Genomic DNA, 57,168 nt, shown 5'->3' with positions numbered 1-57,168 from the left:
CACTTCATACCCGTCTGCAAATTTCACTTCCTGATAGCAGTCTAGATGGATCTTCCCTTCGGCTTCTTTCCAGAAATCCTTCATATCGGGAACGAGATCTTTAAGATTTTCTGCGATCCCGAAAAAAACGTCATGCTGCTCGATATTCCTGCCCCTAGGCGTTGCACCGAGAATGATATAAAATAATTTCATTTCACTTTTCATGCCTGCAAAAATACGTCAAATTTATCTTTTTTAAACGTTTGGCAGAATAAGCCAATAGTTTTATATTTGTAGCATGTCAGAAATCATTATTCTGTTCCTCGGCGCGGTTTCAGCCGGTCTTTTAGGTTCACTTACGGGTTTGGGAGGAGGAGTTATCATTATTCCTTTATTGACGCTGGGTTTCGGCGTTCCTATGCATTATGCAATCGGTGCTTCTTTAATTTCTGTGATCGGGACTTCTTCCGGTGCTGCAGTAGCTTTCGTAAAAGAAGGTTTTACCAATATGCGGATCGGAATGTTTCTGGAGATCGGAACTACGGCAGGGGCTATCATGGGTGCTTTGCTTTCCGGAATGCTTAATCCCAATACCATCGGAATTATCTTCGCCAGCATTCTTCTGTTGACTGTTATTTTAAATCTTAAAGGAAAACCTGACCACCAGGAACCGGTCATCAAAGGAAGTCTTGAGGAAAAACTGAAGCTTTACGGAACATTTCCTGACAAAGGAGTTTTAAAAAGCTACTCGGCCAGAAATACAGTTCCGGGATTTTTAATGATGATGTTTGCAGGTGCGATGTCCGGACTTTTAGGAATTGGTTCCGGTGCGCTTAAAGTGTTGGCGATGGACAATATGATGAAACTCCCCTTTAAGGTTTCTACGACTACGAGTAACTTTATGATTGGGGTAACGGCAGTAGCAAGTGCACTGATCTATTTCCAGAGAGGCGAGATCATCCCTGTAATTGTAGCTCCGGTATTAATTGGTGTGGTAGTAGGAAGTTTCATCGGGTCAAAAACACTGATGGTCTCCAAAACAAAGAAATTAAAAGTGTTCTTTGCGATCGTGATCACTATTTTATCAGTCTACATGATGTATAACGGTATCAATAAAAGCTTCAGATAATGAGAAAGAATTTTACAGATGTAGATCTGAACCGTTCGGTAGGAAATCTTTTGAGACTAGGCGTTATTTTGTCTGTGATCACTTCATTGATTGGTTTTATCAAACTTTTCGTGGAAGGCTTTGAGATGCCTAAAAAATATTCGTCCCTTAATATGGGCACGTCTTCTGAAAAAGTGTGGGGAATGTTCTGGACTTCTTTATGCAAAGGAGAAGGAATGGCCATTATCCAGCTGGGAATTCTGCTATTGATCTTTACTCCTTTAGTAAGGATTATTTTTGCCTTGATTGGCTATTTAAAAGAAAAAGACTACGTCTATGTAGTCATTTCTTCAATAGTTCTTGTGATTATGGCGATCAGCTTTTTTACAGGATACGCTCACTAATTTTTACATTTCATAGAATTCCAGGGGAAGCTGATCCGGATCCTGGGTAAAGAAAAATTCTTTTCCGGTGTATTCATCTATGCGGATGTCTTCACAAATAAGGCCTTTTTCTATAAGTTCTTCCCTTTTAACGCTAACGTTTTCAACAGAGAATGCCAGATGTCTTAAACCACATGATTCAGGACGGGACGGTCTTTGCGGAGGATCAGGGAAAGAAAACAGCTCAATCACGTAATGCTCCCCGATCGCCAGATCAAGTTTATAAGACTTCCTTTCTTCACGGTAAACTTCCCTGATGATCTTCAAGCCTATAACTTCAATGTAGAATTTCTTTGAAACCTCATAATCTGAACATATGATGGCGATGTGATGGATCTTCATTATTTAATTTTAATTTTTTTGATTATAACTTCAGCAAAACTTGCAACCTGAGCAGTAGATTTCTATTTTACTTTATTTCTCTGCAGTTCTCTTTTCTTCTGGTATCGATAATGTATTGAATTTTCCACTCATTCTGCTGTTTAACCAACTGAAAGCTGTTGGCTCCACAATGGGAAAATTTCCCTTTAAAATAGAAGGAATAAGGGGTAAACACGCTGGCCAGACCTCCATCTGAATGAACGGCATCAATGATGATCTTTTCATCCAGATCACCTTTTGAAAATTTAGATACGGAAGCAATAAATTCCTGAACGTTTTCATTTTTTACGGTTCCGTCTTTGGAAATACTCTGTAAAACAGCATTTTCAGCAAAAGCAGATTTCATCAGTTCCGGATCGGCATTTTTCATTCCAAGAAACAGGGTACGGATCGGTTTTTCAATATCCAGATTCTGTTGGCCAAAACAGAAGGTACAGAACAGTAACGCCAACATGGTAAGTTTATTCATATTGATTGCAATTTATCTCAAACAATAAAATTAGGAAAAATATGGTCAATAATTAAAATTAACAAAGTTTAAAAAGTGAATTGCACTGCATTATTTAAAAATAGATTAATTTTATACGTTTATTTAAAATTATGTGGGGAATTTATTTGTTTTTGATTGGATTACTGGTGCTGTTAACGATACTACCCAAAATCCAAAACGCTCATTGGGTATTCAGGGTGCCGGAATTCGGCAAAATCCAGATTACTTATGTTGTGGTGCTTACCTTTATTTTGGGTCTTTTTCTTGATCATTCGCAGAATCTATGGTATGCACAGGGGCTTTTATTATTCCTGTTTGTTCATCATGGTATTACGCTGGTAAAATACACACCGCTTTATCCGGTGAAAAAATACAAACAGCAACATCAGTCTTCTCAAAAACTGCATTTCATTTCTGCTAATGTCTATCAGTTTAACAAAGAATATAACCGGTTTATTCAGCTTATTGAAAAATATAAACCTGAAGTATTTCTGACGATGGAAAGCAATGGAGATTGGGAACAGGCAATGAAAGCCCTTGAAAAAGACTATCCTTTCCAGCACAAAGTGACACTTGAAAATACCTATGGAATGCATTTTTATTCTCAGCTTGAAATCAAAAGTGCCAAGACCCATTTTTTTGTAGCCGATGATATTCCAAGTATTGAAGCCCACTTAAAGACCAAAGACGGTTTTTCGTTTGTGTTCTTTGGAGTACATCCGCCGCCGCCAAGTCCTACCGAAGAAGAAACTTCGAAGGAAAGAGACGGAGACTTATTAAGTGCTGCAAAACGCATTAAAGATATCAAAGAACCTGTGATTGTTGTTGGAGATTTTAATAATGTGGCATGGTCAAAATCGTCTGTCTTATTCAGAAAAACCAGTCATCTGATCGATCCAAGAATCGGACATTCTTTTGTATCTACTTTTCATGCGAAATACCGCCTGTTAAGATTCCCAATCGATTTAATGTTCCACAGTGAAGATATTTTCATTAAAGACCTTAAAACTCTGGAAAATTTCGGATCAGACCACCTTCCGGTGTATTGTGAGTTTTTCATTGACCATCATAATGACGAACAGGAAGAAAAGGTAGAAGAAGCCACTGTTGAAGAAAAAGCTGAAGCAGAAGAAATGATTTAAGAAGGAAAAAAAGAGGACGGAGACCGTGATGCGGTGGTAACGGAAGGATAGAATTTTAATTGCAAATAGTCAAAACGCTATGATCGCAATTTTTTTTTTAATTAAACCTGAAAATATTTTTGTTCGCAAGGGCGTTTCACTCAGCAAAAACAACAACAACAACCAGCCTTTACTTAATACAGTAGTTGATAGAACATAAAAAGCCGTTTCACAAATAATGAAACGGCTTTTTCTATTGTTGGGTTATTCTTAGAATAATTCTTTTCTGATGATGTTTTGGCTTCTTTCAGGGCCAACAGATACTAAGTATACATTGATTCCAAGGTATTTCTCGATGAACTCAATATATTTCTGAGCATTGTCAGGAAGTTCGTCGTAGCTTCTCACTTTGGTAAGATCTTCGTTCCAACCTGGCAGATCCTGGTAGATAGGCTCGTAGTTGTATAATTTCTCCGTTGAAGAAGTGAAATAATCGATGATTTTTCCGTCTTCCGTTTTATAATGAGTAACGATCTTTAAGTTTTCGATTCCTGTAAGAACGTCTAATTTAGTAATCACAAGGTTGTTGATCCCGTTGATCATACAAGCATGCTTCAAAGAAACAAGGTCTAACCAACCTGTTCTTCTTGGTCTTCCTGTCGTAGCACCGAATTCACCTCCGATCTGTCTGATCTTTTCTCCTAATTCATTGTCCAATTCAGAAGGAAATGGTCCGTTTCCAACTCTTGTACAGTATGCCTTAGCAACACCGATAAGGTTTTGAAGGGATGTAGGCGGAACCCCTGCTCCTGTACAAACCCCTCCTGTAGATGGAGAAGATGACGTTACGTAAGGATAAGTTCCGAAGTCGATGTCCAGCATCAATGCCTGAGCACCTTCAAAAAGAACGTTTTTACCATCTCTGATGGCTTCGTTCAATTCAACTTCTGTATCAACGATTCTGTCCTGAAGCTGTTTTCCAAGCTCTAAAAATTCGTTGTAAATTTCTTCAACGTCTAACGTTGGTTTTCCGTAATATTTTTCGAAAAGAGAGTTCTTAATTTTTAAGTTTTTCTCAATTTTGTCTCTTAATATTTCAGGATTTAAAAGGTCAATCATTCTGATCCCTACTCTTGAAATTTTATCTTCATAGCAAGGTCCGATTCCTTTTTTAGTGGTTCCGATTTGAGTTCCTCCGTGTTCTTCTTCACGGTAAGTATCCAAAAGAATGTGGTAAGGCATGATGACATGCGCTCTTCTGCTGATAAAAATGTGGTCAGTTTTCAAGCCTTTGCTTTCAATCTGGCCAACCTCTTTAATGAAAGATTTTGGGTTTACCACTACTCCGTTCGCAATGATACACTTCCCTTTGCACTGTAGAACTCCTGAAGGGAGAAGGTGCAAAACAAATTTCTCTTCACCTACATAAACCGTGTGACCAGCGTTGTCTCCTCCCTGGAAACGAACTACATAATCCGATTTAGCTGATAAAACATCCGTGATTTTTCCTTTACCTTCATCTCCATACTGAAGACCTACAACTACGTAAGTTGACATATTTTACTTTTATTTTAGATTCATGCAAAATTACTTTTTAAAAATAGGGTGGGCAAATTATGGGTCTAATATTTTTTAAAACTAATTTCAAACCTTATTTAGATTTGAATAAAAAAATTGGATGATTTGTAATAATGAATATGGAAAGTCAGATCGATACTATTCCATTTAAAATGAGTAAAACTCAATTTTGATCAAATACCAATTATTGGTATATTTGATTAAAATTAAAACGATGGCAAAAAATACATCCATATTATTGGGAGATTATTTTGATAATTTCATCAGCGAACAAATAAAATCAGGAAAATACTCGTCAGCAAGTGAGGTTATAAGAAACGCCTTAAGATTATTTGAATATGAAGAATCTAAGAAAACAGAATTAGTCAACGAATTAAAAAAAGGAGAAAAATCTGGATTTGTTGAAGATTTTGACCGTACGGAATTTCTAAAAAATCTTCATCAAAAACATTCTGTTGACTCATGAATTATAGAATAAGTAATGAAGCATTCAATGATTTAGAAAAGATTTGGCTCTATACTTTTGAAAACTGGTCATTAAAACAGGCAGACCATTATTTTGATCTGCTTATAAATGAGATTGAATATTTATCTAAAAATCCGGAATCCGGAAAAGATTACAGCAAGATAAGAAAAGGATATTGTCGTTCAAGAGTTAAATCTCATTTTATATTTTACAAAATCAACTTGAAAGATAAAGAAATTGAAATCATCAGAATCCTTCATCAGCAAATGGATATTTCAACCAGACTGGATGAATAGATTAGAAATTTAAAACTACGTGAAAAGTCTCTTATCATCTCTAATGAATTTGATTAATTCTGTATCTTTGATTATTCTCTGAAATAACCAAAGCTCCTCCCCATCATGAGATCATCACAAACATCATCCTACCTCTCCCCATCTCCCTCAAGCGAAGTAAAGCTCTTCCACACCCTGTTCACTCCTGACGAAATTCCGGTAAAAGCTACCTTACTCATCATCCACGGCATGCAGGAACACAGCGGAAGATATGCTGAAATAGCTGGTTATTTTGCAGATCAAGGATTTGTGGTTCTTACCTACGACCATTTGGGACATGGAAAATCGGTGAAGGATAAAAAAGACATTGGATTCTTCCAGCTGGATCAGCCGGACGAAAAGCTGGTTTCAGATGCTGACGCAATGGGTGATTATCTTATACAAAAATACCCGGATGTTCCTCACTTTGTTCTTGGACATTCTATGGGATCATTCGTTACCCGGTGTCTTCTTCAAAGAGCTGGCGGCAAATTTAAGGGAGCCATCATTACAGGAACCGGAGGTCCTTTGGCGGGTATCGGTCTCATTAATGGTTATCTCTCGTTAGCCAACAAAATAGCCCCTCATTATCTTACCTATCTCAATACTCTCTTCACTACTGTTAATAACAAAAGTTTTAAGAAAGACAAAGATTTCAGCGACACTAGTTGGCTGAGTTTGAATCCGGCCAATAGAAAAGCTTTTACCGAAGATGAGCTCTGTGGAATTCCTTTTACCAATAATGCTTTTTATACGCTGTTTAGTATTTACAAAAAAGCCACGGCAAGAAACTGGGCCGTTTCTATTCCCAAATCCTTCCCTATTCTTTTTGTCAGCGGGCAAAATGATCCGATCGGCGATTTCAGCAAAGGGGTTATCAAAACGGTAGACTATTTAAAAAAGGATGGATTTAAAGATATCAACGTCAAAATTTATCCCGAGATGCGCCACGAAATATTAAATGAAGAAATAAGGGAAGAGGTTTTCAATGACATATTTCAATGGATTTTAAAGCATTTATGAAACTAAATATGTGTTATCTATATCTATTGGCCATCGCAAAGATGCCAGGATTTTATCCTTGATACAATTGTAAATCCCTTTTGTATTTTCTAAGTACCAACAGAAGAAATCTTTTAGACCTATCACTAATACAACACAACCATCCGTGAAATCTGCGGGAGCATAAAAAAATAAACAGAACATTTTTAACCCAAAACAATCTCCCTCTCCACGCCGATCTCTTCAAGGAAGGTCTCATCATGGGAAATCACCAGCAGGGTTCCCTGATAATTTCTGATAGATTCCGTGAGAATTTCTACGTTCTGCAAGTCTAAATTGTTTGTTGGTTCATCCAGAATGATCATATCCGGGGCTTTATTACTGATTGAAAGTCCGCATAAAAGCAGTCTCAAACGTTCTCCTCCACTTAATATCCCACATTTTTTTTCCCAGGTTTCCTTTCTGAATAAAAACCGGGATAGTAAAGTCTTCACTTCAGATTCCGGCATTGCACTGTCATTAAACTGTTGTACAAAATCGTAAACGGTCATGTCCTGACCAATCAAAGAATATTCCTGATCGACATAAATGGCATTACATTCTGATTTTGAAATGGTTCCCGCAGAGGGCTTCAGATTTCCCAATAAAAGATTGATTAAAGTGGTCTTTCCGGAACCGTTAGAACCTTTGATCAAAATCCTGTCCCCACTTCTGATGTCAAGATTGAGGTGTTCTTTCCACAATAATTTTTCATTATATTTAAAATTAACTTCCTCTGCAGCAATCAGAAGCTTTCCGGAATGCAGATCAGAATCATTAAAAATTAATTTCATCTGATCGGAATTTTTCAATGATGAACGCAAATTTCTCAAGTCCCCTGATAGATCATTGATCTTTTCAGCATGAATATCTTTTAATCTGGAAGTATTTTTTTCGGCATTATTGCGGAGTGTATTCATCATGATCCTTGCAACACCCGACTTTTCCTGCTTTTGTTTTCCTCTCGCATCCAGTTTTTGCTTTCTTTCCAGCGTTTCGCGTTCTTTCTCTTTTGCTTTTTTCAGAGCCCGCTCTTTAGAATGAATGTCGTTGTTTAATGCTTCCTGTTCTATTTCTTTCTGTTCAGCATAAAAATCATAATTTCCACCATAAGTAGAAATTCCCTGATTGCTTAATTCAAATATCGTGTCAACAAGGTTCAGTAAAATCCGGTCGTGACTGACCATAACAACAGTTGAATGGGTTTGCTTAACAAATTCATACAGAAGTTTTCTACCTTCAAGATCAAGATGATTGGTAGGTTCGTCGAGTATAATAATATCAGGCTGATTGATCTGAATTCCAGCCAGAAAAACTTTCGTTTTCTGTCCTCCGCTTAAACTTTCAAGTTTTTGATTTAAGTTTAAATTTTCCAGTTTCCAGTGTTGCAGTGCATTCTGGCAACGTTCCTCAATATCCCAGTCGTCATTTAAAGTTTCAAAATATTCTTCACCTACGTCACCATTGATGATTTTTTGAAGAGCATTCAGTTTTTTATCGATTTTAAGGCATTCTGACACAGTCCTGTGGTCAAAATTCCCAAACATCTGCGGAACATAATACAGATCGCCTTTGACGGTTATATTTCCTTCAGATGGTTGAATTTCCCCGGCAATAAGCTTCAGAAGTGTAGATTTTCCAATACCGTTGCTTCCGGCTACTGCCGATTTTGTATGGGATTGGATGGATAAATGGATGGAATTAAACAGGACGTCTCCTCCCGGAAACCCGTAGGATATACTTTGCAGTAAGATCATAATTTCTTTCTTGGTAATAATTAAACGTCAGTAACTCACGGGTTACTGTTGAGTACAATCGAAAAAGAAATTAAATCCTACATGTCTGTATCATTGGGTTTTGGAAATACAAAGATAGAAAATTTCCCAATATTACATTTTCCTGATAAAAAACATACTTTTTTTTCATTACTTCCGAAACCATTGAAATCTACCGAACTAAAATGGCCTTGTACGCAAAGGTTTTAAATTATAGATTTAATAGGATAATGGAATAGAATCAGCGATTTTTATTGCCTGTTATTTTCACTCCATCTTATTTAAATGAGTGATTATGAAATCCGCAATAAAAGTAGAAAAGATTTTGATCAAAAAAACGTAACTTTGCCGACTACTAAAATTTTTTATGGAAAGCATTAAAGTTCACGACAAAACTTTCGTTCCTTATCTGAAGGAAGCCGAGATTCAGGAAATTGTAAAAGAAACAGCTTTAAAGATTTATGAAGATTACAAGGATGAAGTTCCTGTTTTCATCGGGGTTCTGAACGGAGTGATCATGTTCTTCTCAGATCTTTTAAAATACTACCCGGGCGAATGCGAAATTGCGTTCATCCAAATGAGCTCTTACGCAGGAACTGAATCTACAGGAATCGTTTACCAGAAAATGGAATTGACGAAAGACGTGAAAGACCGTCACATCATTCTTGTGGAAGATATCGTAGATACTGGAAATACCGTTGAAAGCCTATTCAAATATTTCACAGAAACCCAGCGTCCGAAATCTGTAAAACTGGCTTCATTCCTATTAAAGCCTGATGTATACAAGAAAGATTTCAAACTGGATTATATCGGAAAAGAGATTCCAAATAAATTTGTCCTTGGTTACGGACTTGATTATGATGAGTTGGGAAGAAACCTTGCGAATCTGTATCAACTGGAAGAAGGACAGATCAACCATTAATTATTGCTGCTAGCTTTTGGCTATTAGCCATTAGCTTAAAATATTAAATCGAAATAAAGTAAATATTAACTAAAAAAGCTAAAGGCTGAAAGCGTATTGCTGAAAGCTGCAGGCGAATCAACATTATGATAAACATTGTTCTGTTCGGCCCTCCAGGAAGTGGAAAAGGAACACAAGCTCAAAACCTGATCGAAAAATTCAATTTAAAACAGATTTCAACAGGTGACCTTTTCAGATACAACATGAAAAATGATACCGAGCTTGGAAAACTGGCTAAGTCTTACATCGATAAGGGAGAATTGGTTCCGGATCAGGTAACAACAGATATGCTGATCGACGAGCTTAGAAAGCCAACCGATACCAACGGATTTATCTTTGATGGCTACCCAAGAACGACCGCTCAGACGGAAGCTTTGGAAAAAATCGTAGATGAGGAACTGAACGACAAAATTGATATCTGCCTATCCTTAGTGGTTGAAGATAAAACTTTAGTGGAAAGACTTCTGAAAAGAGGTGAAACCAGCGGAAGATCTGATGACAGCAATGTAGAGATCATCGAAAACAGAATTAAAGAATATTATACTAAAACAGCAGAAGTAGCTGAACTTTACAAGCAACAGGGAAAATATGTTGAAGTAAACGGCGTAGGAGAAATTGATGAGATTTCCCAAAAACTTTTCGCTGAAGTCGAAAAAATTAAATAATCGGGAGATGGAGTACGGGATTTGAAAAATTCGCATCCCGTCATCCACAACCCGCAACACAAACTATATGTCTAACTTTGTAGATTACGTAAAGATCCATTGTAAAAGCGGACACGGAGGTGCAGGTTCTGCCCACCTTCGCCGCGAAAAGTATATTCCTAAAGGTGGTCCGGATGGAGGCGACGGAGGTCGCGGCGGACACGTCATCATGAGAGGAAATGCTCAGGAATGGACTTTACTTCCACTTCGATACACCCGTCACATAAAAGCGGAACGGGGTGAAAACGGGGCGAAAAGCCAGCTGACCGGTGCTGACGGTGCTGATATTTATATCGATGTTCCTATCGGGACGATCGCTAAAAATGAAGAAGGAGAAATTATCGGCGAAATTCTTGAAGACAAGCAGGAAATCACTTTGATGCTTGGAGGAAAAGGGGGAAAAGGAAATGAGCACTTCAAATCTTCTACCAATCAGACTCCGAGATATGCACAATCAGGAATGGATGGTGAGGAAGGCTTCGTTGTTTTCGAACTTAAAATTTTGGCCGATGTAGGTTTGGTTGGTTTTCCAAATGCCGGAAAATCTACCCTTCTTGCCTCTGTATCTGCTGCAAAACCTAAGATCGCCAATTATGCATTTACAACACTGACTCCCAATCTTGGTATTGTAGATTACAGAAATTACAAATCATTTGTAATGGCTGATATTCCTGGAATCATTGAAGGTGCCGCTGAAGGAAAAGGTCTGGGACACCGATTCTTAAGACATATTGAAAGAAATTCTATCCTTTTATTCTTAATTCCGGCTGATTCTGAAAGTCATTTTCAGGAGTTTAAAATTCTGGAAAATGAATTAACGGAATATAATCCTGAACTTCTGGATAAAGATTTCATTGTTTCTATTTCAAAAGCCGACCTTTTGGATGATGAACTGAAAAAAGAAATTTCTTCTGAATTTCCGGAAAACAGAAAGCCATTATTTTTCTCCGGAGTTACTGGAGAGGGCCTCGTGGAACTGAAAGATGCAATCTGGAAAAAACTACACGGATAAAAGATGATACACTCATTAAAGAAAATAACAGCACCCGCTGTTATTTTTGTTTCATTTCTTCTGCCTGGCTCAGTTTATGCTCAGGATAGCGATTCATTCGTGGAAACATCTAAATCAGATGAACCAGCGCCTTTAAATGATAAGGCGTTTTTTAAGTATGAATTTAATAAAAGGTTAAAGTATACACTTACCTACGATAAGATCGCAGATCAGGGGGCTAGCAATGAGGTGAGTGAGGATATTCAGTATTTCGTAAGTGATGCCGATTTGTCCGTCCTATCTTTTAACAACAGCAGAAATGGTTTTATTTATAATTTAAATAAAGAGACCAATCCTGTACTCCCTGTCTTGATCAAGGATGAAAGTAAAGATATTAAACCTGGAAATTTTGATTATTTTAAAGGAGATATCCCGCTGGAATCTGAAATTGCAGACATTAAAAAAAGGAAAAAAGCAAAAACAGAACATATTTTAGAATTGGTGGAAAAGAGAGCAGAAAATGATCTCATTCATTATAAGTATAACCTCATTCTTAATCAAAAAGTGAAAAAGAATCTGGGAGTTATTGAACTGGACATTACCAACAGTGATCAGAATTTCAATAACAACATTCTGTACGATATGGAACCTTTGTTTTTTAAAAATAAAATAATGTTCAATAAAGGGGAGATAAAAAGCTATTCGCATTATAATTCTGTCAACAAGAGAACAAAGTTTTATCAGTCAAAAGATAATGAGCCTATCCTTTTAAGGTTATCATTTACCAAAGGCTGCTGTGTTTCCTCTCTGGAGTAATTTCAATCCTGAAGCCACGATTATTTGGAATAGTTATTGAAAGAAACAGAGAAACCATCCCTTATGAAGCACATACTAAGTCTTTTTGCACTGATATTTTTATTTTCATGCACGACTCAAAAAACGGAATCAAAATACACCAAAATTGAATATCAGGCTGGTGCCTGTTTTGGATCCTGTCCTGTATTTAAACTGACCATCAGTCCGGACAGAACTGCCATACTGGAAGCGGAACATTTTAATTTCTCCAAAGATTTTTCGAAAGGAGAATTTTCAAATCCGCGGGAAGGAACTTTTAATGGGGTGATCAGGGAAGCAGATTACAACAAACTGATTTCACTTCTGAATGATCTTGACGTCAAAAATCTGGAAGACCATTACGGAACAAAAAATATCACCGATCTTTCAACCTCCTATCTGAGAATTAATTTTACAGACGGATCTTCCAAAAACATAGAAGATTATGGTAAAAGAGGAAGTGAAAAACTGAGAAAAGTCTATATGTTCATTGAAGACCTGAGACATAACCAACAGTGGGCAAAAGTAAAATGATCCGCTTAAAAATATTTAGACTACCTTTGTACCATATAATTCCTTCACATTGAGGGAATTTTATTTTAAATTAAAAAAAATAGTTCATTTGAATTTTACAGACCTAAACTTAATAGAACCTATTGCAAAAGCAATTCAGGAACAGGGTTATACGAACCCTACGCCCATTCAGGAGAGATCAATCCCTGAAATCTTAAAAGGTAGCGACTTTTTAGGATGTGCACAGACAGGAACAGGAAAGACAGCGGCGTTTGCTATTCCTATTCTGCAGAATTTATCAAAAAGCAAGACCAAAAACAACCATATAAAAGCCCTGATCTTAACGCCGACAAGAGAACTTGCCATCCAGATCGAGGAAAATATTAATGCATACGGAAAATACCTTCCGCTAAAACAACTCGTTATTTTCGGAGGGGTAAAGCAGGGAAATCAGGAAGCTGCTCTCAGAAGAGGCATCGATATCTTGGTAGCAACCCCCGGAAGACTTCTTGATTTTATCGCACAGGGTATTATCAGCCTTAAGAACATTGAAATCTTTGTTCTTGATGAAGCAGACAGAATGCTGGATATGGGTTTTGTACATGATGTAAAAAGAGTGATTAAACTTCTTCCACAAAGAAGACAGACTTTATTCTTTTCAGCAACAATGCCTTCTGAGATCCAGAAACTGGCTGATTCTATCTTAAATAATCCTGTCAAGGTAGAAGTCACTCCGGTTTCTTCTACTGCTGAAACCATTAAGCAGTCGGTTTATTTTGTAGATAAAGAAAATAAGCTGGACCTTCTTTCTCATATTCTGGAGAATGATATTTCAGATTCTGTACTGGTATTTTCCAGAACAAAACACGGTGCCGACAAAATAGCGAGAAAGCTGCAGAAAGATAATATCTCAGCAGAAGCGATTCACGGGAACAAATCTCAAAATGCGAGACAGAATGCCCTGAATAATTTTAAGAACGGAAAAACAAGGATTCTGGTCGCTACAGACATCGCGGCAAGAGGTATTGATATTGACGAACTGAAATATGTAATCAATTTTGAACTTTCCGACGTTTCTGAAACCTATGTTCACAGAATCGGAAGAACGGGAAGAGCCGGAGCAGAAGGATCTTCCATCTCTTTTGTAGACAGTCTTGATCTTCTAAATTTAAGAAATACGGAGAAACTGATCGGGAAAAAAATTCCTGTGATCAAGGAACATCCTTTCCATACGGATAATCTGGTAGCTCAGAAAAGAGACTCAAACAACAAGCCTATGGCCGCTGGCGGTGACAGAAGACCCAGGTCTCCGAAGCCTCAGAATAACAGCAATAAGCCTGCTGGAAGTACTCCTACAGCTTTCAAAAAGCCTAAGAATAAGAATTTCACAAGAAAAAAATAATAGCAAAGCCCTTTCGATTGAAAGGGCTTTTTTTTATGTCGTATTGAATGACTTATCCTAAATTCGCTTATTTAATTGTGAAAAGTATTATGGGCTGATTTCTTTTCTATTCTTAAAGTAAAAATACTGTAGTAATACTAACTAAATCCTCCATAGCAATATAATTTCAACTCTTTCAAAATATTCATCCAGCGTATTTTTTAACGCTTACTTATTTTTCACCGTCTCCAAACAGCTTACATGCATTTTCCGTAGTGATTCTGTCAATTTCTGTAAAGTCTTTCCCATAAATATTCACCAGCTTTCCGGCGACAAGATCCAGATATGAACTTTCATTTCTTTTTCCTCTGTGTGGAACCGGAGCCAAATATGGGGAGTCCGTTTCCAGAACGATCTTTTCCAAAGGAATTTCATTCAGAAACTGATCGATCTTTCCGTTTTTAAAGGTGACCACTCCTCCTATTCCCAATATGAAATTGAGATCTATTGCGTGTTTCGCTTGCTCCAGATCTCCTGAAAAGCAATGGAAAATACCGCGAAGTTTTGGATGTTTTTTTCTTTCCAGCACCTCGAAGGTTTCATCAAAGCTTTCTCTGGTATGGATCACAATAGGAAGATCCTTTTTGATAGCCCAGTCAATTTGCTGTTCAAAAGCTTTAACCTGGATATCCAATGTTGTTTTATCCCAGTAAAGATCGATCCCGATCTCCCCTATCGCTGGAAAATTTCTTTCATCCAGATAATTCTTAACAATTTCAAGTTCCTTTTCCCAGGATTCAGGTTTTACATAGCAAGGGTGAAGTCCCATCATGGAAATAATTTGCCCCGGATATTCTGTTTCCAGTTGAAGCATTTTTCCATGGGATTCGGAATCAATCGCAGGAAGGTAAAACTTTGTGATTCCTTTATCTACAGCCCTTTGAATGGCTTCTTTTCTATCTTCATCAAATTCCTCTGCGTATAAATGGGTATGGGTATCAATCATTTTTTTAAAATTTCAACAGATCTTCATAAGGGTTTTCCAAATTCATCAACAGCCCAAAGGCCGGCTCAGTTTTAATTCCCTGTTTCTTTAATTCTATTATTTTATGTCTAAATTCTTCTCCTTTTTCCTGTAATATTCTATGCTCGGCCAACATGTGACGGTACGCATTCTGCTGAAGTGATGGCTTATTCTGTCCGAAAATTTCGATCTTAAATTCTTCCAGCCTGAAATTCAGAACAATGCTGTTTTCTTCATGAACAATAATATTCTCTATGGTTACATCCCCATCTGCCGGAATTAATTTACCCGATTTGATATCATCCAGAAAATCTTCTTTAAACTGAAGATCTACTTGACAGATGATGTCCAGATCACTGCTTTCAACGTCGATCCCTATAGGAATTGTTCCTGCCAAAACAGGAGAATAGGTTTTTAATTTCTCAAAAACCTTATATTGTTCAAGAACTTCGTAAGCTCTTTTCTGTCTTTCACTTCCTGATTTCAGATAATTGAGATTCGTAAAATCAATCATTTAAAAAAATTTTATGTCTTACTTTTCCTCTCTGAAGTTCAATTCTTTCGTTCAGTTTTTCTCTAAATTCTATATATTTCGGATCTTTTTCATCATCTGTCCTGTGTTCAAGTGCTTTATTGATCTTAAAATTCTCTTTGATAAAACTTTTAGTCTCATCTGAGAAATAAGATTCTCCAAACTTATCGAATATATAACTGACAGCCTGTGAAGTAGGATGAATCATATCTTCTTTATAAAAGCGATAGTCCCGAAGGTCATCCATTATTATTTCATAAACAGGAAGATAATGGCAGTTTTCAAGCTGCGAAACCGACTCATGAACAGCTGTAATGAGTTTAGATTTACTCAGTTGATTTTCAATCATCCCATCCTTTGTATGACGCACCGGCGAAACTGTGAACAGAATCTGTACATCATCACGGCAGATATCTTTCAGGTTTAAAACCGTATTATAGATCGAATCCGTAAGCTCGTGATGAGACAGTAGTCTTTTTTGAAAAAATTTCTGTGGAATTTTATGGCAATTGGCAGCCAGTTTTTTCTTGGGAATAAATTCATAAATAAATGAAGTTCCGTAGGTAATGATTACCCAACCTGCATCCTGAAGAAAATTGTTCCCTACTTCTATTCCTGTATTGATTTTATCCAGGGTCTGATGAATATATCGGGTATCAAAACTGCTGTGATGGTCCAGTGAAATAAATTCTTCATTAAAAGTAATCAGTTCCTCCTCCTCATAGAACTCCGAATCGTGAAGCCTTTTCACCGCATTGCTGATCGAAAAAGGATTAAAAATGGTTCCAAATGGATTATTAACCGTCTGAAGCTGCCCCTGTCCCAACAAATCTGTCATTTCTGAAGCAAAACACGACCCTATTGAAAATATTTTATCTTCAACATCAATCTTTTTCTCTGACTTGGGTATGTCAACTTCGGTTCTGAATTTCATTGTTTAGGTGGCAGATAATAGGTAGAAGGTGGCAGGCAGTCGTCAATCTATCAAACCTACAACCTGCTACCTCTTACTTATCATCTTATTAGCTCTCTCTTCTTAACAGATAATTTGCCAGTTCAGCGAAAGGTTTTTTCTTCTCTTCAGGGATATTGATTTTCGCCAGATAGCTCTGTCCGATCTCATTGTGTTTTTCGATCAGGCGCAATGCTTTCTCGTCTACTTTGGTTCTTCTGAAGATCTTTTCAACACCGTATACTTTATCGATGTTATCGGTCTTTTTGCCATACCAGTGATCCAGTTCTTTTCTTTCTTCTTCCGTCGCATGTTCTCTGGCTAAAAGGTAAAGAATCGTTTTTTTATTTTCATAGATATCTCCGGCATGTTTTTTTCCAAACTGAGCCTGGTCTCCGAATACATCCAGATAATCGTCCATAATCTGGAAAGCGATACCAATGTGTTTTCCGAAGTTGAAAATAGCCTTGGCATCTTTAAAATTAGCTTTTGCAATAAGCGCTCCTATTTCAAAAGACGATGCACTCAGAACCCCTGTTTTATAGGTAATCATTCTGATGTAATCATCATAGGTAACGTCTTCCTGAGTTTCAAAATTGATATCATACTGCTGACCTTCACACAGCAGAAGTCCGGTATGCGTAAAGATTCTGATACAGGCTTTGAAAATCTCAGGCTCAAGATCTTCAAAAAACTTATAAGCCTTCAGCATCAATCCATCTCCGGAAAGAATTCCTACATTGATCCCATGTAACGTATGGATCGTAGGTTTATTTCTTCTTAAAGGAGCTTCATCCATAATATCATCATGGATCAGGGTAAAGTTATGGAAAAACTCGATCGCCAGTGCCGGTTTTATAGCCTGTCTGAGATCTCCGCCGAACAGGTCGCAGGCCATCAATACCATAATAGGACGAAGACGCTTTCCACCGTGGGAAATGATATAGTTCATCGGATCATAAAGTTCCGCAGGCTTGTCTTTGAAAGTATACTTAGTGATGGCATCAGCAACGATCTGCTGGTATCTGTCTAAAAATTCCATAAAATCTTATAATTTGAACAAAAATACAATTTTTCGAGGCTTTATAAAACAAAAAACTTTGCCCCGGAGGACAAAGTTTGTATTTATAATTTCAACTTTTAGCTTAAGTCAAAAATGTTACGGCAAGATAAGTAATTCCTGCAACAATTGCTGAAATAGGAATCGTCAATACCCAAGCCCAAAGCAGACTTACGGTAATTCCCCATCTCACGGCAGAAATTCTTTTTGTTAATCCTACCCCGATAATAGAACCGGTAATGGTATGCGTAGTCGATACAGGAATACCAAAATGGTCAGTAATGAATAAGGTGATTGCTCCGGCAGTTTCAGCACTTACTCCTTCCAGTGAAGTTACTTTTGTAATTTTAGTTCCCATTGTTTTAATGATCTTCCAGCCACCACTCATGGTACCTAAGGCAATCGCAATGAAAGAAACCAGAGGAACCCAGATGTAATGTTGCGCGAAATAATCGAAACGGGCTGCCGATGCAATATTAAGATAAACAGGATCCTGAAGCATATTCACGTGATAATAGATCATCGCAGCTCCAATAATACCCATTACTTTCTGTGCATCATTCAAACCGTGTCCTAAACTGAACAAAGCTGAAGAAGCGAGCTGTAATCTCTTAAATGATTTATCTGCTTTATACGGATTGGATCTTTTATAAAGATGAACAATAATAAGCGTGATAATGATTGAAATAATCATCCCTATAATCGGCGCCATAAAAATGAACAGGAAAATAGGAATTACTTTATCAAATTTAACAACACTTTGCTGGGTAACCTGATAGCAGGCAGCTTTAAAAGTCTCCCATGTTCCCAAATGAGGTTGAGTAGCCACAACTTCGTGATAATCCATCATAAAAGCATGCATTAAGGCTGCTCCCAGAAATCCACCGATCAAAGTGTGTGATGATGATGAAGGAATCCCAAACCACCATGTTAAAAGGTTCCAGGCAATCGCAGCGATAAGTCCTGAGAATATTACTTCTAATGTAATAAAGTTTTCATTAACCGTCTTGGCAATCGTATTTCCAATTTTAAATTCTCCAATAATGTAAGCAGCAATAAAGAAAGCGGCAAAGTTCCAGAGAGCTGCCCAAAGTACAGCCTGGAATGGAGTTAAAACTTTTGTAGAAACGATCGTCGCGATTGAATTGGCGGCATCATGAAAACCATTGATATAATCGAAAATTAAAGCCAGTGCAATAATAACTATTAGTAAAATCGGAAATTCCATTTGTTATTTTGTTTAGGCGTATTTAATCATGATGTTCTCAATAGTATTGGCAACATCTTCTGCCTTATCGGTTACTATTTCAAGATAATTAAGTACAGATGAAACTTTGATAATATTAATCGCATCATTGGTTTCAAATAAATCTACCATTGAATTGGACAGCAGGTCATCTGCAATGTTTTCAATAGAGTTTACCTTGATACAAGCTTCTTTTACCTGGTCCATATTCTTGAAACCTTTAAGGTTTTTCATCGCATTCTGAATCTCAAGACAAGCTTTGTGGATCAGAAGTGAGAAATCCGAATAAGCCTTCATTTCAGGAGATTTATACAGGAAAATATATTTTGTGGAAGCATAGATGTAATCGGCGATATCATCAAGTCCTGTTGCCAGTGTGTGGATATCTTCACGATCGAAAGGTGTAATGAAGTTTTTCCCTAGTTCAACGAAGATCTCATGTGTAAGCTCATCATTTTTATGCTCATAGTCACTCATTCTTTTTAACATCGTATCATCGTTAAGATCGAAATCTTTGATGCCATTGTTAAAGTCTTCAGACATTGCAACTAAGTTTTCAGTTACTTTTTCAAAAAGTACAAAGAAAATTTTATCCTTCGGTTGAAAAGCGTGGAAAATATTACCAATTCCCATTTTTATGTATTTATAATTTGAGTGCAAATTTCCTAAAAAAGGATTTGCCCTGAAACTATATAACATTAAGTTTTGTTAACATTCGATTAATGCCTGATTATCAAATAAAAAAACCGGCTAAAAGCCGGTTTTATATGATATTGAGATGCCTTAGTTTGCTACTTCAGCTCTCATTTCTTTTCCTTTAAATTTCATTGAAGGAATATTGCTCATTACATTTTCTGAGAAAGATTTCTCCACTTCAAAGAAGGAGAATTTTTCTAAGATTTCAATATCACCGATTTCAGCTCTTTTTTTGCTTTTTCCGGCAGTAGCTTTATTGATGATTTCTAAAACATCAAGCTTTTTCAATTGATCTTTTTTCCCAAGGTTGAAGAAGAATCTTACCATGTTTTCGTCCTTTCTTCTAGGTTTTCCGCCACGGTCTCTGCTATCTCTGCTTCCTCTTACGTCACGGTCTCCACGGTCACGATCTCTTCCTCTATCGCGGTCCCTTCCTCTATCTCTGTCTCTTCTTGAATAATCATCATCTCTGCTGCTGAACTTTTGATCAACAAGATCATGCTTATCTTTGTAGTACAAAGCAAGGTCTTTTAACTGGAACTGCAATAGTTTGTGTACCAATTCTTCTTTTGTAAACGCACTAAGATCCGGAATTAAGCTATCATTGAATTCAAAGATATCTTCTTCGTGTTCCGTAAATAATTTTTCAAAAACACCTTCCACCTGAGCTTTGATAATATCTTCGCCTGTTGGAATGAATTTTTCTACAATATCGATTTTCGTTGTAGATTTTATCTGCTTCAGTTTTCTGCTTTCTTCAGGTTTAATTAAAGAAATTGAAATACCATCTTTTCCTGCTCTACCGGTTCTTCCACTTCTGTGAACGAATACTTCCGGATCATCAGGTAAAGAATAATGGATAACGTGCGTCAGAGAGTTTACATCCAAACCTCTTGCTGCAACGTCTGTCGCTACAAGGATATCAATATTTTTCAGTCTGAATTTCTTCATTACTGTATCTCTCTGTGCCTGAGAAAGATCTCCGTGAAGTGCATCAGCTGCATAGCCATTCTGCATCAGGAAATCTGCCACCTCCTGAGTTTCCATTCTCGTTCTACAGAACAAAATAGAATACTGGTTCGGGTTGGCATCAATTAATCTCTTAAGAGCTTCTTTTTTCTGACGGTATCCTACTACGTAATATTCGTGCTTGATGTTCTTCTTAACTTCGTTAATAGAACCCACAGAAATACGGTGTGGAGTCGTAAGATAATTTTTAGAAATTCTTTCCACTTCTTTATTCATCGTCGCCGAGAACAAGAAAGTTTGCTTTGTATCCGGTGTTTCTCTCAGAATCGTTTCCAACTCATCTTTGAAACCCATTGAAAGCATTTCATCAGCTTCGTCTAAAACTAACCAATGAATAGCAGAAAAATCAAGTGCTTTTCTGTTGATAAGGTCGATTACTCTCCCTGGAGTACCTACAATAATTTGCGGCTTGTCCTTTAAAGAACGAATCTGATCCATAATACTGCTTCCACCGTAAACCGCTGTGGTTTTGATGTCTTTCATGTACTTGGAATAATTTTTTATGTCTTTAGAAATCTGAAGACATAGTTCCCGTGTCGGACAAAGCACCAAAAATTGGATTTTGCGACTCGTTTCGTCAATCATATCCAAAATCGGAAGCGAAAACGCTGCTGTTTTGCCTGTCCCTGTCTGCGCAAGTGCGATCAAATCGCGAATATCTGAAAGAATGAAAGGGATAGTCTGTTTTTGGATTTCTGTCGGGCTTTCGTAACCCAGTTCGCCAATTGCCTTAAGGATGTCAGGACTTAAATTGGACTCCGTAAATAAATTCATTAAATATTTTAAAATTTTTGCAAAGATACAACAAATATTTGATTTGTTTTTGAATAAAGTTTTAAATATGTAAACTTTAATTCAGAATCCTTTAATATATTTTTAATTTTTAAAAAATTAAATCCAAAAAAACAGGTCTTAAATTAAAAACATGCTAAACATTATTTTTTTTTATTAAATTACATTGATTTTTTCTGTATTATTTATGAATTTTCAAAAATATCACCATGAAACGCAAAATTTACTTTTAAAATCTCATTTATTATCATGAGAACATTTCCAGTATCCATGGTTACATTTCAAGATTTACTCATCTGTTGACTGGGCGCAATTTATCGCTTATTTGAAGCTTATTCAAAGTTAGTATTATTTTCTCCAAACTGTACGATACCATCTTTTTTTTATTGGATTCCTCTCATTTTAGCCTCTTTTTAAAAATTTAATTGTAAAATTCACACCTCATTGGATCAAATTTGCATACTGAATTTCACAATTTTCATCCATGAAATCTGTCTACTTCATTAAGCATAAAAACAGTACCCTCATCACTTAATTTTGGTCATCATAAGTTTATTTTTTAACTTGGTTCAATAAAACACCCTCTTACATTAAATTTCCAAAAGTATGATTACCATCAAACCAGAAACCCTGACATTTTTAAAAGATCTGACCCAGAATAACAACCGCGAATGGTTCAATGAAAATAAAAATCTTTATACGGAATCGCAGGAAAACGTCATTGCTTTTCTGGACGAACTGATCAAAGAAATGGCAGAATTCGATGAAGAACTGGGGAAAATTGACGGCAAAAAATCATTGTTCAGAATTTATCGTGATACGAGATTTTCAAAAGATAAAATACCGTACAAAACCAATTTCGGTGCTTCTTTAGGAATGGGAAAAGGAAGCCACAAAGCTGGTTATTATCTTCATATAGAACCCGGGAAGTCTTTTCTGGCCGGAGGTGTTTATATGCCGGAATCTTCCGTTCTGAAAGAAGTACGAAAAGAAATTTCGTTGTATGGCGAGGATTTCCTCAAGATCATCAGTCAGAAAGAGTTTAAAAAGCATTTCCCGGAACTGGATCAGGACGACAAACTGAAAAAAATTCCTCAGGGATTTGAAAAGGAAGATCCGATGGGAGAATATTTAAAGCTTAAAAGTTTCATCGTGCTTTACCATTTAAAAGATGAAGAGGTTTTAGATAAAAATGCGGTGAAAAATATGACAAAGATTTTTCACCTGATGAAACCTTTCAATGATTTCCTCAACACTCCCCTCACTTTGAATTTATAACAATAGCAACAGTCCTATCGGAATAAAAAAATCTGCGTCATCTAAGAAATCTCAGTGGAAAAATTCCCTCACAGATTTCGCAGATGACGCAGTTATGTATTGATAGAAAAAAAGTATTTTTTTTATTTTAAAACTGCATCACATCCTTCACTACTCCATTATTCTGGGTGTGTTGAAGCAATTCTGTTTCAATAAATATTTTGATTTTTTCTTCTGAAGCATCTTTTGGAAATAAGACATGAACATTTGCTCCTGCATCCAGTGTGAAAAATAAAGGAAGTCCTGTTTGTTTTCTGAATTCCCAGATTTTATTGATCACTTCCATAGTTCCGGTTTTCATCAGAATAAAGGCAGGATCACTCATCATCATCATGGCATGAAGGGTAAGAGCTTCATGTTCCACTAACTTAATAAAGTGTTCCATGTGTCCGCCTTTGAGAATTTCCTTCATCGGAACAAAATTTTCTCTTGCTTCCTGGAATCTTCTTTCAGCATAAGGATTGGTATTCATCAATCCATGCCCTACCGTTGAGGAAACACTTTTTTGACCTTCATGGATTAATAAAACCCAGTCGTTGAAGTTTTTGAATACCTCATGAATCTCAGAATCCGGATATTTTACGGCAAATAAGTCCGAACTTCCTTCTACCTCATCCGAAGCTCCCCAAACGACCAATCCGTTGTACAAACTTCTGCAAGCGCTGCCGCTTCCTAATCTAGCCAAAAATGAGGCTTTTCTTAAAGATTCTTCCTCGGATGTATTTCCTGAAAACTCTTCGTCCAGCTTCATCAGGCATTTTGCAATTGCTCCAAATCCTGAAGCAGAACTCGCAATCCCGGAACTGTGTGGAAAAGTATTCTCTGTTCTGATGATGTATTTCCCTTTCAATATCCAGGGAATATACTGTTCGATATTCTTAAAATATTTTTCTATTTTTTCTGCAAATTTCACTTCTTCATGTCCTGCAAGGAAGGTTTGTACAGAGAAATTTTCATCTGCCAAAAACTCCATAGAAGTATTGGTTTTGCAGTGATTCAGCGTATAACTGATGCTTGGATTGGCAGGGATCTGATCTTCATATTTCCCCCAGTATTTGATCAGGGCAATATTAGACGGACAGCTTTCTGAAACCGTCTTCGTATGAATCGTGAAATTTTGTTTTCCTAGAAATTCTTGTGTTGTCATAGTCTGATTTAAAATGCTAAAACGCTTTTATTTAACCACAGAAGGCACAAAAGAATAGTAACACTTAAGTTATTGATAAAGTTAATAAAACTGTCGGTTCAAGACTACTTACGTTTTCAAATCTTTGATTTTTTTATTTGAAAAGCCTGTGTTGTCTTAGTGGTCCAGATGGTTTTATTTTAATACATTTTTTCTATAATATCCGCATATTTTTTAAGAACCACATTTCTTTTGACCTTCAATGTAGGGGTTATTTCTCCGGTATTGATGTCAAATTCTGACGGCATCAGCGTGAACTTCTTCACTTTTTCATAATCTGCCAGATGTTCCTGTAATTCTTTAATTTTTTCTTTATATAAAGTGATGACCTTATCCTCTTTCACAGCCTCCTCCCATTTGGTGAACGGAATATTATTTTTCTTTATATAATCCTGTAAAAATTCAAAATTAGGAACAATAAGAGCCGACACAAACTGTCTTCCTTCTGCTACCAGCATGATCTGCTGGATAAAATTATTATTGGTGAGAAGGTTTTCGATCTGCTGCGGCGCGATATATTTTCCGTTGGAAGTCTTCATGAGATCTTTGATTCTGTCTGTGATGATCAGATTCCCTTTATCATCAAATTTTCCGGCATCTCCGGTCTTGAACCAGCCATCTTCGGTGAAAACTTTCTGAGTTTCTTCAGGCTTATTGTAATAGCCTTTCATAATGCCGTTTCCTTTAGCCTGGATCTCATCGCTTTTACCGATGCGAATTTCTACGCCTGGTAAAGGTTTTCCGCTCGTACCATGTTCATAGTGAGTCAATGGAAAAAGGGTCAGGGTCGCTGTCGTTTCTGTCAGCCCATATCCTACGGTCACATGAATGCCGACAGAGTCGAAGAATCTGGTGACTTCCGGTGACAATGATGCTCCTCCGCAAGGTAGGAACCATAGTCTGCCACCCATTTTTTCTTTAATTTTACTGAAAACAAGCATATCAGCAACAGATTCTTTCAGTTTTAACCCAAAAGGAACCGGTTTTTCGCTTCTTCTCAGTTCTGCAGTCTGCCATCCCGTTGCCAGTGCCCAATCGAAGATCTTTTTCTTCGTTGATGAACCTTCTTCTGCTTTTTCTAAAACTCCCGCATATACTTTCTGAAAAAATCTCGGCACGGCACACATCATGGTAGGTTTTACGTCTTCCAGAGCTTTGGCAATATTCTTAGGATCTTCCAGGAAATAAACTCTGGCACCGCCATAAAGGCAAAGTAAGCTCCAGCTTCTTTCGAAAACGTGCGTCAGAGGGAGAAATGCGAGTGAAAGTTCTTCTTCAAAGTTTTTAAATTTAAAAAACTCAAAGTGCGAATCAAAGGCTTTGATAAAATTTCCGTGGGTAAGCATAACCCCTTTCGGAGTTCCCGTAGTTCCGGAGGTATAGATCAGCGTCGCTGTATCATCATTTTCTTTGGGAGTGATCTCCAGTTTGGGAGAAGACTTGGCAATAAAATCTTCAAGATAAAAACTGTTGAATTCTTTCTTGATCCAGATTGATTTTTTGGAAACAATAATCGTTTCCAGCTGACTTCCTTCCTTATTTAAAAGCTCCAGACATGCATCATATTGCTCCTGGCTTCCTACAAGAACAGCTTTTGCAGACGAATCACTAAAGATATATTCTGCCTGTTCCGCATTATTTGTAGAGTAAATAGGAACGGTTATTGCGCCAATAGCCATTGAAGCCAGATCAAAAATCATCCATTCGGAAGAATTATCCGAATAAATGGCTACTTTATCATCTTCCTGAATTCCCGCATCTTTCAGTGCATTGGCTGTTTTAAACACGATCTCACTCAATTTTTTCCAGCTCAGTTCTTTCCAGGCTTCCTCCTTCTTTTTAAAACCAATCGCAGATTTTAAAGGATGCTTTTCTACATTTTTTAGGATAATTGCTGCTGCAAGATTCATGAATTCAGCTTTTTGTCGTTAATATAATTGTTAAGATGAAAATCAACACTTTCCTTCACAGAAATAAACTGATAATCAAGCTCTTTTTTTATTTTTTCGTTGGAAATGGTATTGAGAGAGGATATGGATTCAATATTGGATCTGGTAATGATTCTCAGTTTCGGAATCAGCCAACCGAAAAGGATATTAGCCAGTCTTCCTACATTTAACTGTGATTTTGTAAGAATTTTAGCTTCTTTGAGACCTAATTTCGTTCTGATCTGCTGTCCGAGCTCTGCATATTTCTTGTTTTCTGAAATAAGGATAAAGCGCTCTCCGAAAACACTTTTTTCCATGAGTTCAATACAAATTTTAGCAGCGTCTCTTACATCTACATAACTTGTTCCGCCGGAAAATGTAAATCCATTTTTCTCAAAAGTAGGGAAGATATCTCCACTGCTCTGGCCCCAGTTTCCGCTTCCGATGATCATTCCGGGATTGACGATGATGGTATTCAATCCTTCTGCAGAAGCTCTCCATACTTCCATTTCAGCAAGATGTTTGGAAATAGCATAAGCAGAATGTTCTTCTTTAGGATTAAATTCAGAATTTTCGTCTAATTCTCCTTTTTCGTTAAAAAGATCCAATACAGCAATCGTACTGACATGAAGAAATTTTTTCACTCCTGACCCTTCGCAGGCAAACAGCAGGTTTTCTGTACCTTTTACGTTGGTATGGTACATTTCTTTTTCATCATGAGGATGGAAACTTACTTTTGCGGCACAGTGATAGACCTCATCTACCCCTTTTAATGCATGTTGCAAAGCGTCCAGATCGTCAAAATCCAGGTCTATCCATTCGATCTTATTAAAAAGATCATCAGAATTTTCTGTATAGACATTAAAAGAATGCCTCACATCGTTTAAATTGCTTCCCGGTCTTTTGGAAGCCCGTACGTTTTTTCCCTTTTTAAGAAGTTCCAAAACGATTACCCTTCCCAGAATTCCGGTCGCACCCGTTACAAAAATCATTAATTATTTACTTGATTGCTGACTAAAATATAACAATATTTTCTATCCGGCAATTCTTCATTTTTCTGTACAGATTTCACGAAAAACTGCTTATGCAAATTTGCGATTTTTAAAGCAGAATTCCACTTAATTTAACCAATATTATCATTATCCCGGTTATTGAATATAATTCTGTTTAAGTTGATAGAATAATGAACGGACTGTTTCAACCACAAAAGAGAGAAAAGTTTTTTACTTGAGTTATTTAAGTTTAATATTTTGAAAAAAGAAGAGCAAACAGTTTCTTTCAAAATTGAAGATTTTCATGATGACAGAACTTTGCCGTATCAAAATTCCCCTCCTTTGGAGGGGTGGCGAAAATTCAGAGAATTTTTGACGGGGTGGTTCAATACTCAAGTCCTTGTTTTCACTCCAGGAAACAAAAAAGCCCTTCAGATATACAAAAGGGCTTTCAGTATTTAAGTGGTCATGCTATTTTTAAGCCATCACCATATTGTTTCTTCTGGGAGCTTTGTCGCAAAGAACATCTGCAATACTCTTTGAAATAAGATTGTCTTCAGTCAGGTTATCCAGCCAGAAAAACTCTCCTGCTGCATTGATTTCAATGAAATAGTATTCGTCTTCAGGGGAAACAATGATGTCTATCGCGCCATAATCAACGTTATATACATCTAAAAGTTCAAGAAGTTTTGCTTCCACATCTGTCGGCAGTTCTGTTCTTACCCATTTGGTTAAAAGGTTGACACCGTCTTTTCTCCAGTCTACTTTGGCATCTTCAGACTGTTGGGAATCTATTTCAAAAGCATAAACGTCCTGTCCTACGATGGTAACACGAAGTTCTTTTTTCTTTTCGATCTTTTTCTGGAACTGCATCGGGCAGTACAGGAGTGAATCAAGCTCTTCAAGTTTATCTTCGCCAACTACATTGGTAAACACGACGCTTTCTACGCCATCTTCATAAATCGCAAAACCGGTCTGCATTTTCGCGACTACATTCTGATGTTTAAGGATAAATTTTCTCGCTTCTTCAGGATTATTGGTCAGGCAGGTTTCAGGAATTTTAAGTCCTAATTTAACCGCTACTTTTAGCTGTTCCTCTTTACTGTCTAACCTTCTGTAAATCCCAGGTTTCCCCAATGCATAGGCATCTACAGACTCTATAAATCCGAAAAGCGTATTACGGATTTCTCCCATAGCGGCACCATAGAATTTTTTATCCATTTCTTCTTTCACCCCGTTTCCGATATTGTAAGCTCTGCGGTACCAAATGGCAGCAATATCATCCAAACGGTGTTGTGCATCTTTGGTTTCAAGGATACTTACCCATTCGCCATCCTGAAAAATGGTCGACAGTTTATTTTGTATAGGATACAGGTCTACATCAAAACGGATGACCTCACAACCGTTTTTCTCTATATATTCTGTTACTTTCTCGATTGAAAAATTATCTGCAGTGTGCGTAATAATTAGTATTTTATTCATGGGTATTGATTCTTTTTATAAGGTTATCGGCAATTCTTTCTGCAATAGGGAACCCCAGTTCTTTCTGTAGCATTCCCCATTCTCCCTGAGGATTGACTTCAAGGAAATAATAGTCTCCGTCTTTTCCTTTGATCATGTCAATGGCTCCGATATAGAGCCCCATTGCTTTCATCATGGAAGTCAGACCGGTTTTAACATTTTCCGGAAGATCATAGGCTGACCAGTGATAATCTCCCTGCGCTGATCTCCAGTCGACATTATCGCTATTGTTGATCTTTCCTGTAAAAAACTCTCCTGCAATGTAAACAATTCTCAATTCGTATTCTTTGTCAACATAAGGCTGAAAGATCATAGGACAATAGGTGATATCCGAAAGATGTTCCAAAGTGTCCTCTTCAATGATCATTGTTGAGATAAGATTCTCTCCGTTCATGGTCTTTGCGGTCAGACTGTGAAGTTTAGCAACTGCTTTTCCGCCACAGAATTCATGAAAAAAGACAGTGATCTTTTCTTCGTCATTTGAAAATAGGGTTTCCGGAACCCTGAGATTATTTTCTTTGGCTAACTTTAGCTGAAGCATTTTACTTCCATCAATTTTTCTCTCATTTTCAAAAGGGTTAATCCATGGAACATTTTCTAATACAGTGATCAGGTTATACCGAAGGTTGGCATATCCGCTCAGGAACACTTTTCTGTAATCGTCATCCAGTTCTTCCGGTGTACTTATCCCCCAGGCTTTTCTGTGCCATACTCCCTGAATATTTTTGGAATGAACCGTGTTTCCGAATTCATCCGTCAGTTCAAATGAGTCTTCATTCACACTGATCTTTTGAAAATGGTTCATACGGTCAGAATTAAGTCTGAAATATGGAATATTTTTAGAGTTCAGATATTCAAAAAAGAGGTCGATATTATAAAAATCCTGTGAGTGGGTGATGCAGAGAATCATTTGCCTGTTTTTATTAAAAAAGGAAACTTAGTGGTAAGTTTCCTTTGATATGATTGTATTAATACGATTACTATTTTTAATGTATTAGTCTAATGGAACAGATGGAGAATCATCATCTCCGTCAGATGGATATTTCATGGTCTGCATTAGATCGTCCTGAGGAGAAGTTACGTTATCTACTTTCGGTTTTGTAATAACGTCTCTTTCAGGAATTGTAATTTCACCTCCACCTTTAATAGTTTCAGGATCTTTTAATTGTTTTTCCAGGAATGACGCAAAAAACGGCTTCTTTTTTGAATTTTTGTCTTTCATAATAATTTAGTTTGGGTTAAAGTATAATTGTATTCTTTCAGAATTTAAATAACAGAATCATCACCATCTGAAGGATACTTCATCGTAACCAAAAGATCTTTGTTTGGCGATGTTACATGATCAAAAATCTGTGCTGTAACATTATCAACTGAAGGTGCCGTAATAATATCATTATCTGTATTGGTAATGACTCCTCCACCTCCCTGAACCGTTTCAGGATCTTTGATCTGCTTTTCTAAAAATGAAGCAAAAAAAGGTTTCTTTTTTGAATTCTCGTCTTTCATAATTATTGAGTTAGGTTAATAATTTATATCGTAATAGGATTACAAAATTTCTAATTCTCCTGACTCATCACTGTCAGACGGATATTTCAAGGTAACTACCTGGTCTCTTACAGGAAGCGTTGCGTTATCAACAAGCGGAGATGTGCTAACGGTATCTCTTGTCGGCAACGTTACTAAATCTGTGACAGGTGTTGTCACTGCTCCTCCCTGAATTGCTTCCGGATCCTTAATTTGTTTCTCTAAAAATGAAGCAAAGAAAGGTTTTTTTGAGTTTTTCTTTTCCATAAGTTAATATATTTAGTTTTTATGTAAAACTAAAGTACAAAAAATATCAACACGCAGGGAAATACAAGGTTATTTTAAGAAAATTTTAACTAAATTATTATAAAAACAGAATTAAATTAATGTAAACCTAAGAATTCCTTAACAACTTTCGCGAAATCAACAGGATTTTCTGCCTGAACCCAATGTCCGGCTTTTTTTACGGTCACAATTTTCGCTTTTGGAAACTGCTGTTTAATCCCATATTCATCCTGTGGAAGGATATAATTGGATTTTTCACCAGCAATAAATAAAGAATCCCCTTCAAAAACACCAAATTTTATCGCATTAGATACAAACTCATTGTATTTTTCCGATAAGGTTTTAAGGTTGAATCTCCAGTTCAGTTTCTTATCATCATCCCAATACAGGTTCTTTGCCAAAAACTGAATGGTAGATTTTTCAGGAATATACTGACTGAGAACAGTTTCTACCTCTCCTCTGGAGCTTACTGTATTGAAGTCTACCGTTTCCAGAGCTTTAATAATTCCCTGGTGATGGGGAGGATATGCTTTGGGCGAAATGTCTACTACGATTAGTTTTTCTACTTTTTCCGGATATTTTAGCGCAAACTGCATCACCGCTTTCCCTCCTAAGGAATGGCCCAGTACATGAGCTTTGTGAATACCGTAATGGTCCATGTAATGCGCAATATCGTCTGCAAGATCATCGTGAGACATACTTTCCGAATGAAAGCTTCTGCCATGGTTTCTGAGATCGATAAGATGAACGGGAAGTTGCTCACCTAAGTCTTTTCCAAAGCTTCCCCAATTGTCGAGCATTCCAAATAGTCCGTGAAAGACCAGAAGTGGCGTAGTCTTAAGATTTTCGCCGAATATTTTTGAGTTTAAGATTTCCATTTTTTTTGAAATTAGAAGTTAGATGGTAGACATTAGAGTTTAGAAGCCAAATGATAAATTAGCGGATGAAGAATAAAAGTGATCAGTATGTTCCAATGACTTTCCTATGATCCAGGCTTCTTGTTTTCTTATCCCCAAACAGCCAGTCTCTTCAGATAAGCCTGTACCGTATTTTCAAGTCCCATATACAATGCTTCAGAAACCAGAGCATGTCCTATGGATACTTCAAGAAGGTTTGGAATATTGTCGGCAAAATATTTTAAATTTTCCAGGCTCAGATCATGTCCGGCATTAATTCCTAATCCAAATTCTGTGGCAGCAAGTGCTGTGTCGTAATAGGGCTTGATGGCCTGTTCTTTATTGGTCAGATAATTTTTAGCGTAAGCTTCAGTGTAGAGTTCAATTCTGTCTGCTCCTGTTTTTGCTGCATGCTCAACCAGTTCAGGTAAAGGATCCAGAAAAATTGAAGTACGGATTCCTGCGTTTTTAAATTCTGCAATAATTTCCGTTAGAAAATCGATGTGCTTTCTGGTATCCCATCCGGCATTGGAAGTAATGGCATCATCTGCATCCGGAACCAGCGTAACCTGTTCAGGCTTTACGTCCAAAACCATATCAATAAAAGAGCGGTGCGGATTTCCTTCAATGTTAAATTCAGTAGTAACCAAAGGTTTCAGATCATAGACATCCTTTCTTGTGATGTGTCTCTCATCCGGTCTTGGGTGAATCGTAATTCCCTGTCCTCCAAACTCCTGAATCTTGATTGCGGCTTCTGTTACACTTGGCGTTTCGCCTCCTCTTGCATTTCTTATGGTCGCAATTTTATTGATGTTTACGCTTAGTTTTGTCATTTTTCATTAAGATGTTAGACAGCAGAAGTTGGGTTTTCATTCCACTTCCCTGTCCGATTATTATTAACTTATTTTTTATATTAAAGAAAGCCAGAACATAGTAAGTTACTGGCTTGTATACTTTATACTTTAACGCTTATCTGCATTACCTGAAGGTCAAATTCTTTTGAAGCCACCAGCAAGTGGTCAAAAATATCCGCTTGGATCTGTTCAAAATGTTCCCATTTGGAATCATTGGCAAAGCAATACACTTCTAGAGGAAGCCCCTGTGGCGTAATATCAAGCTGACGGACCATTCTCGTTCCGTTTTCATCAATATCAGGATCGTTTTCAATATATTTCTGAGCATAATATCTGAAAACGCCAATATTGGTAAGCTGTCTGCCATTAATCGTCTTTTCATTATGCTCCACACTTTGGTTTTCTTGTCTGATTTCCTGTGTTTTTTCTTCCAGATACTCTGAAATAAGGTTGATATCTTTTAAACGCTCAATATCTTCTTCATTTAAAAATTTAAATGAATTGATATTAAAATAAACCGATTTTTTGATTCTTCTTGTATTGGATTCCGACATCACCTGAAGGTTTTTGATCTCCGTCGTCAGAAGGTCGTAGGTTGGAATGGTTGAAACGGTTTTATCAAAATTGGTAATTTTCGTCGTCAGAAGGCTTATATCTGTAATATTTCCTTCAATGCTGTATTTGGGAATGCTTACCCAGTCTCCTACTTTCAGATTCTTTGAGGTAGCAACGTGTATCCCGGTTACAAAACCTAAAATGGTATCTCTGAAAACAAGTACCAGAACGGCAGTAATAGCTCCCAGGCTTCCGACAATTGTGGTTCCCTTAATTCCAAATATGACACAGAGCCCCACAACAGAAAAAATAAATATTCCTAAGATCTTTACGGTTTCTGAAATGGCATTTAATGCCATAATTTTATAGAAATCCTGTTTTATGGTGAAATAGCTCCGGAAACCTGTCAATGAACGGTAAAGCATTCCGGCAAGAATCAATACCAAACCTAAATTAATAGATCTGTTGATAAAAATATTTGTTTTCGGTAATGCAGTTGCGGGAAATATTGAAGGATGTACTGCGCCTACCACAAGAAGTGCAGAAAAATGAGCGACGGAATTGGTAATTTTAGACTGATAGATGGATCGGATGATCGGATACTTCTCATCATTTCGAAAAAACCTGAATACAAAATTAATGACAAATTTAAATACAAAGTCAACAATTAAAAATACAGCACACAGCAATGCCAGCTTGATAATAATATGAACAATCCAATCCATCCCGCCGGGAGTTACCTGGCTGATATAGATATAAAGCTGATCACTTATTTCCTGTAAAAAGTTTTTAGTGTCCTGTATCTCGTCTTTCATTACAGCAAATTTATAAAATTAAGAATGATGATGTACCTATTGACAATCAATTTTCATCCCAAATATTGAAAACGTGTTGGCAAATCTTCTTTTTTCCTATCTTGCATTGATAATTTTGAAGAATGGATACAACATTAATTAATATTCTCTGCCTTATTTTATTATTTCTCGGAATGCTGGGAACTTTTCTGCCTGTCCTTCCGGGACTTTTATTAAGCATCTGCGGACTACTGATCTATAAATTCGGGACAGATGCGGATCTGCCTATGATTTATATCTGGGCTTTCGGAATTCTTACAGCCATTTCTATAGTGCTGAGTTATGTCATTCCTGCAAAAACCAACAGAAAATACGGTGGGACCCGCTGGGGAAGTATCGGATCTATTATCGGGACTATTGTAGGAATTTTTATTCCTATTCCTCTAGGCTTTCTGGTAGGGATGTTTGCGGGGGTATTTATTGGTGAACTCCTTCATGACAGCAAGGATATGAACAAGGCTCTGCAATCTACCAAGGGGGCATTTATCGGCTTCATTTACGGAACCGGTTTTAGTCTTGTAGTAGGTGTGGCAATGTTTTTGGTAGTAGTTTTAGATATGCTTAATATTATTTAAAAAAAAATATGTTCCACAAAGCCATCATATTCAGCCTGGGATTGCTGACCTTAGCGGGATGCAACGCCCAAAAGAAAACGAAAACACCGGAACAAACTTCCGGAACACCCTCTCCTATGAATGACACTAAAAATTCAAAGCAACAAGGAGGCATCATTTATTTTAATCAGGGAGAAAACAGATTCCTGAAAGACTATGAGATGAATGTGACCTTCAAAGGTATTTCTGAAGACAGCCGATGTCCGGAAGGAGTGAACTGTATCTGGGCAGGAGTTGCCGTAGCAGAGATTGAAGTAATGGGAACTTATTCCCGGCCTGTGGTTTTAAGTCTCGCGACTACTGAAAACGCAGGACGAAATTTCCATCAGTCGCAAGAATTTAATGGATATACTATTTCACTGGAAGAGGTCAACCCGTTTCCAAAAGCGGATGGCGGCGCCAAAGCTTTGGAAGGAAAATATAAGGTCGGGATTACCATCAAAAAAACTGAAGGATCAGGAGATTCTACCAGGAAATAGGTTTCTTTCCTTTTGATACCAGGTATTCGTTAATCTTCGAGAATGGTTTACTTCCATAAAATCCTCTGTACACAGAAAATGGTGAAGGATGCGCCGATTTTAAAATAAAATGTTTAGCCGGATCAATGAGTTCGGCTTTTTTTTGTGCAAAAGCTCCCCAAAGAACGAAAACCACATTTTCTTTCTTATCTGAAATTTCCCTGATGATAAAATCTGTGAATTTTTCCCAGCCTAAATCCTTGTGAGAATTTGGTGAATGGGCACGTACGGTTAAGGTAGCATTCAATAATAAAACGCCTTGTTTCCCCCAGTCATCCAACTCTTTTGAAGTTCTTTCAACTCCTACATCATCTTTCAGTTCTGTAAAAATATTTTTAAGTGAAGGCGGTGCAGTGACCTGTTCTGAAACAGAAAAGCACAATCCATTCGCCTGATAGTCATTATGATAAGGATCCTGACCAATAATCACAACCTCAACATCGTCAAAAGGTGTGATTTCCAGGGCTCTGAATATTTGATTTTTAGGAGGAAATACTTTGGTGGTAGCATATTCCTGTTTTACTTTTTCCCAAAGGGTTGTAAAATAGGCTGTACTTTTTATTGGGGCTAAAACTTCTGTCCAGGTCATGAGTTCGATAAGATAATTTGAAAATAGGTGTTAATATAATGATATAATTTCTGTTCCACAGGAATTTCAGTACAAAAATATTCTTTAATTCCTGGATGACCAAATCTGACTATATGATGATGATATTGCTTAATGACTGAGATTGAAAATGATCTATGCTTTAAATATTTTCACCTTTTTTTCAATCCATAGGTAAGAAAAATAGGACAGCACTATTGAAAACCCGATCAAAAGAAAATTATTAATATGATAGGAATCTACAACGACAATGTTCTGTTTCTTTACTATATAATGAATGATATACAGTGAGTACGAAATATTACCAAGAAAATAGACAACTTTTGTTTCTAAAAACTTTTTGACAAGGCTTTCTTTTTCTGAATACAGATGTTTTATAATCATTGCAGACAGTAGAGGAATAAAGAATATCCCCCTTCCAGTATAAAGCAAGGCTAAAAATAAAATAACAGCTCCATACACATAAAAATTACTTTTCTTCATCTTTATTTCCGGTAAAAATGCAATCCCGATTCCTATACAATAAGAAGAAACTGTTCGCACTAAAGAATTTACTCCAAAAACAATATCAAGGTATTGTGAAGATCTGTTTATGGTAAGCGGCGAATGATCAAAGTACATATCTGGTAAATAAGAAATAATCCCTCTGAGAAATAATCCTGATGCGATGAGGATCCAGCTGTTTATTTTATATCGTATGATGGCCCAGAGCATGAAAGGAAACATCAGATAACACATCCATTCCGTACTTAAAGACCAATACACTTCATTGAATGAATAATTGGGATTGAAAAAACACTGGAGAAGTCCTGCATTAATTAAAAACTCAGACCAGGAAGGATCTTTTGCAATAAAAAGCACGATAAAAACAATGGAGAAAAAATACACCGGATAGATTCTGTTGATTCTTTTTTTATAAAATGTCGCGGCATTATCAAAAGTCAGGTGCCGAAATTTTCCGGAGTATGATACCGCAAGAAGAAAAGCGCTGAGTACAAAAAAAATATCTACAGCAACGTACCCTTTGCCAATTACAGACTGAATCCAAAAACTTTTAAAATAAGTGAAATGGAAAAACGTCACCCAAAGTGCTACAATACCTCTAAGTCCGGTTAACGATTTTATTTCATTTCTCATGTTATAAAAAAACAATATTGCCTTTCCGGCGATCAATGGTTAAAAGTTAATTTCCTTTATATAAACTAAAAACAATATTGTCCGGAAAACCTTCATCTATTCTTCCTTGTTGCAAAACAAAATTGTGTTTCAGTAATAACTTTTGGGAAGCCTCATTCATTGTATTGGTGAACGCTAAAATTTCCTGTAAATTTAATTCATTAAATCCAAAATTTAAAACAGAATCTACAGCTTCCGACATAATTCCTTTCCTATGATGATCAGGTAACAATTCATAACCAATCTCTGCTGTTTTCCTGTCTTCAGAAAATTTCCAGAGACAAATGGTTCCGATAAGATCGGGTTGATCTTTGTAAGAGATTCCGAAGAAAATAATTTCTTTAGTCTGAGTTCTCCTTTTGATGCTTAAAATAAACGCCAGCGCATCATAATTAGATTTTGGTGAAACTCTTGTAACGAATTGATTAATCAATGGATTGCTCCTGATCCGTAGAATATCTTCGACGTGATTTTCATTAATTTCTTTTAAGATCAATCGTTCAGTTTCTAATTTCATCTTCCAAATGTACTAAAAACGAATGATCAAAAATCTCCTCCAGGTTCAATTAATAGACGCTGTCAACTATTCAAATTAGCTCATTTTCAAATTGTCCGTCAGCAGATTCACATTTTCTCACTAAATTTGCAGTGTGTATATAAATAAAGAAGATTTAAACGAATTAGAGTTTCCGCAATTGCTCGCGGAGATCTCTCCATTTGCGTACTCTCCGAAAACGAGAGAAAAAATTCTTCAACTTCGTCCCATGGAAATTGACGAGGCGGAACTTTCCCTGAAAAAAACGTCGGAATACCTCTCGAGTTTTGAAAGTTCAAATGCGATTCCGTTTGATGAGTATGAAGATATTGAAAGTGAGCTGAAGGTAATGCTGATCGAGAATTACCGTTTGGAAAACAATGCTTTCATCAAAATAAAAACCTTAACTGAACAGATAGGAAAGCTTCAGAAGTTTTTCGCCACCATGCCGGACACCTTCCCTACTTTAATAGGTGATGTTTCTGTGCTGGAGTTTAAGAAAGAGATTATTGATAAGGTAGACAAAGTCTTTAACCGTTTTGGAGAAGTAAAAAGTGATGCTTCTCCCGTTTTAAAAGAACTGAGAGCCGAAATCCAGCACGCTAAAAAAGCAATACAGGAAAATTTCAACCGCGCATTGTTCAATTACGGACAAAGTGATTTCCTTGATGATATCCGGGAAACTATTATTGAAGATCAGAGAGTTTTAGCCGTAAAATCAGGATTTAAGAAACGAGTTGCGGGAAGGGTTTTAGGAATTTCAAAAACGGGTTCCATTACCTATATGCAGCCGGATAGTGTGGTAAAACATTACTTTAAGCTTAAGGAAAGTGAAGAGGAAGAGAAGAAAGAAATTGATAAGATCCTGAGAAAACTTACCGCTGAACTGGCAGAATTCCAGCCTCAGCTATGGAAATATCAGGTGTATATTTTTGATCTTGACCTGACGAGAGCGAAAGCAAAATTTGCTGAACTGGTGAACGGAATACTTCCAAAAATCAACCGTCACAGAACGCTGAAGCTGAAAGATGCATTCCATCCTCTGTTATGGCTTAGAAATAAAGTAGAAAACAAGACGATCTTCCCACAGACGCTATCATTAACGGATCACAACAGAATTATCTGTATTTCGGGACCGAATGCGGGAGGAAAGTCCATCACTCTGAAAACAGTCGGATTGCTTCAGCTGATGATCCAAAGCGGAATTCTCGTCCCTGTGCATCCAAGATCTGAAATGTTCTTTTTTGAAAAGATGATGACAGATATCGGAGACAACCAGTCGATCGAGAACCATTTGTCAACGTATTCCTCAAGACTTAAGAAAATGTCGGGAATCATCCGTGAGGCGGATGCGAATACCCTGCTTCTTATCGATGAATTCGGAACAGGATCTGATCCTGAGCTCGGTGGTGCACTGGCGGAAAGTTTCATGGAGTATTTCTATGACAAAAAAAGTTTTGCGATCATTACGACTCACTATACCAATATCAAGCTTGTCATTGAAGAGCTTCCGAATGCTGAAAATGCGGCCATGCTTTTCGATGAAGAAACACTTGAACCGATGTATAAACTGGAGGTAGGACAGGCAGGAAGTTCATTTACGTTTGAAGTAGCGGAGAAGAACAGAATTCCGAGATTTATCATTCATGCTGCCAAAAAGAAAGTAGAGCATGATATTGTTAATCTTGATAAAACGATTGTAAAGCTTCAGCAGGAAAAATTTGAAGTTGAAAAACTGAAAACCGATCTGGCTGAAAGAAAAGAATCGGTAGAAGATAAACGCGACAATCTCCAGAAACTTAATGAACAGTTGCAACAGAAACTGTTCAATTTCCAAAAATTGTATGAGGAGGAACACCGCAAACTTCAGTTTGGGAATAAAATTGAAACATTTATCGACAGTTATGTAAAAGGTAAATCGAGAAAGGATGTAGTAAAGGATTTTGTGAAAATTCTTGAGCAGGAAAAATTCAGGAAAATTGGTGCGGATAAAGACGAAACCAAGCGTCTTCAGGTGGTTAAAAGAAAGATCACCCAGCAACTGAAAAAGGATGATGTGATCGAAAAAATCGCTGAAACCAATGAAAAACTGGAGGAGAAACGTAAAACCGACCGTGCCGTATGGATGAAAGAGGGACAGCGTGTGCGTATTCCCGGAAGTACCAGCGTAGGAACGATTGAAAAAATTTCCAAGAATAAAGTGATCGTGAACTATGGAACTTTTAAGACAACGATTAATGCGGATGAACTTGAGAGAATTTAATGATGTTCATTTAAACATAAAAATAGCGCTGAATGTTCAGTGCTATTTTATTTTAACTCCTAAACATTGCCTATTGAAGCATACAGATCAAATTTTCTTGTTATTTTTGGATCATGGATAAAAGCTTACGTGTCCTTTGGATTTTTTATAGAAAATTACTAATCCCTGCTATTTCATTTTCGCTGTTACTGTGCTTCTTTACTCAATTGAGCATTGAAAATTTTGGATTATGCTTTTTTCTTATCTTTCCTCTGCTCCATTTTTTCATTTATGACATACGGCTCAAAAACGAATATTTTTTTTACGCCAATTTTGGATTTTCAAAATGGTTTTTGTGGGGATTCACGGGATTATTAAGTTTAATGATCAAAGTTATGACGCGATTCCTATGAACAGACTTCACATCGACAGTATCACCAAATCTTTTGGCGGAAGAAAAATTCTGCAGGACATCTACCTAAGCTGTGAAACTGGTAAGATTGCAGGTATTCTGGGTCCTTCGGGTGGTGGGAAATCTACCTTATTCGAAATTATCTTTGGGACAGTAAAAGGGGATACACAGTTTATTAAATTAAATGAAACGATTCTTAAAAGCTTATCGGACAGGAAAAATAAAATTGCCTATCTACCCCAGCGCTCTTCATTTCTTCCAAAAGAATGTAAAATAAGGAAGCTTATTCCTTTGTTCTGTACCCTAGAAAATACGGAAAAACTTTACGGTTTAAAAATGATACAACCATTTTTGGATGAAACCGTAAGAAATCTTTCTGGCGGTGAAAAAAAAATTATTGAAACCTTGATTATTACTTATTCAGATGTGGAATTTGTTTTATTGGACGAACCTTTCAGCGGCGTTTCTCCTAAAGCTGTTGACGAACTGGAAAAGATCATTAAAAGCCAGGCCCGGTACAAAGGTATAATCATCTCTGACCATCATTACAAGACCTTATTAGAGATGTCCGATGATCTTTATCTTCTCTCAGATACTTATTTGCGAAAAGTCCAGGGGATTAAAGAACTACAGCAATTCAATTACCTTCCTAAAAATCAATAATCGCATGAGATATCAGCAGCAGGATATGATTAATGAAGAATTTTATGTTTATTTCGGAAGGTATTGATCAATTTAAGCAAATACAACAAAATTTTAATGATCAAAAAAAACATTTAATTTATATATTTGAGGGATCAAAAAATTTCATAAAATGATTTCCGTAAACAGAGCATTGTACTTATCCGCTTTCAGTCTTTTTTCTTTAGCATTTGTGAAAGGACAGAATAAAGTTCCTTTCGGTGTGGTAAAAGCTGAAGAAGGCTATGCCAATGTACGTGTCCACAAGGATGACTACAGAAAAATAGTAGACAAGATCAGAATGCGCAAAGGAGATGTATTTGTTTATGTAAAGCCTGCCCCGGGAGAAACGGAATGGATATGGATCAAATATCCCGAAAAGCAGGATGAGGAAAAACCTTTTGTGAGATATGAAAATCTTGAAAAGGAAGGAATGGTGAATAAAGGCCGTATCGCTTTTATCGACCAGCTTCCACAGTTTACACCGTCTAAATCCAAGAACGGAAAATCACTTATCTTTACGGACAACAGCAATCCTAAAATACCAACTTCCCAGAGAACAAAAGTAGTCATCGATGTGTATCCATCGAACGCCGGCTACAGAAAACAGGAAAAAGATGCGAATGGAAAGATTCTTACTATAGATAAAGTAAAACCCTGGGGAATCAAGGATGCACTTCCGGAAGGCATGACAGAGATCAAATCGATCCGAGTTCAGCAGCCCGGACGAGGTTCCGTTTTTGTAAGGGAAGCCATTAAAAATATGTTCCAGCCTACAATGGATTTCAATAATGTAGGAGTAACGGCTCTTGACAATGATCATATCTATCTTTATATGATCAACGGCTCGGGTGAAAACCGGTATATCACGCTTTGGGCCATCAAGGAAGGAAGAGTGATGAGCCAGATTATTTACAATAGTCCGGAATAATTGCCGTTTTTCTCTGTAATATTCTTATTTTTGCCCTGAAAAAGTATAACGCTTATTCATCACAGAAACTGGTTCTGCTTAACGCAGATGAAAAGGGAACCGTGTGAAAATCACGGACTGTCGCGCAACTGTAAGTAACTGAAGTCTTTATCAAGGATCCACTGTGCAGGGCACGGGAAGGAGATAAATGATGTTACAAGTCAGGAGACCTGCCTATTTCTTTAAACAAGAAACTTTCGCGATTTGAAGTTTATTGATCTGATGGACTGCTTCAGGAATTCCTATGATTCCTGTCATGGCTCTGTTATTTTGATAGTATTTCATTTCGCATTAATTAATAATGAAATATGACGACAGAAGAAAGAATTGCAGCATCCGAAACCAGAATTTTTAAAGCGGTTTTTCCAAATACCACCAACCATTACGATACACTTTTCGGAGGTACTGCTATGCAGCTGATGGATGAAGTAGCCTTTATCACGGCAACCCGTTTCGCAAGAAAAAGAGTGGTAACCGTAAGCAGCGATAAAATCGATTTTAAAAAACCAATTCCAGCAGGAACGATTGTAGAATTGATAGGGAAAGTTTCCTATGTCGGAAAAACGAGTATGAAAGTGAATGTAGAGATCTATACAGAGCAAATGTACTCTTATGAAAGAGAAAGAGCGATCGTTGGAGATTTTACTTTTGTGGCTATTGATGAAGAAAAGAAGCCTATCAGAATACTGTAATAAAAATAGTTTCGGACGGCCAGAGGCCGCCCGAAACTATTTTTACAATTGGGTTCTTTTGCCTTGAAGCAAAATGAACCAAAAATTCAAGACTGGAAAGACACTATCCCACAAAGTGTGTAAGTTAAAAAGTTAGGCTTGGATTTTATAATCTGAGCCTTTTTTCAAAAATAAGGATAAATTGATTGAGAACAATGCCCCAATTTTGGATAGGCATCGTCCATTTTTTAGTAGCTTCTTTTAATGCCAGATACACTGATTTCATTACGGCATCATCGGTAGGAAAAGACATTTTGTTTTTGGTGTATTTTCGGATTTTTCCGTTTAGATTTTCAATTAAATTAGTTGTATAAATGATTTTTCGGATCTCTAAAGGAAAATCAAAAAATACAGTAAGTTCATCCCAATTGTTTCTCCAGGATTGGATAGCATAAGAATATTTACTTTCCCATTTATCTGCAAAATCATTGAGTGCTTGTTCAGCTGCTTGTTTTGTTGGAGCGGTGTAAATATGCTTCATATCGGCAGAGAATTCTTTTCTGTCCTTCCATACCACATATTTGCAGGCATTTCTGATCTGATGCACAACACAAATCTGGGTTTGAGATTCGGGAAAGACAGAGCGGATCGTCTGGGTAAATCCGTTTAAATTATCGGTGGCGGTGATGAGAATATCCTCCACACCACGGGCTTTTAAATCTGTGAGAACACTCATCCAGAATGCTGAGCTTTCATTTTTTCCAAGCCACATTCCCAATACTTCCTTTCTCCCGTCACGGCTTAATCCAACAGCCAGATAAACTGTTTTATTAATGACTTTGGAGTTTTCCCTTACTTTGAAAACAATCCCATCCATCCAGACAATGAGATACAAATCTTCAAGCGGGCGGTTCTGCCAACTTACTGCTTCACTTGCAACCGCATTGGTTATTCGTGATATGGTGGAAGTAGAAACCTCAAAATCATACATTTCACGGATTTGTTCCTCAATGTCTGATACGCTCATTCCTTTGGCATAGAATGAGATGATGATGTTTTCTAAACCATCGATAATGTTGTGCCTTTTGGGAACTAATGCGGGCTCAAAACTACCTTCTCTATCTCTGGGAACCTTAATCTCGGATTCCCCAAAAGACGATTTTATCTTTTTGGTTCCATGACCGTTTCGATAATTTCCATTAGTTGTTTTACCATGCTTTTCGTTATCCAGATGACTGTCCAGCTCTGCATCCAACATATGCTCCACGGCTTTTTTGTGCAGTTCTTTGAAGAAGGATGTTAAATCTTCCCCATTCTTAAAGGATTTGTAGAAATCCTTGTTGTTTAATAAATCTTCTTTGTCAATCATAACTATGTAATGTTAAAAATAATAAAAAGTTATTTCCGTAAAATTTTTTGAGCTCTAAGGGCTCAAAATTTTCCAGAATAACTTTTCAACTTACACAGTTAGTGAGACACTACCACTGGAAACTTCCACTAAAAATGAAATCTGTTCTCTAAAAACTCTAAAACTCTTGCGTTAGCTATCTATAGTAAGAATCGTATTTTGTGCCGCACTCAAACATAAGAGTTTTCTTAACGTTCACAGAATCCATTTTCTTAACCTTACAGTTTATTAGGTCGTTCCCTACATCTCTAATAACCTAAGATAATCGTCAAAACAGATCGTTATAAACTATTGTATCAATTGTCTGTCCCATTATCTAACAACTTTTTCAGTATCCAAACTCCTGCTAAGCAACGTTTGAAAAGCCTCCCCCATTTCATCCGATGCTCTGGTAATGGCATTTTCAAGCATATTTCTGATCTGCTTTTCCGTAACGCCAGCTTCAGTCCAGCTTTTTCCTGACGTGTGAGCATTTAAAATAAATGGCATAATCCTGTCGATGGAGCAAGCAAAAATAGCATCCGGAGTTTTTTCTTCTTCAAATTCAAGCCAAAGTTCAAAAAATTCTGTGCGCAAAGGCTCATCAAGAATTCCGAAAATTTTCTGTGCTGAAATTTTTTCTCTTTCAAATTTCCCCACCATTGCTTCTTCATCAAAAAGGAAAGTATCTCCAGCTTCGATCTCCACCAGATCATGGATGGAAAGCATTCTTATGACTCTTAAAAGATCAATATCCGCCCGGTTTTTAGCATAAGGGTAAAGAATCTGGGCCAGAATAATGATCTGCCATGAATGCTCAGCTGTATTTTCCCTTCTGGAATCATCCGCATTATAATTTCTTCTCTGTACATTTTTCAGGGCATCTACGGCCAGGATAAAATCGATCTCCTTCTGTATTTTCATTTTCTTTTTTTATTATTTAGATGATTTTTTAACCACCCATTTATTACTGATCTTCTCTCTTACGGTTATTTTTGGAGGATCTTCACTTACATCTCCGATTTTTTCATACACCAAATCGATTCCTTTATTAGGAATCACCTGGTATTCATAAGTATAATGCAGTGAAGCTCCTGATCTTGCATACGTTATTAATCGTTTACGTTCGTAATCCACCTCAAACATTCCCTGATAATTGCTCGCAATGTTGGTAAGTTCTTTACTTGGGACAAATTGATTCCGTGTCGAATTAAAGACATAGACATCATATGAAGCACTACTGTAATTCCCTGCGTTACCATTTCTGAGTGCAACATCTTCTGTACCGTCAAAATTAAAATCTCCAAAGACAACAGGACTTTCATAGACCATTTCCTGAGTAAGCGATATTACATTTACTTTTGAAGGCTTAAAGCTTTCTTTAAAAGATAAAATCAGGTTATCTGAAACCAGTGTTTGTATTTTTTCACCGTTTTTATTGAACAAAACGACATTGGCCTTATGCCCGCACTGATCGGTAAGGCATTCTTCAACATCAATTTCGGTATTGTATTTTTTGGATGCCCCTTCCATAGCAAAACGGTATTGCCCGAAGCAAAGAGGTCCAAGCAGCATCAGAGCTGATAAAGACTTGTAAAATAGGGATGTATTGATCATGTGATTGGGTATTAATTGAATTTTTTCAAACAAATTCTATGCAAAAATAAGGGTTTTGACTGAAAGCTATTTCATGTAACAGATTAGTTGTATTTTTATTAAAAATATATCATATGGCTCCAGAATTCAATTATCCAACGGAAATTAAAGGAACAAGAAAGTTGTATTCTCTATTCAAAGGGTTAAAAAATCCTTTAGAGGTTATTACCGGGAATCATAAGATGGCAGGAGATACCTATTGTATTAAATCAAGTTTGACTCATAAAAACTTTATTTTTTCTCAGGATAAAGAATTCACAGAATATATTTTAAAGCAAAATCATAAAAACTATTACAAATCTGAGATACAGTCCATCACTTTAGGAAAGTATCTGGGAAACGGTTTGCTTACTAACAACGGAAAAGACTGGCTAAAGCAGAGAAGACTGATCCAACCCGGTTTCAGTAAAGCGAAAATCAGCAACCTTGTTTCCATTATGGAAGAAGAAATTGATAAAGCTTTTCAATCATTTAGACCTGAACAGGATGTGGATCTTTATGATTTCTTTCACAAGCTTGCTTTTAATATTGTAGCCAAGACTCTTTTCAGTTCTGATATTGATGAAAACCGGATAAAAGAACTGGGTAAAATCATTACAGAAGTTCAGGAAGTTTTCGCGAAAGAAGTCCGTCTGCCTTTCTATTCTCAAATTCTGAAATTTTTGGGAGTACTCGACAGGACTCTTGAAAAAAGCGAAAGAGGAAAGGCCATTATTCAGGAAGTTTTAGATAAGCGAAGAAATACAACGGAAGAGAAGAATGATTTGCTGGACATGCTCATCCAGACAAGATATGAAGACACGCAACTTCCGATGTCTGATGAACAATTGGTTGATGAAATGCTGATCCTTTTCATTGCTGGCCACGAAACAACAGCCAATGCTTTGACTTTTATCTTTTTTGAGATCAGTCAGAATCCTGATGCTGAGAAAAAATTAAAAAAAGAGATCGCTGACGAAGAGGAAATGGTTTTTACTTCTGATAGCTTAATGAAAAAATCTTTTACTTCAAACATCATCAAAGAAGCGATGCGCCTCCATTCTCCAGCGTGGGCAATTGATCGTCAGGCTTTGGAAAATGATAGTTTCAAGAAATATTCCTGGCCGAAAGACACTTTGATTATACTGTATATCAGTGGTCTTCACCGAAATCCGAAGTACTGGAAAGATCCGAACTCTTTTATTCCCGAGCGTTTTGACGATGAAAATGCAAAGAATTTTGCTTACTACCCTTTTGGTTCAGGCCCCAGACTTTGTATTGGTGAACACTTTGCCATGATGGAAATGGCTCTTATCGTCCGTAAATTCTACAAAAAATTCAGTTTTATATCTTATCAGAAAGAATTAGACAAAAAAGCTCTTGTTACGTTAAGAACCACAAGCTTAAAAGGAAAATTATCAGCTATTTGACCTTATTTTTTTTAACCATTTATTTTTTTTAAATTGATCAATAAAAATAATAAAACTGATTTTCAGTTAGTTACGTCATTTATTTGTATTTTTTCACTACTTTGTATTGCATATTACCATTTTAATTACATATCTTTGTAATGTAAAATAAGAAGAGGCTCATCTAGCTAGGAGTATTCTTCTTAACATATAACTAATTAACAAAACCTATTAAAGATGAATACTGAAAATACCAAAGCGCAAATGCGCAAAGGGATTCTGGAATTCTGTATTTTAAGTCTCATCAATCACCGTGAAATGTATGTTTCCGACCTAATTGATGAACTTAAAAAAGGAAAACTGGATGTAGTGGAAGGCACCCTCTATCCTCTCCTTACAAGACTGAAAAATGGAGAATTTCTCTCCTACAGATGGGAAGAATCTACAGGAGGACCACCAAGAAAATATTATCAGATCACAGAAAAAGGAAAACTTTTCCTAACTGAACTACAAAATACCTGGGCAGAGCTGACAGCGTCAGTCAATCAAATCACTCAAAAAATATAAAAAACAAAGCTATGAACAAGACACTCTCAATAGGACTCGCAGGTTTTTCTTTCACGATAGAAGAACACGCATATATAAAGCTCAGCGATTATCTGAATGCACTGAGAAGCTCATTGGACGCTTCAGAGGAGGAGGAGGTAATGCATGATATAGAAATAAGAATGGTTGAAATCTTCAGAGATTCTTTAGGAAAACGTGAAGTAATCAACGATACAGACGTAGAAAAAGTAATTGCACAGATTGGATCTCCTGAAAAGATCGAAGAGCAGGAAGAAGCTTACTTTTCTGAGAAAAATACAAGAAAAAACACTCACTCAGGAGCAGAATATACAGACAAGAAACAATTGTTCCGCGATCCTGAAAGACAAAAGATCGCAGGGGTATGTGCAGGACTTGCCCACTATGTAGGAATGGACATTACGGCGATGAGAGCGATCTGGTTGGGAATATTTATTCTGGGTATCTTCACCGCAGCTATTTCTTCATCACTGATCGGTCTTCTTTATGTCATTCTCTGGATTGTACTTCCAAGAGCAGAAACAGCTGCAGATTTCCTGAAAATGAAGGGAAAGCCTATGAACTTCGACAATCTTAAAAATGAGTCTAATAAATTGGTTCAGTTTGCCAACGAATCTACTCAGAGAGTCGGAGAAATGTACAACGAATCCAAGCCTTACATTGACAATGCGGGCAGCGGAGTTTGGAACATCATCAAATATTTTGTAGGATCCATCTTTGTATTAATGGCAGTAGGAAGCATCATCGGTATATTTGTTATCTTCGGATTATTCGGTATGGATGCAGATTTTCCAGGTGCTAATGAAATGAGATTCTATATGGATGATAACGGTCTGGACAAAGTTCTGGTAGCCATTATGATCATCGGATGTCTTATTCCTACGATTCTGTTCAGTTTATTGAGTATCCGTATATTTTCACCAAAAACAAAGCTTAGAAATATCGGATGGGTGATCGGAGCATTATTTCTTATATTGATTGGCCTGGGAACCTATTTCGGAGTGAGCATGGCAAAGAAAAACCTGATCTACAAGGGCAGCAAGGAAGACACAGAAAATATTGCCATCAATACGACATCAGATACGCTTTATGTAGATTTGAAACAAGTCAATATTCCTCAGAATTTCACGGCATATGATGACGATATTTATTCTGACAAGAAAACGGTTTATAAAGAAGATTATATCTCTGTAGAGGTAACAAGAAAGCCGGAAGTGAAAACACCTTATCTGATCATTAAAAAAGAAGGAAACGGCTATAACGTTCCGGTTCAGATCAACGTCCCTGTAGAAATAGTAGGCAATAAGGTATTGCTTCCGAACTACATCAAGTATCCTTATGAGCACAGATTCAGACATTACAGAGTAGATTACGAACTGGTTGTTCCTCAGAATGCAGTAGTAATTCCATTGAAAAAAGACAGAATGGACTTTGACGGAGATTTGAACGGAGACGGAATCAATGATGACGATCAGGATCAGGACGAAAACGGAAAGATCAGAATTGAAAAAAACAAGATCTCAGTTAATGGTTCTACGATAGAATACAACTCTGATGATAAAGACAGTATTATCATCAATGGGAAAAAAGTTCCGAATTCCCAGGCAGACAAAGTAATGGATTCCATGAAGTCTACCATCAAAAAGATGAATAAGAACGTAGACATCAAAATCAAAGACGGAAAAGACGAAATTTCCATACAAACTAAATAATTAACTTCAGAGAGTGCAGGAGGTGTGAATGGAAGGCAACCGTTTGAAATTCACACTCTTCTTCTCTCAGAAAACGAAAAAAATATTAGTATTTAGTTCGCTATGTTAAAAAAATGTTATACATTCGTATAGTTAAAAAAAATTAACCAAATCAATAAAAAACACCCTAACCATGGTACAAGTTGCACTAGAAATTGTAATGAAGATCGCAGATTTAATCAGCGGTTTGTTTTAAGAGCGATAATATTTCAATATATTTGTAAAGTATAACCTGTTTGGTTATACTTTTTTGTTTTTAATTTAAAGATATATGAGAAAACTGATAGGTAAATTAATGTTAAAGCTGTTGGGCTGGAAAGTTGTTTTACAGGGTGATGCAAAAAGCTTAGACCGATGTATCCTTGTGGTAGCACCCCACACCCACAACATGGAATATCTATTGGGAAATCTTGCCTACTGGTCTCTCGGGAAACCTCTTAAAATCATTATCAAAGATGCCCACACCAAAGCATGGTACGGCAGTGTTGTAAGAGGCCTGGGAGGAATCGGGATCGACAGAACGCAGAAAAATGATCTGGTAAGTTTTGTCGCCAAACAGTTTGCAAAAGAAGATTTCAGTCTTGTTATTACGCCTGAAGGAACAAGAAGCTGGGTTCCGAAATGGAGAAAAGGATTTTATCATATGGCATTAGCCGCAAAAGTGCCTATCGTTCTTGCTGCCGGCGATTTTAAAAGAAATATCGTCTATCTGGGCTACACCATTCCTTATGAAAGAATTGCTTCTGCTCCTTTTTCAGAGATTATGGAAGAAATCCAGGAGTATTATATTAAAAATGACATCGGACCTAAAATTCCTGCCAACTGGAATCCGAATATTATGGGAACAGGCACTGAAGAAGAAGTTAGAAGTTAGAAGTCAGCGAAATTACTTTTATTCCATTGCTCATTAATTTATCAATTATCATTCATCACTTATAAAATGAAAGGTCAGACTAAAGAAGAACTCCTTACGTTTTTAAACAACTGGGGAAACGGTGTCACATTAGCCAAAACACTTGAAATACAATTCACCGATATCGACGTTGACAATGAAACTCTTACTGCGACTATGCCGGTTCAGCCAAAGGTACATCAGCCTTTTGGTATTCTGCATGGTGGTGCAAGCTGTGTTCTGGCAGAAACTTTAGGGTCAAGCCTATCCAATATTTTTATCGATGGCAGCAAATATTATGGCGTAGGAACGAATATCAATTCCAACCACCTTAAAAGTAAAAAAGACGGAATTGTAACCGCTACGGCCCGTTTCATCAGAAAAGGAAAGACGATGCATGTTTCAGAAATTGAGATCAGGGATGAAAAAGGAACGCTCATCAATCATACCACGATGACGAACAACATTCTTCTGAGATAGTTTAAAACATCAGCCAAAAATAAAAAGACTCAAAAAAATTGAGTCTTTTTTTATATACTTGCTGCAACCTTTTTCTTTTTCGTCATCTTATAAGAAAATAGTAACCATGAAAACACTTTTTTTACCATTCTTACTTTTATTATTTGTCATCTCATGCAGTGATAATGATACTGAACTTCTTGAAAAAAAAACTGCATCTTATGATGTTTACCTTGGTGGTATAGACGACTACAAAGCATGCTACTGGAAAAACGGACAGCAACATTTTCTGCCGGGAGGACAAGATATCCAAGCAAGCCAGCTTGTCGTAGATCATAATGATATTTATATTATGGCCAATAATGTTCCAGGCACAAACACCCCTCCCACATGGTATTTCTGGAAAAACGGAATAAAATATAATGTTGCAGATTATATAAACGAAGCTCCGAATACAAATAGTGACAAATACAAACTTCAGATCTGGAATAGACTGACAATATATAATGGTGATATCTACTTCACCGGAATTGTCAAAAATCCGAACCCTACTTCTTCGCAGGACCTTTATCAACATTGTTACTGGAAAAATGGAGTCAAGACCGTATTGGAAACATTCGGGCAAAACAATCAGTTTGCTTTCGGCTGTTTAGGAGTTGACAACAACAATGTATATGTTGCCTTACGTAAAAACTTCACCAACAACGCTGCGGGAATGACTAATTGGGATTTGGGATACTACAAAAACAATACTTATAATGCCATGAACGGCAACCTGTTTCCTCGCCGCTTTATAACAGATCAGACTGGACTGCACATGCTTTTAAGAGATACTAACAACACTTTTCATTTCAAAAACATGAATGGAGGCAATGATATCCAAATTCCTGCTACTATAGCCCAAAGTGGTATAGAAGAATTCTATTTTGAAAATTCAGACATCTATTATATCGGTAAAAAATTCTATTACAAAAATAATACTCTTGTTCAGATCAATGATCCGGCAGGCTATAATACAATCGGGCACTTTGTAGCAAAAGACCAGAATATTTACATGACACGATACAACACAGATACAAATGGAACAGGAGTGAAATTTTATATCAATAATGTAGAAGCAGGAAGCATTGCAGATATCAGCAGAGGCTGCTTCAATTCTATTTTTGTCGTAAAGAACTAATCCAGGCATGCATTATACTTACGACTGGCAGAAAATATACAGCGAACATTCCCCAAAACTCTTGGGGATTTGTCGCAGATATATACCGGATGTATACGCTGCGGAAGATATCCTTCAGGACAGCTTCATTACAGCCATGCAAAAAGGTCATCAGCTTAAAGATGAAAAACTATTGTTCGCATGGCTTAAGAAAATTGTGATCAATAATGCGCTTCAATATATAAGGAAAAGCAGTAAAGAAATTTTTATTGACAAAGAAACGTCAGCAACATCATTAACGATGAGTGAAAATATGGAAGAAAAAACGTATGTTCTTGCCTATGATTTTACGCGTGAAGAGTTACTCTCCTCTATAGATCATCTTCCTTCGCATCATAAATCGGTATTTAATTTATATTGTATAGAAAACCATTCCCATGCTGAAATTGCAGAGATGCTGGGAATCTCCGTCAATACCTCGAAATCACATCTTTTGAGAGCTAAAAAGTCAATTCAAAATTATCTGGCTACTACGATAGTCAAGCCTGATACTCCAAAAAAGAAAATAACTCAAATACTAATTTTTCTGGGTTTCGGAAGCCTTTTATGGGCACAGACTTTCAAAAGTAAATTCTCGGAATTTTTACTTCAGCCAGACAGATTGCTTGAAATTCCGGAGAATATATCTATCCAGAATATCAGTTTTAAATCAGACTCCGGTATGGGCTGGAAGATAAAAGCAGTAGCAGCATCCAGTCTTTTCGTTATTATATTAAGCTCAGTTCTTATTTTCAAACCGGACAGTCCAATCATTTCCAAAAGCCTTATACAAGCTGAAAGTACAGAAGCAGCTCAAAACAATGAAAAAATTGAGACGGAAACCCTGAACCAATCAGTTTTGAGTGCCAATAATGATGAGCTACAAAACAAAGAAATACCAAAAAACAATAGTATTGAACAGGCCGTTGTTCATGAAGAAAGCCGCAAATTAACACAAAATAAACCTAAGATCATCGTAAAAGATTCTGCGGAAAACATTCCGACAAAGATCATCGTTGTAAAAAAAATCATTCAGAGAGACACTATTTACGTTGAAAGATAATTCCCGTTATGCCTTTAAAAAAATTAATTTTCATCCTTTTCTTGTTTATTCTGTATCCGCTCAATGGCCAGAGAAAAAAGACGGATACGCTTTACGTCTATGAGAAAGTCATTGTTTATGATACCGTTTATTTAGAAAAAGCCTTAAAAATAAAACCACTGGGCATCTATTTCAACCCTTCAATGATCTTTAATTCTGTTCCTGTAACACAGCAATATGAATACATTTCATTCATGGATACAGCAAAAGGTATAGCTATCAGACCAAGAAAATTTGAATACGGTGTTGAAGCCGGAATAGGTTTTAAAAATAGTAATTGGGCTAAAAAATCATCAGAAAACAGACAGCAACTCGGATTCAATGCGGGAATATGGATTTCAGGAAGTATTTATAAACGATTTTCATTGATGCTTTCCGCAAATGTATATCACTGGAATTCCACCTTTGATCTGGATGCCAATAGAGAAGATACCTGGTTAAACGGCTATTATTTTACAGAAGATCAGAAGCCTATCCTGTTTCAAAAATTTAATAACAAACACTTTGAATATGCAGTACAGTTGAAATTATTTTATGAATGGAAAAAAATCAGGCCGTTTATAGGATTTCTAGCCAATCAGAATGTCTATACAATGCAGTTTATGGTCCCGGAAAATAACATTTTGAACAAACTGGAGGATTTCAAATCCAAACAGATCAATCCTGGATACTCTTTCGGAGTTCAGTACCGGATGACGCGAAAATTTCTTTTATCTCTGGAGTATCAGGAATATAAATGAGAAATATTTCGCTAAAAAACAGGGCTTTTAATTTTGACATTTTTAAGACTAATAATACCTTTGCTGAAAGGAAAATCAACCTGGGAGTTTCGTATACTATTTCCGGGTGGTGATTCTCCAAATCTATTCACAGCTCATGATTTATTTCAAACTCCCTTTCAACGAAACATTATATTCAACTGATCAAAAACAGGGCAGCGAGTCCATCAGCTTTCACTCTTTTGCTCTGTTAAGGCAGATCGGTTTTGAAGGAAACATCACTGAAGCTTCTGAACCATTTGAACCAAAAGAAATGACCAGTGAAGTACTTTTGAAAGATGAAAGTCATTTCACGGAAGAGACCAAAGAGGAATATACCAATACTCTTCAACAGGTCATTGATGTCATCAAAAACCATGACCTTCCCAAGCTGGTGTACTCAAGGAGAAAGATCTTCAGGGATTTTAACGGTATTGATTATAAAGAAAGTTTTAAAAAACTTTGTATCACTTATCCCAACGCATTCAGATACATCTTTAATGATGGAGAGAATGCCTGGATGGGTGCTTTTTCTGAGACCCTTGGAAAATTCAATAAAACGACCCACGAATTTGAAACCATGAGTCTTGCCGGAACGCTGCCTGTATCTGAAGAATGGACAGAAAAAGAGATTGAAGAACAAAAACCTGTCACCTCTTATATCAAAGATATTCTTGAAAACTACTCAGCCAATCTACAGCTATCGGAGACCTACGATCATATTTCAGGAAATATCAAACATCTGAGGACAGATTTTAAAGCCCATATACGGCCTGAGGATCTGGACAATCTCATCCACGAACTCCATCCTACCCCTGCAGTATGCGGAATTCCAAAAGACTTCTGTAAAAAGAGTATTCAGCAATTTGAGAAATTTCCACGGGAATTATATGCCGGGTATATCAAAGTGGAAACAGATGAATGGGTTATGTACTTTGTCAATCTCAGATGTGCAAGATTGTATAAAGATTCAGTACACATTTTTGTAGGCGGCGGAATAACGGCGCAAAGCGATGCCGAAAAAGAATGGCGTGAGACAGAGCTGAAATCTGAGGCTGTTTTAAAGAATCTTGTGGTTTCTTAGGGTGAACGGTAGCACCCACCCAGGGATTTTTCTTATATTTTCGAATTTACACATAGTTTCATACGTGACATACTGGTGGAGACACTCGAAGGGATCAGCTGCAAAACTTTAGGAAGAAATGATTTTTTTTACGCAAAGTTCTATGAAAAGTGCTTTTGAGTTGGAGGAGGCAAAGAGTTCGACTTCGTCTCTGATGAAGCTTCAGGACAGAGCGCCTGCTTAATCGAATCAATGAAATTGATTCCGTCTTTGCTTCCCTTTATCATTAGTGTAATCAATTTCTTTGCGTTAAAAAAAAACGTATCCCCGCGCCAAGTTTTGAAATTGATACACTCGAAGCCACCAGTAGTAAAAACGAAAAACCTCTTTCACTTGAAAGAGGTTTTATTATATAGAATAATGTGATTCTTAAATTACTTCTTCACTCCAATTCTGCTCCATGTATCCAGTACAAAAAGCAAAATCAAACCAATAACTGCTGAAGCGATTGAAAATACAAACTTCAGGTTATCTTCTGATAAAAGATCCGTTTGCCAGTCTAATGCATAAAGATTGATGGCAATGAAAACGATAAACACAACTAGAAATACTTTATAAAACTTCTGCATGATTCTTAAAAATTAATATAGTTCTGCACCAATTGGGCAAAGTTAGCGGTGAATAATTTTATTGAAATAGCCAATAGGATGATTCCGAAAACCTTCTGAAGAATAGACAGTGTAGCCTCTCCCATTCTGTTTTCCAGCCATTTTGCTGATTTCAGCACCAAATATACGAAAATTGTATTGAGAACAATTCCTAAAATAATATTAATGTCATGAAATTCAGCTCTGAGAGATAATGTTGTTGTGAGCGTCCCGGCTCCTGCTACCAGTGGAAACGCAATAGGGACAATGGATGCAGCCTTTGCTTCAGTGGTTTTATTGATTTCAATTCCAAGAATCATTTCAAGTGCTATGATAAAAATCACAAAAGCTCCGGCAATGGCAAATGAATTCACATCTACTCCGATAAGCTTAAGAATTTTATTTCCTACGAATAGAAAAACGATCATGATCACTCCGGCAGTAATCGATGCCTTCCCGGCCTCAATCTGCCCAAATTTCTGCTGAAGGCTTACCACAATGGGAACAGAACCGATAATATCGATCACGGCAAAAAGAACCATAAAGCAGGTAACGATCTCTTTAATAGAGAAATCATTAAATATTTCCATCTCTTTGTAATTAATAATTTCGCAAAAATATGAAAAAAAAGTGATTATTTGCTAATTCGTGAATACAAATTAACAACTGCTTTTAAAAGTTCCTCCATTCCTTCCGCTGATTTCAAAGGAGAGTATTTCTCCATTTGAATCCGTTGTGATAAATTTCTGTATTCTTCAGCAACAGAAGATCCCTTATCACTTTCCAGACGTATTCTGAAATCATCTGAAGAGCTTTGCAAATACTGTTTTCTTACCTCCAGATCCATTTCCTCCAGGGTATCAAAGAACTTTTCATAATCTCCGTTGTCTTTAAGGTTTTCTAGATAGCTGAAATAATCGTTGATATCCGTTTTCAGTGTTTCACGAATTTCTCTTTCCGTTTCAGCCACAGAACCAAGTGGTTTAGGAGATGTTGTTTCTCTAACTAACGCTCGCTTTTTTTGCCAAGTTTTAAATAACAGATAGACGATAAATAATCCTATTAGAATGGCAATATTGGTTAAAAGAATATTCCAGTGGAACTTACTTTTTTCTTTTACTTTAAATGTAGTTGTCTTCAGAACAGGCGTATTTACCGTTTCTAAAAGGGTATTGGTATACTCATTTACTTTTTCAACCGTGGTACGGGATTCAAGAATTTGGTCATGTGAAAAGGCATTAAGTGCAAGGGTTTTCTGTCCCAGGTCAACATATTCACGGCTAGCCGGATCAAAGAATGCAAACGGTTCGGTCTGGATTGAAATAGGTCCTGCTTTTTTGGGAATCACGACATAGTTCGCGAAAATTTCTCCCTTCATTCCTGTAGTTCCCGGAGCTACTTTAGACGTAATTTTTGGACTAAAAACTTCATAATCGGGAGATGAAACAATCTTCGGAAGATACATATCCGGAAGGTTTCCTTCTCCTGATACTTTAATAATCACATTAATCGGTTTTTCAACCTCTATTTTATCTTTTGATGCATTATAGACATTTACGCTGAAATTTCCGACTGCATTTTTAAAATACTCAGGTGATCCCTCAGGAAGTTTTTTTACATTAAGCTTTACTCTGTTGGAAACAATTTTATTTTTGTTGGAATATGAACTCACCGATGCTGATACAGACGGAACATCAACGTATCCCGCTTCATTAGGAAAGACCATAAATACCGCTACAATCTGAGACGCCATGTTTCCGGCTCCTGAAGGGTCAATCTCGGACTTGGTGAAACTTATAGGATGAACGTTAATATTATCCTGACGGGGAAGACGAACATCTTTTACCTTTCTGAAGTTGTCCATGTTTTTAGAATACACCCTTAATACAGCAACTGTAGGCTGATCCTGGTAGACCTCACGGTCTTCTATCTCCATGTTCAGATACATCTCGCTGGAAATATTCGTCGCAAGAGATCTCTTTTCAACAACATCTTTTATATTGACATCAAAAGGTTCTGTCTTATAGATTTTATTGTTCACTGTTACCAGTACGGAACCGATTTTAATTTTCCCTTTTTTCTTAGGTTCAAGAGCAATTCTGGATACTTTCTGAGTAACAAGTGTGTTGGTTGCGGGATCAATCAGGGTATTGGTCACAGATCCGCTTCCAATAATGGTAAATTTTGAAAGATCGGGAAGCTGGAAACGGGTCTGCGGCTCGAGATCCACCCCATTAAGTTCCAGAATAATCGTAAGGTTGACAATATCCTTTCCATTGTATTCTGCTTTATCAGATTCCATAAACAGGTTAACCTGTCCGTAAGAAATTACGGATGCAAAAATGAATAGTATGTAAATTAATTTCTGTTGCATCACCAATCTTTTTCGTTGCTCTGGGGCACCGAATAAGAATTTTTATTTAATATTTTTCTGGCGGTTTCTTTTTCTTTTTCGCTTACTTTATCTAATATGGCATTTTCAAGGTTTTTAGGCATCTTCCCCTCATCATTCTGGTCCTGCTTGGGAGTATCT

At 36.9% G+C, this 57,168-nt stretch carries 61 protein-coding genes and 1 riboswitch (2 of these 62 cut by a window edge); of the genes, 28 read left to right on the top strand and 33 right to left on the bottom strand.

Annotated elements, in window-relative coordinates; genetic code table 11:
* Positions 1-192, bottom strand: partial view of a DUF1543 domain-containing protein gene (locus tag EG346_RS13600; protein ID WP_123879232.1) — the 5' end (the start) only. Its footprint begins 360 nt before the window's first position; only the first 192 of its 552 coding nucleotides appear in the window; the start codon lies at positions 190-192; the stop codon falls past the left edge of the window.
* 85 nt (positions 193-277) lie between these two features.
* Between EG346_RS13600 and EG346_RS13595 the strand changes: the two genes are divergently transcribed.
* Positions 278-1,108, top strand: coding sequence for a sulfite exporter TauE/SafE family protein (locus EG346_RS13595; protein ID WP_073332944.1), 831 nt, complete (start codon positions 278-280; stop codon positions 1,106-1,108).
* Positions 1,108-1,491 (top strand): DUF1634 domain-containing protein, encoded by a 384-nt coding sequence (locus tag EG346_RS13590; protein WP_123879230.1) that lies wholly within the window; start codon positions 1,108-1,110, stop codon positions 1,489-1,491. Before EG346_RS13595 ends, EG346_RS13590 begins: the two co-directional genes overlap by 1 nt.
* Positions 1,492-1,494: 3 nt before the next feature.
* Here the strand turns inward: EG346_RS13590 and gloA2 are convergent, their stop codons facing one another.
* Together gloA2 and EG346_RS13580 are read right to left on the bottom strand one after the other, a co-directional pair.
* Positions 1,495-1,872: an SMU1112c/YaeR family gloxylase I-like metalloprotein gene (gene gloA2 / locus EG346_RS13585; RefSeq protein ID WP_123879228.1), complete on the bottom strand. Its 378-nt coding sequence runs from the start codon at positions 1,870-1,872 to the stop codon at positions 1,495-1,497.
* Positions 1,873-1,939: 67 nt separating this feature from the next.
* Complete coding sequence (locus EG346_RS13580) at positions 1,940-2,380, bottom strand: nuclear transport factor 2 family protein (protein WP_123879226.1); 441 nt, start codon at positions 2,378-2,380, stop codon at positions 1,940-1,942.
* A 131-nt stretch (positions 2,381-2,511) separates the two neighbouring features.
* Between EG346_RS13580 and EG346_RS13575 the strand changes: the two genes are divergently transcribed.
* The gene (locus EG346_RS13575) at positions 2,512-3,543 is read left to right on the top strand and encodes an endonuclease/exonuclease/phosphatase family protein (protein ID WP_123879224.1); all 1,032 of its coding nucleotides are present in this window, start codon (positions 2,512-2,514) and stop codon (positions 3,541-3,543) included.
* Positions 3,544-3,792: 249 nt separating this feature from the next.
* Here the strand turns inward: EG346_RS13575 and EG346_RS13570 are convergent, their stop codons facing one another.
* Positions 3,793-5,079, bottom strand: a complete 1,287-nt coding sequence (locus tag EG346_RS13570; RefSeq protein ID WP_034728930.1) for an adenylosuccinate synthase — start codon at positions 5,077-5,079, stop codon at positions 3,793-3,795.
* Positions 5,080-5,314: 235 nt separating this feature from the next.
* Between EG346_RS13570 and EG346_RS13565 the strand changes: the two genes are divergently transcribed.
* The 3 genes from EG346_RS13565 (at position 5,315) to EG346_RS13555 (ending at position 6,903) form a co-directional block, all read left to right on the top strand.
* A complete protein-coding gene (locus tag EG346_RS13565; RefSeq protein WP_123879222.1) occupies positions 5,315-5,566 on the top strand; it encodes a type II toxin-antitoxin system ParD family antitoxin in 252 nt (83 codons plus the stop codon).
* The gene (locus EG346_RS13560) at positions 5,563-5,862 is read left to right on the top strand and encodes a type II toxin-antitoxin system RelE/ParE family toxin (protein WP_073332957.1); all 300 of its coding nucleotides are present in this window, start codon (positions 5,563-5,565) and stop codon (positions 5,860-5,862) included. Before EG346_RS13565 ends, EG346_RS13560 begins: the two co-directional genes overlap by 4 nt.
* Before the next feature lie 105 nt (positions 5,863-5,967).
* On the top strand, positions 5,968-6,903 hold the full coding sequence (locus tag EG346_RS13555; protein ID WP_123879220.1) for an alpha/beta fold hydrolase: 936 nt from the start codon (positions 5,968-5,970) through the stop codon (positions 6,901-6,903).
* Between the two features lie 185 nt (positions 6,904-7,088).
* Here the strand turns inward: EG346_RS13555 and abc-f are convergent, their stop codons facing one another.
* On the bottom strand, positions 7,089-8,678 hold the full coding sequence (gene abc-f, locus EG346_RS13550) for a ribosomal protection-like ABC-F family protein (protein WP_123879218.1): 1,590 nt from the start codon (positions 8,676-8,678) through the stop codon (positions 7,089-7,091).
* Positions 8,679-9,063: 385 nt separating this feature from the next.
* Between abc-f and EG346_RS13545 the strand changes: the two genes are divergently transcribed.
* From EG346_RS13545 to EG346_RS13520, 6 genes are all read left to right on the top strand, one after another.
* On the top strand, positions 9,064-9,618 hold the full coding sequence (locus EG346_RS13545) for a phosphoribosyltransferase (RefSeq protein WP_073332962.1): 555 nt from the start codon (positions 9,064-9,066) through the stop codon (positions 9,616-9,618).
* Between the two features lie 125 nt (positions 9,619-9,743).
* Positions 9,744-10,322, top strand: a complete 579-nt coding sequence (locus EG346_RS13540; protein ID WP_073332964.1) for an adenylate kinase — start codon at positions 9,744-9,746, stop codon at positions 10,320-10,322.
* 67 nt (positions 10,323-10,389) lie between these two features.
* Positions 10,390-11,373, top strand: a complete 984-nt coding sequence (gene obgE / locus EG346_RS13535; protein WP_123879216.1) for a GTPase ObgE — start codon at positions 10,390-10,392, stop codon at positions 11,371-11,373.
* A 3-nt stretch (positions 11,374-11,376) separates the two neighbouring features.
* Complete coding sequence (locus EG346_RS13530; RefSeq protein ID WP_123879214.1) at positions 11,377-12,168, top strand: hypothetical protein; 792 nt, start codon at positions 11,377-11,379, stop codon at positions 12,166-12,168.
* Positions 12,169-12,231: 63 nt separating this feature from the next.
* A complete protein-coding gene (locus tag EG346_RS13525) occupies positions 12,232-12,720 on the top strand; it encodes a DUF6438 domain-containing protein (RefSeq protein ID WP_123879212.1) in 489 nt (162 codons plus the stop codon).
* Between the two features lie 88 nt (positions 12,721-12,808).
* Positions 12,809-14,101 carry a DEAD/DEAH box helicase gene (locus EG346_RS13520; protein ID WP_073333317.1) on the top strand — a complete coding sequence of 431 codons (1,293 nt, stop codon included), beginning with the start codon at positions 12,809-12,811 and terminating at the stop codon, positions 14,099-14,101.
* Between the two features lie 211 nt (positions 14,102-14,312).
* On the opposite strand, the gene EG346_RS13515 is transcribed toward EG346_RS13520, so the two are convergent.
* The 7 genes from EG346_RS13515 to EG346_RS13485 all read right to left on the bottom strand — a co-directional run bounded on the left by EG346_RS13515 (position 14,313) and on the right by EG346_RS13485 (position 21,393).
* Complete coding sequence (locus EG346_RS13515) at positions 14,313-15,086, bottom strand: TatD family hydrolase (RefSeq protein WP_123879209.1); 774 nt, start codon at positions 15,084-15,086, stop codon at positions 14,313-14,315.
* A 4-nt stretch (positions 15,087-15,090) separates the two neighbouring features.
* Entirely contained in the window at positions 15,091-15,618 is a 528-nt protein-coding gene (locus EG346_RS13510; protein ID WP_073332973.1) for a DUF4269 domain-containing protein, read from the bottom strand.
* On the bottom strand, positions 15,611-16,570 hold the full coding sequence (locus EG346_RS13505) for a GSCFA domain-containing protein (protein ID WP_123879207.1): 960 nt from the start codon (positions 16,568-16,570) through the stop codon (positions 15,611-15,613). Before EG346_RS13505 ends, EG346_RS13510 begins: the two co-directional genes overlap by 8 nt.
* 88 nt (positions 16,571-16,658) lie before the next feature.
* A complete protein-coding gene (locus EG346_RS13500; RefSeq protein ID WP_073332977.1) occupies positions 16,659-17,630 on the bottom strand; it encodes a polyprenyl synthetase family protein in 972 nt (323 codons plus the stop codon).
* 103 nt (positions 17,631-17,733) lie between these two features.
* Entirely contained in the window at positions 17,734-18,876 is a 1,143-nt protein-coding gene (locus tag EG346_RS13495; protein ID WP_073332980.1) for an inorganic phosphate transporter, read from the bottom strand.
* A 12-nt stretch (positions 18,877-18,888) separates the two neighbouring features.
* On the bottom strand, positions 18,889-19,527 hold the full coding sequence (locus EG346_RS13490) for a DUF47 domain-containing protein (RefSeq protein ID WP_040998750.1): 639 nt from the start codon (positions 19,525-19,527) through the stop codon (positions 18,889-18,891).
* A 150-nt stretch (positions 19,528-19,677) separates the two neighbouring features.
* Entirely contained in the window at positions 19,678-21,393 is a 1,716-nt protein-coding gene (locus tag EG346_RS13485; protein ID WP_073332983.1) for a DEAD/DEAH box helicase, read from the bottom strand.
* A gap of 624 nt (positions 21,394-22,017) precedes the next feature.
* Between EG346_RS13485 and EG346_RS13480 the strand changes: the two genes are divergently transcribed.
* A complete protein-coding gene (locus EG346_RS13480; protein WP_123879205.1) occupies positions 22,018-22,689 on the top strand; it encodes a DUF2461 domain-containing protein in 672 nt (223 codons plus the stop codon).
* Positions 22,690-22,816: 127 nt separating this feature from the next.
* Here the strand turns inward: EG346_RS13480 and EG346_RS13475 are convergent, their stop codons facing one another.
* The 11 genes from EG346_RS13475 to EG346_RS13425 all read right to left on the bottom strand — a co-directional run bounded on the left by EG346_RS13475 (position 22,817) and on the right by EG346_RS13425 (position 33,284).
* Entirely contained in the window at positions 22,817-23,875 is a 1,059-nt protein-coding gene (locus tag EG346_RS13475) for a diphosphomevalonate decarboxylase (protein WP_123879203.1), read from the bottom strand.
* A gap of 179 nt (positions 23,876-24,054) precedes the next feature.
* Positions 24,055-25,824 (bottom strand): AMP-dependent synthetase/ligase, encoded by a 1,770-nt coding sequence (locus tag EG346_RS13470; RefSeq protein WP_123879201.1) that lies wholly within the window; start codon positions 25,822-25,824, stop codon positions 24,055-24,057.
* Positions 25,821-26,834: an NAD-dependent epimerase/dehydratase family protein gene (locus tag EG346_RS13465; RefSeq protein ID WP_073332993.1), complete on the bottom strand. Its 1,014-nt coding sequence runs from the start codon at positions 26,832-26,834 to the stop codon at positions 25,821-25,823. The genes EG346_RS13470 and EG346_RS13465 overlap by 4 nt, the downstream gene beginning before the upstream one ends.
* A gap of 477 nt (positions 26,835-27,311) precedes the next feature.
* Positions 27,312-28,316 (bottom strand): MvdD family ATP-grasp ribosomal peptide maturase, encoded by a 1,005-nt coding sequence (locus EG346_RS13460; protein ID WP_123879199.1) that lies wholly within the window; start codon positions 28,314-28,316, stop codon positions 27,312-27,314.
* Positions 28,309-29,265, bottom strand: a complete 957-nt coding sequence (locus EG346_RS13455) for an MvdC/MvdD family ATP grasp protein (RefSeq protein WP_123879197.1) — start codon at positions 29,263-29,265, stop codon at positions 28,309-28,311. The genes EG346_RS13460 and EG346_RS13455 overlap by 8 nt, the downstream gene beginning before the upstream one ends.
* 84 nt (positions 29,266-29,349) lie before the next feature.
* Complete coding sequence (locus EG346_RS13450) at positions 29,350-29,577, bottom strand: microviridin/marinostatin family tricyclic proteinase inhibitor (protein WP_073333006.1); 228 nt, start codon at positions 29,575-29,577, stop codon at positions 29,350-29,352.
* Between the two features lie 44 nt (positions 29,578-29,621).
* A complete protein-coding gene (locus tag EG346_RS13445; RefSeq protein WP_073333009.1) occupies positions 29,622-29,861 on the bottom strand; it encodes a microviridin/marinostatin family tricyclic proteinase inhibitor in 240 nt (79 codons plus the stop codon).
* 39 nt (positions 29,862-29,900) lie between these two features.
* A complete protein-coding gene (locus EG346_RS13440; RefSeq protein WP_123879195.1) occupies positions 29,901-30,146 on the bottom strand; it encodes a microviridin/marinostatin family tricyclic proteinase inhibitor in 246 nt (81 codons plus the stop codon).
* A 116-nt stretch (positions 30,147-30,262) separates the two neighbouring features.
* On the bottom strand, positions 30,263-31,042 hold the full coding sequence (locus EG346_RS13435; protein ID WP_123879193.1) for an alpha/beta fold hydrolase: 780 nt from the start codon (positions 31,040-31,042) through the stop codon (positions 30,263-30,265).
* 128 nt (positions 31,043-31,170) lie between these two features.
* Positions 31,171-31,893 (bottom strand): pyridoxine 5'-phosphate synthase, encoded by a 723-nt coding sequence (locus tag EG346_RS13430; protein WP_123879191.1) that lies wholly within the window; start codon positions 31,891-31,893, stop codon positions 31,171-31,173.
* A 122-nt stretch (positions 31,894-32,015) separates the two neighbouring features.
* Positions 32,016-33,284: a mechanosensitive ion channel family protein gene (locus EG346_RS13425; protein WP_073333019.1), complete on the bottom strand. Its 1,269-nt coding sequence runs from the start codon at positions 33,282-33,284 to the stop codon at positions 32,016-32,018.
* A 122-nt stretch (positions 33,285-33,406) separates the two neighbouring features.
* On the opposite strand from EG346_RS13425, the gene EG346_RS13420 reads away from it, so the two are divergent.
* Both EG346_RS13420 and EG346_RS13415 read left to right on the top strand, forming a co-directional pair.
* Complete coding sequence (locus tag EG346_RS13420) at positions 33,407-33,898, top strand: DUF456 domain-containing protein (protein WP_073333021.1); 492 nt, start codon at positions 33,407-33,409, stop codon at positions 33,896-33,898.
* 8 nt (positions 33,899-33,906) lie between these two features.
* Positions 33,907-34,416, top strand: coding sequence for a hypothetical protein (locus tag EG346_RS13415; protein WP_123879189.1), 510 nt, complete (start codon positions 33,907-33,909; stop codon positions 34,414-34,416).
* Here the strand turns inward: EG346_RS13415 and EG346_RS13410 are convergent.
* The 3 genes from EG346_RS13410 to EG346_RS13400 form a co-directional block, all read right to left on the bottom strand.
* The gene (locus EG346_RS13410; RefSeq protein WP_073333032.1) at positions 34,403-35,044 is read right to left on the bottom strand and encodes a uracil-DNA glycosylase; all 642 of its coding nucleotides are present in this window, start codon (positions 35,042-35,044) and stop codon (positions 34,403-34,405) included. The two genes, EG346_RS13415 and EG346_RS13410, sit on opposite strands and share 14 nt — an antisense overlap.
* 153 nt (positions 35,045-35,197) lie before the next feature.
* Positions 35,198-36,199, bottom strand: coding sequence for an acyltransferase family protein (locus tag EG346_RS13405; RefSeq protein WP_073333034.1), 1,002 nt, complete (start codon positions 36,197-36,199; stop codon positions 35,198-35,200).
* Between the two features lie 46 nt (positions 36,200-36,245).
* Positions 36,246-36,755, bottom strand: a complete 510-nt coding sequence (locus EG346_RS13400; protein ID WP_123879187.1) for a GNAT family N-acetyltransferase — start codon at positions 36,753-36,755, stop codon at positions 36,246-36,248.
* Between the two features lie 133 nt (positions 36,756-36,888).
* On the opposite strand from EG346_RS13400, the gene EG346_RS13395 reads away from it, so the two are divergent.
* From EG346_RS13395 to EG346_RS13380, 4 genes are all read left to right on the top strand, one after another.
* The gene (locus EG346_RS13395; protein WP_123879185.1) at positions 36,889-39,036 is read left to right on the top strand and encodes an endonuclease MutS2; all 2,148 of its coding nucleotides are present in this window, start codon (positions 36,889-36,891) and stop codon (positions 39,034-39,036) included.
* A 388-nt stretch (positions 39,037-39,424) separates the two neighbouring features.
* On the top strand, positions 39,425-40,090 hold the full coding sequence (locus EG346_RS13390) for an ATP-binding cassette domain-containing protein (protein WP_164466378.1): 666 nt from the start codon (positions 39,425-39,427) through the stop codon (positions 40,088-40,090).
* Positions 40,091-40,241: 151 nt separating this feature from the next.
* Positions 40,242-41,039 (top strand): hypothetical protein, encoded by a 798-nt coding sequence (locus EG346_RS13385; RefSeq protein ID WP_073333040.1) that lies wholly within the window; start codon positions 40,242-40,244, stop codon positions 41,037-41,039.
* A gap of 52 nt (positions 41,040-41,091) precedes the next feature.
* A riboswitch (cobalamin riboswitch) is annotated at positions 41,092-41,270 on the top strand.
* Between the two features lie 116 nt (positions 41,271-41,386).
* The gene (locus tag EG346_RS13380) at positions 41,387-41,770 is read left to right on the top strand and encodes an acyl-CoA thioesterase (protein ID WP_073333042.1); all 384 of its coding nucleotides are present in this window, start codon (positions 41,387-41,389) and stop codon (positions 41,768-41,770) included.
* A 145-nt stretch (positions 41,771-41,915) separates the two neighbouring features.
* Here the strand turns inward: EG346_RS13380 and EG346_RS13375 are convergent, their stop codons facing one another.
* From EG346_RS13375 to EG346_RS13365, 3 genes are all read right to left on the bottom strand, one after another.
* Positions 41,916-43,118: an IS256 family transposase gene (locus EG346_RS13375; RefSeq protein WP_123878212.1), complete on the bottom strand. Its 1,203-nt coding sequence runs from the start codon at positions 43,116-43,118 to the stop codon at positions 41,916-41,918.
* A 351-nt stretch (positions 43,119-43,469) separates the two neighbouring features.
* A complete protein-coding gene (locus EG346_RS13370; RefSeq protein ID WP_073333044.1) occupies positions 43,470-44,060 on the bottom strand; it encodes an HD domain-containing protein in 591 nt (196 codons plus the stop codon).
* A 12-nt stretch (positions 44,061-44,072) separates the two neighbouring features.
* Positions 44,073-44,753, bottom strand: a complete 681-nt coding sequence (locus EG346_RS13365; protein ID WP_123879181.1) for an XAC2610-related protein — start codon at positions 44,751-44,753, stop codon at positions 44,073-44,075.
* Between the two features lie 113 nt (positions 44,754-44,866).
* Here EG346_RS13365 and EG346_RS13360 point away from each other — a divergent pair, with 113 nt between their 5' ends.
* From EG346_RS13360 to EG346_RS13320, 9 genes are all read left to right on the top strand, one after another.
* Positions 44,867-46,201, top strand: a complete 1,335-nt coding sequence (locus tag EG346_RS13360) for a cytochrome P450 (RefSeq protein WP_123879178.1) — start codon at positions 44,867-44,869, stop codon at positions 46,199-46,201.
* Positions 46,202-46,417: 216 nt separating this feature from the next.
* Positions 46,418-46,747, top strand: coding sequence for a PadR family transcriptional regulator (locus EG346_RS13355; RefSeq protein ID WP_073333048.1), 330 nt, complete (start codon positions 46,418-46,420; stop codon positions 46,745-46,747).
* An 11-nt stretch (positions 46,748-46,758) separates the two neighbouring features.
* Positions 46,759-48,477 carry a PspC domain-containing protein gene (locus tag EG346_RS13350; protein WP_073333050.1) on the top strand — a complete coding sequence of 573 codons (1,719 nt, stop codon included), beginning with the start codon at positions 46,759-46,761 and terminating at the stop codon, positions 48,475-48,477.
* A gap of 310 nt (positions 48,478-48,787) precedes the next feature.
* Positions 48,788-49,390 (top strand): 1-acyl-sn-glycerol-3-phosphate acyltransferase, encoded by a 603-nt coding sequence (locus tag EG346_RS13345; protein ID WP_073333052.1) that lies wholly within the window; start codon positions 48,788-48,790, stop codon positions 49,388-49,390.
* Between the two features lie 66 nt (positions 49,391-49,456).
* Positions 49,457-49,888 carry a PaaI family thioesterase gene (locus EG346_RS13340; RefSeq protein ID WP_073333054.1) on the top strand — a complete coding sequence of 144 codons (432 nt, stop codon included), beginning with the start codon at positions 49,457-49,459 and terminating at the stop codon, positions 49,886-49,888.
* Positions 49,889-49,994: 106 nt separating this feature from the next.
* A complete protein-coding gene (locus EG346_RS13335; RefSeq protein WP_123879176.1) occupies positions 49,995-51,047 on the top strand; it encodes a hypothetical protein in 1,053 nt (350 codons plus the stop codon).
* A 7-nt stretch (positions 51,048-51,054) separates the two neighbouring features.
* Positions 51,055-52,128, top strand: a complete 1,074-nt coding sequence (locus tag EG346_RS13330; protein WP_123879174.1) for an RNA polymerase sigma factor — start codon at positions 51,055-51,057, stop codon at positions 52,126-52,128.
* A gap of 8 nt (positions 52,129-52,136) precedes the next feature.
* Positions 52,137-52,907: a hypothetical protein gene (locus tag EG346_RS13325; RefSeq protein ID WP_123879172.1), complete on the top strand. Its 771-nt coding sequence runs from the start codon at positions 52,137-52,139 to the stop codon at positions 52,905-52,907.
* Between the two features lie 136 nt (positions 52,908-53,043).
* Positions 53,044-54,009 carry a chorismate-binding protein gene (locus tag EG346_RS13320; protein ID WP_123879171.1) on the top strand — a complete coding sequence of 322 codons (966 nt, stop codon included), beginning with the start codon at positions 53,044-53,046 and terminating at the stop codon, positions 54,007-54,009.
* Between the two features lie 413 nt (positions 54,010-54,422).
* Here the strand turns inward: EG346_RS13320 and EG346_RS13315 are convergent, their stop codons facing one another.
* The 4 genes in view from EG346_RS13315 to EG346_RS13300 are tightly spaced (at most 44 nt apart) and all read right to left on the bottom strand, a layout consistent with a single transcriptional unit that may run on beyond the window.
* Positions 54,423-54,617 carry a hypothetical protein gene (locus EG346_RS13315; RefSeq protein ID WP_034745893.1) on the bottom strand — a complete coding sequence of 65 codons (195 nt, stop codon included), beginning with the start codon at positions 54,615-54,617 and terminating at the stop codon, positions 54,423-54,425.
* Positions 54,618-54,622: 5 nt separating this feature from the next.
* Complete coding sequence (locus tag EG346_RS13310; protein WP_034728847.1) at positions 54,623-55,225, bottom strand: MarC family protein; 603 nt, start codon at positions 55,223-55,225, stop codon at positions 54,623-54,625.
* A gap of 44 nt (positions 55,226-55,269) precedes the next feature.
* Positions 55,270-57,009, bottom strand: coding sequence for a BatD family protein (locus EG346_RS13305; RefSeq protein ID WP_123879169.1), 1,740 nt, complete (start codon positions 57,007-57,009; stop codon positions 55,270-55,272).
* Positions 57,009-57,168: the end of a TPR repeat aerotolerance protein BatC gene (locus tag EG346_RS13300; protein ID WP_083564042.1), read on the bottom strand. 590 nt of this gene lie beyond the right edge of the window; the window shows 160 of its 750 coding nt (coding positions 591-750); its start codon lies off the right edge, out of view; it ends in the stop codon at positions 57,009-57,011. Before EG346_RS13300 ends, EG346_RS13305 begins: the two co-directional genes overlap by 1 nt.

It is taken from the genome of Chryseobacterium carnipullorum, from assembly GCF_003815695.1.
GTDB classification, from domain to species: Bacteria; Bacteroidota; Bacteroidia; order Flavobacteriales; family Weeksellaceae; genus Chryseobacterium; species Chryseobacterium carnipullorum.
This window is presented reverse-complemented; position numbering and strand designations above follow the sequence as displayed.

Excerpts from the sequence above, each read along its gene's own strand:
- EG346_RS13595 (WP_073332944.1), top strand. The coding sequence starts at position 278 with ATGTCAGAAATCATTATTCTGTTCCTCGGCGCGGTTTCAGCCGGTCTT.
- EG346_RS13590 (WP_123879230.1), top strand. The coding sequence starts at position 1,108 with ATGAGAAAGAATTTTACAGATGTAGATCTGAACCGTTCGGTAGGAAAT.
- gloA2 (WP_123879228.1), bottom strand. The coding sequence starts at position 1,872 with ATGAAGATCCATCACATCGCCATCATATGTTCAGATTATGAGGTTTCA.
- EG346_RS13580 (WP_123879226.1), bottom strand. The coding sequence starts at position 2,380 with ATGAATAAACTTACCATGTTGGCGTTACTGTTCTGTACCTTCTGTTTT.
- EG346_RS13575 (WP_123879224.1), top strand. The coding sequence starts at position 2,512 with ATGTGGGGAATTTATTTGTTTTTGATTGGATTACTGGTGCTGTTAACG.
- EG346_RS13570 (WP_034728930.1), bottom strand. The coding sequence starts at position 5,079 with ATGTCAACTTACGTAGTTGTAGGTCTTCAGTATGGAGATGAAGGTAAA.
- EG346_RS13565 (WP_123879222.1), top strand. The coding sequence starts at position 5,315 with ATGGCAAAAAATACATCCATATTATTGGGAGATTATTTTGATAATTTC.
- EG346_RS13560 (WP_073332957.1), top strand. The coding sequence starts at position 5,563 with ATGAATTATAGAATAAGTAATGAAGCATTCAATGATTTAGAAAAGATT.
- EG346_RS13555 (WP_123879220.1), top strand. The coding sequence starts at position 5,968 with ATGAGATCATCACAAACATCATCCTACCTCTCCCCATCTCCCTCAAGC.
- abc-f (WP_123879218.1), bottom strand. The coding sequence starts at position 8,678 with ATGATCTTACTGCAAAGTATATCCTACGGGTTTCCGGGAGGAGACGTC.
- EG346_RS13545 (WP_073332962.1), top strand. The coding sequence starts at position 9,064 with ATGGAAAGCATTAAAGTTCACGACAAAACTTTCGTTCCTTATCTGAAG.
- EG346_RS13540 (WP_073332964.1), top strand. The coding sequence starts at position 9,744 with ATGATAAACATTGTTCTGTTCGGCCCTCCAGGAAGTGGAAAAGGAACA.
- obgE (WP_123879216.1), top strand. The coding sequence starts at position 10,390 with ATGTCTAACTTTGTAGATTACGTAAAGATCCATTGTAAAAGCGGACAC.
- EG346_RS13530 (WP_123879214.1), top strand. The coding sequence starts at position 11,377 with ATGATACACTCATTAAAGAAAATAACAGCACCCGCTGTTATTTTTGTT.
- EG346_RS13525 (WP_123879212.1), top strand. The coding sequence starts at position 12,232 with ATGAAGCACATACTAAGTCTTTTTGCACTGATATTTTTATTTTCATGC.
- EG346_RS13515 (WP_123879209.1), bottom strand. The coding sequence starts at position 15,086 with ATGATTGATACCCATACCCATTTATACGCAGAGGAATTTGATGAAGAT.
- EG346_RS13510 (WP_073332973.1), bottom strand. The coding sequence starts at position 15,618 with ATGATTGATTTTACGAATCTCAATTATCTGAAATCAGGAAGTGAAAGA.
- EG346_RS13505 (WP_123879207.1), bottom strand. The coding sequence starts at position 16,570 with ATGAAATTCAGAACCGAAGTTGACATACCCAAGTCAGAGAAAAAGATT.
- EG346_RS13500 (WP_073332977.1), bottom strand. The coding sequence starts at position 17,630 with ATGGAATTTTTAGACAGATACCAGCAGATCGTTGCTGATGCCATCACT.
- EG346_RS13495 (WP_073332980.1), bottom strand. The coding sequence starts at position 18,876 with ATGGAATTTCCGATTTTACTAATAGTTATTATTGCACTGGCTTTAATT.
- EG346_RS13490 (WP_040998750.1), bottom strand. The coding sequence starts at position 19,527 with ATGGGAATTGGTAATATTTTCCACGCTTTTCAACCGAAGGATAAAATT.
- EG346_RS13485 (WP_073332983.1), bottom strand. The coding sequence starts at position 21,393 with ATGAATTTATTTACGGAGTCCAATTTAAGTCCTGACATCCTTAAGGCA.
- EG346_RS13480 (WP_123879205.1), top strand. The coding sequence starts at position 22,018 with ATGATTACCATCAAACCAGAAACCCTGACATTTTTAAAAGATCTGACC.
- EG346_RS13475 (WP_123879203.1), bottom strand. The coding sequence starts at position 23,875 with ATGACAACACAAGAATTTCTAGGAAAACAAAATTTCACGATTCATACG.
- EG346_RS13470 (WP_123879201.1), bottom strand. The coding sequence starts at position 25,824 with ATGAATCTTGCAGCAGCAATTATCCTAAAAAATGTAGAAAAGCATCCT.
- EG346_RS13465 (WP_073332993.1), bottom strand. The coding sequence starts at position 26,834 with ATGATTTTTGTAACGGGTGCGACCGGAATTCTGGGAAGGGTAATCGTT.
- EG346_RS13460 (WP_123879199.1), bottom strand. The coding sequence starts at position 28,316 with ATGAATAAAATACTAATTATTACGCACACTGCAGATAATTTTTCAATC.
- EG346_RS13455 (WP_123879197.1), bottom strand. The coding sequence starts at position 29,265 with ATGATTCTCTGCATCACCCACTCACAGGATTTTTATAATATCGACCTC.
- EG346_RS13450 (WP_073333006.1), bottom strand. The coding sequence starts at position 29,577 with ATGAAAGACAAAAATTCAAAAAAGAAGCCGTTTTTTGCGTCATTCCTG.
- EG346_RS13445 (WP_073333009.1), bottom strand. The coding sequence starts at position 29,861 with ATGAAAGACGAGAATTCAAAAAAGAAACCTTTTTTTGCTTCATTTTTA.
- EG346_RS13440 (WP_123879195.1), bottom strand. The coding sequence starts at position 30,146 with ATGGAAAAGAAAAACTCAAAAAAACCTTTCTTTGCTTCATTTTTAGAG.
- EG346_RS13435 (WP_123879193.1), bottom strand. The coding sequence starts at position 31,042 with ATGGAAATCTTAAACTCAAAAATATTCGGCGAAAATCTTAAGACTACG.
- EG346_RS13430 (WP_123879191.1), bottom strand. The coding sequence starts at position 31,893 with ATGACAAAACTAAGCGTAAACATCAATAAAATTGCGACCATAAGAAAT.
- EG346_RS13425 (WP_073333019.1), bottom strand. The coding sequence starts at position 33,284 with ATGAAAGACGAGATACAGGACACTAAAAACTTTTTACAGGAAATAAGT.
- EG346_RS13420 (WP_073333021.1), top strand. The coding sequence starts at position 33,407 with ATGGATACAACATTAATTAATATTCTCTGCCTTATTTTATTATTTCTC.
- EG346_RS13415 (WP_123879189.1), top strand. The coding sequence starts at position 33,907 with ATGTTCCACAAAGCCATCATATTCAGCCTGGGATTGCTGACCTTAGCG.
- EG346_RS13410 (WP_073333032.1), bottom strand. The coding sequence starts at position 35,044 with ATGACCTGGACAGAAGTTTTAGCCCCAATAAAAAGTACAGCCTATTTT.
- EG346_RS13405 (WP_073333034.1), bottom strand. The coding sequence starts at position 36,199 with ATGAGAAATGAAATAAAATCGTTAACCGGACTTAGAGGTATTGTAGCA.
- EG346_RS13400 (WP_123879187.1), bottom strand. The coding sequence starts at position 36,755 with ATGAAATTAGAAACTGAACGATTGATCTTAAAAGAAATTAATGAAAAT.
- EG346_RS13390 (WP_164466378.1), top strand. The coding sequence starts at position 39,425 with ATGAACAGACTTCACATCGACAGTATCACCAAATCTTTTGGCGGAAGA.
- EG346_RS13385 (WP_073333040.1), top strand. The coding sequence starts at position 40,242 with ATGATTTCCGTAAACAGAGCATTGTACTTATCCGCTTTCAGTCTTTTT.
- EG346_RS13380 (WP_073333042.1), top strand. The coding sequence starts at position 41,387 with ATGACGACAGAAGAAAGAATTGCAGCATCCGAAACCAGAATTTTTAAA.
- EG346_RS13375 (WP_123878212.1), bottom strand. The coding sequence starts at position 43,118 with ATGATTGACAAAGAAGATTTATTAAACAACAAGGATTTCTACAAATCC.
- EG346_RS13370 (WP_073333044.1), bottom strand. The coding sequence starts at position 44,060 with ATGAAAATACAGAAGGAGATCGATTTTATCCTGGCCGTAGATGCCCTG.
- EG346_RS13365 (WP_123879181.1), bottom strand. The coding sequence starts at position 44,753 with ATGATCAATACATCCCTATTTTACAAGTCTTTATCAGCTCTGATGCTG.
- EG346_RS13360 (WP_123879178.1), top strand. The coding sequence starts at position 44,867 with ATGGCTCCAGAATTCAATTATCCAACGGAAATTAAAGGAACAAGAAAG.
- EG346_RS13355 (WP_073333048.1), top strand. The coding sequence starts at position 46,418 with ATGAATACTGAAAATACCAAAGCGCAAATGCGCAAAGGGATTCTGGAA.
- EG346_RS13350 (WP_073333050.1), top strand. The coding sequence starts at position 46,759 with ATGAACAAGACACTCTCAATAGGACTCGCAGGTTTTTCTTTCACGATA.
- EG346_RS13345 (WP_073333052.1), top strand. The coding sequence starts at position 48,788 with ATGAGAAAACTGATAGGTAAATTAATGTTAAAGCTGTTGGGCTGGAAA.
- EG346_RS13340 (WP_073333054.1), top strand. The coding sequence starts at position 49,457 with ATGAAAGGTCAGACTAAAGAAGAACTCCTTACGTTTTTAAACAACTGG.
- EG346_RS13335 (WP_123879176.1), top strand. The coding sequence starts at position 49,995 with ATGAAAACACTTTTTTTACCATTCTTACTTTTATTATTTGTCATCTCA.
- EG346_RS13330 (WP_123879174.1), top strand. The coding sequence starts at position 51,055 with ATGCATTATACTTACGACTGGCAGAAAATATACAGCGAACATTCCCCA.
- EG346_RS13325 (WP_123879172.1), top strand. The coding sequence starts at position 52,137 with ATGCCTTTAAAAAAATTAATTTTCATCCTTTTCTTGTTTATTCTGTAT.
- EG346_RS13320 (WP_123879171.1), top strand. The coding sequence starts at position 53,044 with ATGATTTATTTCAAACTCCCTTTCAACGAAACATTATATTCAACTGAT.
- EG346_RS13315 (WP_034745893.1), bottom strand. The coding sequence starts at position 54,617 with ATGCAGAAGTTTTATAAAGTATTTCTAGTTGTGTTTATCGTTTTCATT.
- EG346_RS13310 (WP_034728847.1), bottom strand. The coding sequence starts at position 55,225 with ATGGAAATATTTAATGATTTCTCTATTAAAGAGATCGTTACCTGCTTT.
- EG346_RS13305 (WP_123879169.1), bottom strand. The coding sequence starts at position 57,009 with ATGCAACAGAAATTAATTTACATACTATTCATTTTTGCATCCGTAATT.